The 57671-nt window shown below is 66.8% G+C and carries 51 protein-coding genes, 1 pseudogene and 1 riboswitch (2 of these 53 running past the window's edge); of the genes and pseudogenes, 37 read left to right on the forward strand and 15 right to left on the reverse strand.

The features are described 5' to 3' along the window. From hisC to cysM, 12 genes and pseudogenes are all read left to right on the forward strand, one after another. Positions 1-234: the end of a histidinol-phosphate transaminase gene (gene hisC / locus ACEN9Q_RS04250; RefSeq protein WP_495627476.1), read on the forward strand. 870 nt of this gene lie to the left of the window's left edge; 234 of the gene's 1104 nt are visible here — the last part of the coding sequence; the start codon falls outside the window, past its left edge; it ends in the stop codon at positions 232-234. Then, the gene (locus ACEN9Q_RS04255) at positions 234-1142 is read left to right on the forward strand and encodes a prephenate dehydrogenase (protein WP_495627477.1); all 909 of its coding nucleotides are present in this window, start codon (positions 234-236) and stop codon (positions 1140-1142) included. The genes hisC and ACEN9Q_RS04255 overlap by 1 nt, the downstream gene beginning before the upstream one ends. After that, positions 1139-2470, forward strand: a complete 1332-nt coding sequence (gene aroA, locus ACEN9Q_RS04260; RefSeq protein WP_495627478.1) for a 3-phosphoshikimate 1-carboxyvinyltransferase — start codon at positions 1139-1141, stop codon at positions 2468-2470. The genes ACEN9Q_RS04255 and aroA overlap by 4 nt, the downstream gene beginning before the upstream one ends. A 31-nt stretch (positions 2471-2501) precedes the next feature. After that, positions 2502-3164, forward strand: coding sequence for a (d)CMP kinase (gene cmk, locus ACEN9Q_RS04265; RefSeq protein WP_056450587.1), 663 nt, complete (start codon positions 2502-2504; stop codon positions 3162-3164). A 134-nt stretch (positions 3165-3298) separates the two neighbouring features. Further along, entirely contained in the window at positions 3299-5005 is a 1707-nt protein-coding gene (gene rpsA, locus ACEN9Q_RS04270; RefSeq protein ID WP_082548402.1) for a 30S ribosomal protein S1, read from the forward strand. 32 nt (positions 5006-5037) lie between these two features. After that, positions 5038-5343, forward strand: coding sequence for an integration host factor subunit beta (locus ACEN9Q_RS04275; protein ID WP_056450593.1), 306 nt, complete (start codon positions 5038-5040; stop codon positions 5341-5343). A 210-nt stretch (positions 5344-5553) separates the two neighbouring features. After that, positions 5554-5844 (forward strand): annotated as a pseudogene (locus ACEN9Q_RS04280) (LapA family protein); the annotation flags it as partial. Positions 5845-5917: 73 nt separating this feature from the next. Then, positions 5918-7093 (forward strand): lipopolysaccharide assembly protein LapB, encoded by a 1176-nt coding sequence (gene lapB / locus ACEN9Q_RS04285; protein ID WP_495627479.1) that lies wholly within the window; start codon positions 5918-5920, stop codon positions 7091-7093. 13 nt (positions 7094-7106) lie between these two features. After that, on the forward strand, positions 7107-8477 hold the full coding sequence (locus tag ACEN9Q_RS04290) for a UDP-glucose dehydrogenase family protein (protein ID WP_495627480.1): 1371 nt from the start codon (positions 7107-7109) through the stop codon (positions 8475-8477). A gap of 7 nt (positions 8478-8484) precedes the next feature. Beyond that, entirely contained in the window at positions 8485-9486 is a 1002-nt protein-coding gene (gene rfaE1, locus ACEN9Q_RS04295; RefSeq protein ID WP_495627481.1) for a D-glycero-beta-D-manno-heptose-7-phosphate kinase, read from the forward strand. A gap of 103 nt (positions 9487-9589) precedes the next feature. Continuing rightward, positions 9590-9979 carry a ComEA family DNA-binding protein gene (locus ACEN9Q_RS04300; RefSeq protein ID WP_495627482.1) on the forward strand — a complete coding sequence of 130 codons (390 nt, stop codon included), beginning with the start codon at positions 9590-9592 and terminating at the stop codon, positions 9977-9979. A gap of 145 nt (positions 9980-10124) precedes the next feature. Next, a complete protein-coding gene (gene cysM / locus ACEN9Q_RS04305; protein ID WP_495627483.1) occupies positions 10125-11027 on the forward strand; it encodes a cysteine synthase CysM in 903 nt (300 codons plus the stop codon). A 122-nt stretch (positions 11028-11149) separates the two neighbouring features. Here the strand turns inward: cysM and ACEN9Q_RS04310 are convergent, their stop codons facing one another. From ACEN9Q_RS04310 to ACEN9Q_RS04330, 5 genes are all read right to left on the reverse strand, one after another. Continuing rightward, positions 11150-11494, reverse strand: coding sequence for a hypothetical protein (locus ACEN9Q_RS04310; protein ID WP_082548403.1), 345 nt, complete (start codon positions 11492-11494; stop codon positions 11150-11152). A 448-nt stretch (positions 11495-11942) separates the two neighbouring features. Next, a complete protein-coding gene (gene mltB / locus ACEN9Q_RS04315) occupies positions 11943-13094 on the reverse strand; it encodes a lytic murein transglycosylase B (protein ID WP_495627484.1) in 1152 nt (383 codons plus the stop codon). After that, complete coding sequence (locus ACEN9Q_RS04320; protein WP_495627485.1) at positions 13091-15070, reverse strand: transglutaminase TgpA family protein; 1980 nt, start codon at positions 15068-15070, stop codon at positions 13091-13093. The genes mltB and ACEN9Q_RS04320 overlap by 4 nt, the downstream gene beginning before the upstream one ends. Beyond that, positions 15067-16077, reverse strand: a complete 1011-nt coding sequence (locus ACEN9Q_RS04325; protein ID WP_495627486.1) for a DUF58 domain-containing protein — start codon at positions 16075-16077, stop codon at positions 15067-15069. Before ACEN9Q_RS04325 ends, ACEN9Q_RS04320 begins: the two co-directional genes overlap by 4 nt. Before the next feature lie 23 nt (positions 16078-16100). Further along, positions 16101-17021: an AAA family ATPase gene (locus ACEN9Q_RS04330; RefSeq protein WP_056450618.1), complete on the reverse strand. Its 921-nt coding sequence runs from the start codon at positions 17019-17021 to the stop codon at positions 16101-16103. Positions 17022-17183: 162 nt separating this feature from the next. On the opposite strand from ACEN9Q_RS04330, the gene ACEN9Q_RS04335 reads away from it, so the two are divergent. The 5 genes from ACEN9Q_RS04335 (at position 17184) to ylqF (ending at position 22393) form a co-directional block, all read left to right on the forward strand. After that, the gene (locus ACEN9Q_RS04335; RefSeq protein WP_056450621.1) at positions 17184-18116 is read left to right on the forward strand and encodes a histone deacetylase family protein; all 933 of its coding nucleotides are present in this window, start codon (positions 17184-17186) and stop codon (positions 18114-18116) included. A gap of 45 nt (positions 18117-18161) precedes the next feature. Then, positions 18162-19037: a hypothetical protein gene (locus ACEN9Q_RS04340; RefSeq protein ID WP_495627487.1), complete on the forward strand. Its 876-nt coding sequence runs from the start codon at positions 18162-18164 to the stop codon at positions 19035-19037. Positions 19038-19215: 178 nt separating this feature from the next. Further along, positions 19216-20091, forward strand: coding sequence for a hypothetical protein (locus ACEN9Q_RS04345; RefSeq protein ID WP_200958421.1), 876 nt, complete (start codon positions 19216-19218; stop codon positions 20089-20091). Continuing rightward, complete coding sequence (locus tag ACEN9Q_RS04350) at positions 20081-21364, forward strand: choice-of-anchor X domain-containing protein (protein WP_495627488.1); 1284 nt, start codon at positions 20081-20083, stop codon at positions 21362-21364. The genes ACEN9Q_RS04345 and ACEN9Q_RS04350 overlap by 11 nt, the downstream gene beginning before the upstream one ends. Positions 21365-21445: 81 nt before the next feature. Next, positions 21446-22393 (forward strand): ribosome biogenesis GTPase YlqF, encoded by a 948-nt coding sequence (gene ylqF, locus ACEN9Q_RS04355; protein ID WP_495627489.1) that lies wholly within the window; start codon positions 21446-21448, stop codon positions 22391-22393. A gap of 185 nt (positions 22394-22578) precedes the next feature. Here ylqF and ACEN9Q_RS04360 read toward each other — a convergent pair whose 3' ends face one another. From ACEN9Q_RS04360 to ACEN9Q_RS04375, 4 genes are all read right to left on the reverse strand, one after another. After that, entirely contained in the window at positions 22579-23175 is a 597-nt protein-coding gene (locus ACEN9Q_RS04360) for a hypothetical protein (RefSeq protein WP_495627490.1), read from the reverse strand. A gap of 152 nt (positions 23176-23327) precedes the next feature. Continuing rightward, a complete protein-coding gene (locus tag ACEN9Q_RS04365) occupies positions 23328-24140 on the reverse strand; it encodes a dioxygenase family protein (protein ID WP_495627491.1) in 813 nt (270 codons plus the stop codon). Positions 24141-24206: 66 nt separating this feature from the next. Further along, the gene (locus ACEN9Q_RS04370) at positions 24207-25118 is read right to left on the reverse strand and encodes a hypothetical protein (RefSeq protein ID WP_495627492.1); all 912 of its coding nucleotides are present in this window, start codon (positions 25116-25118) and stop codon (positions 24207-24209) included. Beyond that, positions 25115-27322, reverse strand: coding sequence for a M1 family metallopeptidase (locus ACEN9Q_RS04375; protein ID WP_495627493.1), 2208 nt, complete (start codon positions 27320-27322; stop codon positions 25115-25117). Before ACEN9Q_RS04375 ends, ACEN9Q_RS04370 begins: the two co-directional genes overlap by 4 nt. A gap of 93 nt (positions 27323-27415) precedes the next feature. After that, positions 27416-27641: riboswitch (cobalamin riboswitch) on the forward strand. Between the two features lie 72 nt (positions 27642-27713). Here ACEN9Q_RS04375 and ACEN9Q_RS04380 point away from each other — a divergent pair. The 3 genes from ACEN9Q_RS04380 (at position 27714) to ACEN9Q_RS04390 (ending at position 30916) form a co-directional block, all read left to right on the forward strand. Continuing rightward, positions 27714-29702, forward strand: a complete 1989-nt coding sequence (locus tag ACEN9Q_RS04380) for a TonB-dependent receptor (RefSeq protein WP_495627494.1) — start codon at positions 27714-27716, stop codon at positions 29700-29702. A gap of 166 nt (positions 29703-29868) precedes the next feature. After that, positions 29869-30531 (forward strand): thiol:disulfide interchange protein DsbA/DsbL, encoded by a 663-nt coding sequence (locus tag ACEN9Q_RS04385; RefSeq protein WP_056450645.1) that lies wholly within the window; start codon positions 29869-29871, stop codon positions 30529-30531. A gap of 49 nt (positions 30532-30580) precedes the next feature. Continuing rightward, positions 30581-30916, forward strand: a complete 336-nt coding sequence (locus ACEN9Q_RS04390; RefSeq protein WP_495627495.1) for a hypothetical protein — start codon at positions 30581-30583, stop codon at positions 30914-30916. A 22-nt stretch (positions 30917-30938) separates the two neighbouring features. Here ACEN9Q_RS04390 and ACEN9Q_RS04395 read toward each other — a convergent pair whose 3' ends face one another. Then, positions 30939-32255, reverse strand: a complete 1317-nt coding sequence (locus ACEN9Q_RS04395) for an ATP-binding protein (protein ID WP_056450651.1) — start codon at positions 32253-32255, stop codon at positions 30939-30941. Between the two features lie 345 nt (positions 32256-32600). Here ACEN9Q_RS04395 and ACEN9Q_RS04400 point away from each other — a divergent pair, with 345 nt between their 5' ends. From ACEN9Q_RS04400 to ACEN9Q_RS04415, 4 genes are all read left to right on the forward strand, one after another. Then, on the forward strand, positions 32601-33821 hold the full coding sequence (locus tag ACEN9Q_RS04400; protein WP_495627496.1) for a hypothetical protein: 1221 nt from the start codon (positions 32601-32603) through the stop codon (positions 33819-33821). Between the two features lie 68 nt (positions 33822-33889). Then, positions 33890-34750: a MipA/OmpV family protein gene (locus ACEN9Q_RS04405; protein ID WP_495627497.1), complete on the forward strand. Its 861-nt coding sequence runs from the start codon at positions 33890-33892 to the stop codon at positions 34748-34750. Beyond that, positions 34750-35457: a hypothetical protein gene (locus ACEN9Q_RS04410; protein WP_056450667.1), complete on the forward strand. Its 708-nt coding sequence runs from the start codon at positions 34750-34752 to the stop codon at positions 35455-35457. The genes ACEN9Q_RS04405 and ACEN9Q_RS04410 overlap by 1 nt, the downstream gene beginning before the upstream one ends. Before the next feature lie 17 nt (positions 35458-35474). Then, the gene (locus ACEN9Q_RS04415) at positions 35475-36221 is read left to right on the forward strand and encodes an SDR family oxidoreductase (RefSeq protein WP_495627498.1); all 747 of its coding nucleotides are present in this window, start codon (positions 35475-35477) and stop codon (positions 36219-36221) included. 113 nt (positions 36222-36334) lie between these two features. Here ACEN9Q_RS04415 and ACEN9Q_RS04420 read toward each other — a convergent pair whose 3' ends face one another. Then, entirely contained in the window at positions 36335-37021 is a 687-nt protein-coding gene (locus ACEN9Q_RS04420; RefSeq protein ID WP_056450406.1) for a response regulator, read from the reverse strand. Positions 37022-37276: 255 nt separating this feature from the next. Here ACEN9Q_RS04420 and ACEN9Q_RS04425 point away from each other — a divergent pair, with 255 nt between their 5' ends. Further along, positions 37277-40468 (forward strand): S8 family serine peptidase, encoded by a 3192-nt coding sequence (locus ACEN9Q_RS04425; protein WP_495627499.1) that lies wholly within the window; start codon positions 37277-37279, stop codon positions 40466-40468. Between the two features lie 54 nt (positions 40469-40522). On the opposite strand, the gene ACEN9Q_RS04430 is transcribed toward ACEN9Q_RS04425, so the two are convergent. After that, a complete protein-coding gene (locus tag ACEN9Q_RS04430; RefSeq protein WP_322401548.1) occupies positions 40523-41101 on the reverse strand; it encodes a superoxide dismutase in 579 nt (192 codons plus the stop codon). A gap of 197 nt (positions 41102-41298) precedes the next feature. Then, positions 41299-42660: an exodeoxyribonuclease VII large subunit gene (gene xseA / locus ACEN9Q_RS04435; RefSeq protein WP_495627500.1), complete on the reverse strand. Its 1362-nt coding sequence runs from the start codon at positions 42658-42660 to the stop codon at positions 41299-41301. A gap of 1231 nt (positions 42661-43891) precedes the next feature. Here xseA and ACEN9Q_RS04440 point away from each other — a divergent pair. From ACEN9Q_RS04440 to ACEN9Q_RS04470, 7 genes are all read left to right on the forward strand, one after another. Next, positions 43892-44497, forward strand: coding sequence for a MotA/TolQ/ExbB proton channel family protein (locus tag ACEN9Q_RS04440; protein ID WP_495627501.1), 606 nt, complete (start codon positions 43892-43894; stop codon positions 44495-44497). Next, positions 44497-44949 (forward strand): ExbD/TolR family protein, encoded by a 453-nt coding sequence (locus ACEN9Q_RS04445; RefSeq protein ID WP_495628914.1) that lies wholly within the window; start codon positions 44497-44499, stop codon positions 44947-44949. The genes ACEN9Q_RS04440 and ACEN9Q_RS04445 overlap by 1 nt, the downstream gene beginning before the upstream one ends. A gap of 420 nt (positions 44950-45369) precedes the next feature. Continuing rightward, positions 45370-46398: a tetraacyldisaccharide 4'-kinase gene (lpxK, locus tag ACEN9Q_RS04450; RefSeq protein WP_495627502.1), complete on the forward strand. Its 1029-nt coding sequence runs from the start codon at positions 45370-45372 to the stop codon at positions 46396-46398. Further along, the gene (locus tag ACEN9Q_RS04455) at positions 46379-46552 is read left to right on the forward strand and encodes a Trm112 family protein (protein ID WP_082548234.1); all 174 of its coding nucleotides are present in this window, start codon (positions 46379-46381) and stop codon (positions 46550-46552) included. Before lpxK ends, ACEN9Q_RS04455 begins: the two co-directional genes overlap by 20 nt. Positions 46553-46556: 4 nt before the next feature. Next, positions 46557-47309: a 3-deoxy-manno-octulosonate cytidylyltransferase gene (gene kdsB / locus ACEN9Q_RS04460; protein ID WP_056447251.1), complete on the forward strand. Its 753-nt coding sequence runs from the start codon at positions 46557-46559 to the stop codon at positions 47307-47309. A 202-nt stretch (positions 47310-47511) separates the two neighbouring features. Then, complete coding sequence (gene adk, locus ACEN9Q_RS04465) at positions 47512-48168, forward strand: adenylate kinase (protein WP_056447254.1); 657 nt, start codon at positions 47512-47514, stop codon at positions 48166-48168. A gap of 184 nt (positions 48169-48352) precedes the next feature. Beyond that, positions 48353-50533 (forward strand): sodium-translocating pyrophosphatase, encoded by a 2181-nt coding sequence (locus ACEN9Q_RS04470; RefSeq protein ID WP_495627503.1) that lies wholly within the window; start codon positions 48353-48355, stop codon positions 50531-50533. Here ACEN9Q_RS04470 and ACEN9Q_RS04475 read toward each other — a convergent pair. Continuing rightward, a complete protein-coding gene (locus tag ACEN9Q_RS04475) occupies positions 50511-51035 on the reverse strand; it encodes a DsbA family protein (protein ID WP_495627504.1) in 525 nt (174 codons plus the stop codon). The two genes, ACEN9Q_RS04470 and ACEN9Q_RS04475, sit on opposite strands and share 23 nt — an antisense overlap. Before the next feature lie 234 nt (positions 51036-51269). Here ACEN9Q_RS04475 and ACEN9Q_RS04480 point away from each other — a divergent pair, with 234 nt between their 5' ends. Further along, on the forward strand, positions 51270-51467 hold the full coding sequence (locus ACEN9Q_RS04480) for a hypothetical protein (protein WP_162251942.1): 198 nt from the start codon (positions 51270-51272) through the stop codon (positions 51465-51467). A gap of 52 nt (positions 51468-51519) precedes the next feature. Here ACEN9Q_RS04480 and ACEN9Q_RS04485 read toward each other — a convergent pair whose 3' ends face one another. Then, the gene (locus tag ACEN9Q_RS04485) at positions 51520-52818 is read right to left on the reverse strand and encodes an acetyl-CoA hydrolase/transferase family protein (protein ID WP_495627505.1); all 1299 of its coding nucleotides are present in this window, start codon (positions 52816-52818) and stop codon (positions 51520-51522) included. A 203-nt stretch (positions 52819-53021) separates the two neighbouring features. Here ACEN9Q_RS04485 and ACEN9Q_RS04490 point away from each other — a divergent pair, with 203 nt between their 5' ends. From ACEN9Q_RS04490 to ACEN9Q_RS04505, 4 genes are all read left to right on the forward strand, one after another. Beyond that, on the forward strand, positions 53022-53768 hold the full coding sequence (locus ACEN9Q_RS04490) for a hypothetical protein (RefSeq protein WP_495627506.1): 747 nt from the start codon (positions 53022-53024) through the stop codon (positions 53766-53768). A gap of 100 nt (positions 53769-53868) precedes the next feature. Further along, complete coding sequence (locus ACEN9Q_RS04495) at positions 53869-54633, forward strand: 3-hydroxyacyl-CoA dehydrogenase (protein WP_056447267.1); 765 nt, start codon at positions 53869-53871, stop codon at positions 54631-54633. Between the two features lie 85 nt (positions 54634-54718). Further along, entirely contained in the window at positions 54719-56512 is a 1794-nt protein-coding gene (gene ggt, locus ACEN9Q_RS04500) for a gamma-glutamyltransferase (protein WP_495627507.1), read from the forward strand. Positions 56513-56633: 121 nt separating this feature from the next. After that, a protein-coding gene (locus tag ACEN9Q_RS04505; RefSeq protein WP_495627508.1) for a patatin-like phospholipase family protein crosses the window boundary here: on the forward strand, positions 56634-57671 show its 5' portion. It continues 132 nt past the right edge of the window; the window shows 1038 of its 1170 coding nt (coding positions 1-1038); the start codon lies at positions 56634-56636; its stop codon lies beyond the right edge, outside the window.

Consider the following 57671-nt stretch of genomic DNA (forward strand, 5'->3'; position numbering starts at 1 on the left):
ACGGCGTTCGAGGAGCTGGGCCTGGAATACGTGCCGTCGCACGGCAATTTCGTGCTCGTGAAAGTGGGCGACGACGATGGCGCCGGCGCGCGCGTGAACGTGGCGTTGCTGAAGCAGGGCGTGATCGTGCGTCCGGTCGGCGCCTACGGCCTGCCGCAGTGGCTGCGCATCTCGATCGGCCTGCCGGAAGAAAACGCGCGCTTCATCGAGGCGCTGAAGAAGGCCCTCGGTTGATGTTCACGAAAGTCGTCATCGTTGGCGTCGGCCTGATCGGCGGCTCGTTCGCGCTGGGCCTCAAGGCGGCCGGCGCGGCGGGCCACGTGGTCGGTCTCGGGCGCTCCGCGCAGGCGCTCGCACGTGCGCGCGAACTCGGTATCATCGACGAAGCGGCGGCGTCGCCGCAAGACGCGCTGCGCGGCGCCGACCTCGTGCTCATCGCGGCGCCCGTCGCGCAGACGGGGCCGATCCTGGCCTCGTTGCTGCCGTACCTGGAGTCGCAGACGATCGTCACGGACGCGGGCAGCACCAAGTCCGACGTCGTGGCGGCCGCGCGCGCCGCGCTGGGTGACCGGCTCAGGCAGTTCGTGCCGGGCCACCCGATCGCGGGGCGCGAGTCGAACGGGCCGGACGCCGCGATCCCCGACCTGTACCGCGGCAAGAAGACGGTGCTGGCGCCGCTGCCGGAGAACGCGCCGGAAGCGGTGGAACGCGTGGCCGCCGCATGGCGCACGTGCGGCGCCGTCATCCACATGCTCTCGCCGCAGGAACACGACAAGGTGTTCGCCGCCGTCAGCCATCTGCCGCACCTGCTGGCGTATGCGCTCGTCGACGACATCGCGGGCAAGCCGCACGCCGACCTGCTGTTCCAGTACGCGGCCAGCGGCTTCCGCGACTTCACCCGCATTGCCGGCAGCTCGCCGGAAATGTGGCGCGACATCAGCCTCGCGAACCGTGACGCGCTGCTCGGCGAGCTGGATGCCTATCTCGTTCAATTGACACACCTCCGCGCGCGGCTCGCCGCCAATGACGGTGCCGCGCTGGAGGCGACCTACGCCAACGCCCAGCGCGCCCGCCGTGCGTGGATCGAAGCGATCGAAGCCGCGGAACAACCGCCGGCGCCCGATCAGGAATCAGGAAAATGACACAGTCTAAAATCTATCCCCAGCACATCGACCTCGAACCCGTGATGCGCGTGCAGGGCACCGTACGCCTGCCGGGATCGAAGAGCATCTCCAACCGCACGTTGCTGCTGGCCGCGCTGTCCGAAGGGACGACGACCATCCACGACCTGCTCGCGTCGGACGACACGTCCGTCATGCTGGACGCGCTCGCCAGGCTCGGCATCCGGTGGGAGCGGATCGACGACCGCACGCACGTCGTGCACGGCGCCGCGGGCCGCCTGCCCGTGGGCCAGGCCGACCTGTACATGGGGAATGCCGGCACCGCGATCCGTCCGCTGACGGCGGCGCTGGCCGTGATCGGCGGCGACTACACCCTGCACGGCGTCGAGCGCATGCACGAACGCCCGATCGGCGACCTGGTCGACGCGCTGAACGCCGTCGGCGCCAGCATCGAGTACACCGGCAATCCGGGCTATCCGCCGCTGCACATCCGCGCGGGCCGCGTCCAGCCGGACCGCATCGCCGTGCGCGGCAATGTGTCGAGCCAGTTCCTGACGGCCCTCCTGATGGCCGCGCCGCTGATGGCCACCGCGCACCCGGTCACGATCGAGGTCGTGGGCGAGCTGATTTCCAAGCCGTACATCGAGATCACCCTGAACCTGATGCGCCGTTTCGGCGTGACGGTCGGCCAGGACGGCTGGGCGTCGTTCACCGTGCAGCCGGGCCAGAAGTACCAGAGCCCGGGCAGCATCCACGTCGAGGGCGATGCGTCGTCGGCGTCGTACTTCCTGGCCGCGGGCGCCATCGCCGGCGGGCCGGTGCGCGTGGAGGGCGTGGGCCGCGATTCGATCCAGGGCGACGTGCGCTTCGCCGACGCGTTGGCGGCGATGGGCGCGACGATCACGAAGGGCGACAACTGGATCGAGGCGAAGTCGAACGGCGTGCTCAAGGCCATCGACGCGGACTTCAACCACATCCCGGACGCCGCGATGACGATCGCCGTCGCCGCCCTGTACGCGGACGGCACGAGCACGCTGCGCAACATCGCCAGCTGGCGCGTGAAGGAGACGGACCGCCTGGCCGCGATGGCGACGGAACTGCGCAAGGTCGGCGCGACGGTGGAAGAGGGCGAGGACTACCTGCGCGTGACGCCGCCCGAGACGCTGTCGCCGGCGTCGATCGACACCTACGACGATCACCGGATGGCGATGTGCTTCTCGCTGGCGTCGCTCGATGGCGCGGCGCGGCGCGGCAACGCGATGCGCATCAACGATCCGAAGTGCGTGGCGAAGACGTTCCCGGATTACTTCGAAACGTTTTCCGGAATCGCGCAAGACACCTTATCCTGATGGGATAAATCTGGTAACCACACACACGTACATGTCGAACACGAATATTCCCGTCATTACGATTGACGGCCCGACCGCCTCGGGCAAGGGCACGGTGGCCCACAAGGTTGCCGACCGCCTGGGCTTCCACCTGCTGGATTCCGGCGCGCTGTACCGCCTCACCGCGCTGTCCGCGCTGCGCCGCGACACCGACATGCGCGACGAGCACGCGCTCGCCAAGGTGGCCGAGCACCTGAACGTCCGCTTCAACGGCGGCCATATCTATCTGGGCACGGAAGAGGTGAGCAACGCCATCCGGGCCGAGGACGTGGGCAATACCGCGTCGAAGATTGCCGCCCTGCCAGGCGTGCGCCAGGCATTGTACGGTTTGCAACTGAGCTTCCGCGAAACGCCCGGCCTCGTGGCGGACGGGCGCGATATGGGCACCGTGATCTTTCCCGGCGCAAAGCTGAAAGTGTTCTTGACTGCAAGTGTTGAGGCACGTGCGCAACGCCGGTATAAGCAATTGATTGACAAAGGGTTTTCTGCTAATATGGACGATCTGCTGGCGGATTTGCAGGCCCGCGACGCGCGCGACACCCAGCGCGCCGTGGCCCCGCTGGTGCCGGCGGAGGGGGCGCACATCCTCGATACCTCGCAAATGACGGCTGATCAAGCCGTCGAACAGGTACTCGCCTGGTATGCGCATCCCTGAATCAGCAGCAACCAAGCAGCAAGCGCCGCGCGAGCGGCGTGTCGGGTGCCCGGGGCCGGTCGCCTCGGGTGTGGTTCAACTTGACCCAGTTCAGATCGCATATGGCCGATCTGCTGGCTAACATCTCAAAACTTATGGCTACTGCAGCAAATCAAGATACCGGTATGGAAAGCTTCGCAGCACTCTTCGAAGAGTCGCTGGCCCGTCAAGACATGCGTTCGGGCGAAGTCATCTCCGCCGAAGTCGTGCGTCTGGATCACAACTTCGTGATCGTCAACGCCGGCCTGAAGTCGGAAGCTTTCATCCCCATCGAAGAATTCAAGAATGACCAGGGCGAACTGGAAGTCAACGTGGGTGACTTCGTTTCCGTGGCCATCGAATCGCTGGAAAATGGTTTCGGCGATACCATCCTGTCGCGCGACAAGGCCAAGCGCCTGGCATCGTGGCTGGCTCTGGAAAAAGCAATGGAATCGGGCGAGATCGTCACCGGTACCGTGAACGGCAAAGTCAAGGGCGGCCTGACCGTCCTGACCAACGGCATCCGCGCATTCCTGCCGGGTTCGCTGGTCGACACCCGTCCGGTCAAGGACACGACTCCGTTCGAAGGCAAGACCCTGGAATTCAAGGTCATCAAGCTGGACCGCAAGCGTAACAACGTCGTGCTGTCGCGTCGCGCCGTCATCGAAGCATCGATGGGCGAAGAGCGTGCGAAGCTGATGGAAACGCTGAAGGAAGGCACCGTCGTCACCGGCGTCGTCAAGAACATCACCGACTACGGTGCGTTCGTCGACCTGGGCGGCATCGACGGCCTGCTGCACATCACCGACCTGGCATGGCGTCGCGTGCGTCACCCGTCGGAAGTCCTGTCGGTTGGCCAAGAGATCACCGCCAAGGTCCTCAAGTACGATCAGGAAAAGAACCGCGTCTCGCTGGGCGTCAAGCAACTGGGCGACGATCCGTGGACCGGCCTGTCGCGTCGCTACCCGCAAGGCACCCGCCTGTTCGGCAAGGTCACGAACCTGACCGACTACGGTGCGTTCGTGGAAGTCGAGCAGGGCATCGAAGGCCTGGTGCACGTCTCGGAAATGGACTGGACCAACAAGAACGTGGCTCCGAACAAGGTTGTCCAGCTGGGCGACGAAGTCGAAGTCATGGTCCTGGAAATCGACGAAGAGCGCCGCCGTATCTCGCTGGGCATGAAGCAGTGCAAGGCGAATCCGTGGGACGACTTCGGCATGACCCACAAGAAGGGCGACAAGGTCAAGGGTCTGATCAAGTCGATCACCGACTTCGGCGTGTTCATCGGCCTGCCGGGCAACATCGACGGCCTGGTGCACCTGTCCGACCTGTCGTGGACCGAAGCCGGCGAAGAAGCCGTCCGCCGCTTCAAGAAGGGCGACGAGCTGGAAGCCGTCGTTCTGGCGATCGACGTCGAGCGCGAGCGTGTCTCGCTGGGCGTCAAGCAGCTGGAAGGCGACCCGTTCAACAACTTCGCTTCGCTGAACGACAAGGGCACCCTGGTCACCGGCACCGTGAAGTCGGTTGAGCCGAAAGGCGCCGTGATCGCGCTGAACGACGAAGTCGAAGGCTACCTGCGTGCTTCGGAAATCGCCCGCGACCGCGTGGAAGATGCCGGCACCCACCTGAAAGTGGGCGACAAGGTCGAAGCCCTGGTCATCAACATCGACCGCAAGGCACGCAGCATCCAGCTGTCGATCAAGGCCAAGGACAACGCCGAGACCCAGGAAGCCATGCAGAAACTGGCTTCGGACAACAGCGCAGCAACCGGCACCACGTCGCTGGGCGCTCTGCTGAAGGCCAAGTTCGACAACAAAAACTGATCAAAGGTTAATTCCTTTCGGAAGCCAAGCAGATGACCAAGTCCGAGCTGATCAACCGCCTTGCTGAACGCTATTCCCAGCTGGTGGCAAAAGACGCCGAGTTTGCCGTCAAGACCATCCTCGATGCGATGACGGGCGCTCTCGCGAGCGGCCAGCGCATCGAGATCCGCGGTTTCGGCAGCTTTGCACTGAACAGCCGGCCGCCCCGCATCGGCCGCAACCCGAAGTCCGGCGACAAGGTGATGGTGCCCGAAAAACGGGTGCCCCACTTCAAGCCGGGCAAGCAGTTGCGCGAGCGGGTCGACGCGATGGTCGGGCAGCCGATCATCGAAGACTGATTCGTCTGCGTCGAGCCGACAAGACGGCGTCCCACCCGGGGCGCCGTTTTTTTTTGAAAAATGTAACCGCGCATTGCATCGCCGATGCCCGTCGTGCAACCCACGTATAATCACGCCGCGCACACACAACGGCCGGGCTGGCCGTCCTATGAATATCGTTTCAAATATGCGACACTGCGCCTTTGCCGTCTTTCCACTCGGGACCTGCTGATGAAACTCGTCTCCACCATCGTCGGTTGCCTGTTGTTCGTCCTGTTTTTCAGCTTCGCCCTGAAGAACACGCACCAGGTCGACCTGCACTTCTTCCTGAACTACGAGGTGAGGGGGCCGCTGGTGCTGATGCTGCTGGCGTTTTTCATCGCCGGGGCGTTCCTCGGCATCCTGGCCGTGACGCCGACCGTGTTCCGCCACCGCCGCGAAAGCTCGCAGCACAAGCACACGATCCAGGCCCTGCAAAGCGCGGCCGGCACGGCCGCCGGCGCACCGCAGCCGGACAGCGTCGCGCCGCGCGGGGGACAAGGCGCGGCCGACGCGGCCCGACTGAACGTAACAGGACAATCAATAAGAACAACATATGGAATTTGAAATCTGGTGGCTGCTCGGCATCCCCGTCTTTTTTGCCCTCGGCTGGATCGCCGCCCGCGTCGACATCAAGCAGCTCGTCTCCGAATCGCGCAGTCTCCCGCGCGGCTACTTCAAGGGCCTGAATTTCCTTCTCAACGAACAGCCGGACAAGGCGATCGACGCCTTCATCGAGATCGTCAAGCTGGACCCGGAGACGGCCGACATGCACTTCGCGCTCGGTAACCTGTTCCGCCGCCGCGGCGAGACCGAACGCGCGATCCGCGTCCACCAGAACCTGTTGTCGCGTCCCGACCTGCCGCTCGAGCAGCAGGTGCATGCGCAGTACGAACTCGGGATGGACTACCTGAAGGCGGGCCTGCTGGACCGCGCCGAGGAAACGTTCAACCTGCTCGTCGACACGCAGTACGGCGTGCAGGCCCGGCGCGCGCTGCTGGAAATCTTCCAGCGCGAGAAGGAATGGCGGCGCGCGATCGCCGCCGCCGAGGGCCTGATGGAATCGGGCGCCGGCGCCCACCACAAGGAAATCGCGCAGTTCTATTGCGAGCTGGCGCAGGACGCCCTCGTGCACATGCAGTCCGACGAAGCGAAGGCGCTGCTGGACAAGGCCCTGCAGGCCGACCGCAAGAGCGTGCGCGCGACGATGCTGTGCGGCGATGCGCTCAAGGCCGAAGGCGACATCGAGGGCGCGTTGAAGACGTGGCGCCGCGTGGAGCAGCAAAGCGTGCCGCACGCGGCCCTCGTCGCCACGCGCCTGATGGATGGTTACCGCGCCGTCGGCCGCCCGCAGGAGGGCGTCAACCTGCTGCGCTCCTATCTCGAAGAAGCGTCGTCGATTGATCTGATCGAGGTGGTCTTCAAGGCCGTCATTGAACTCAACGGCGTGGACGCTGCCAAACAACTGGTGGTGGAAGAGCTGCGCCGCAATCCGACCCTGCTCGGTCTCGACAAGCTGCTGGAAGCGCGCCTGATGGATGCGCCGGCGAACGTCTGGGAAGAGCTGTCGATGGTGAAGAACCTGGTGCACGGGTACACGCAGAAGCTGGCGCGCTACCAGTGCAGCCACTGTGGTTTCAAGGCGCGCCAGTACTACTGGCAATGCCCGGGGTGCAGCAAGTGGGGAACCTATCCGCCGCGCCGCACCGAAGAACTGAATGTGATGAACTAAGCTAAAGCAAACCATGAAGATTACGATTATCGGCACCGGCTACGTCGGCCTCGTCACCGGCGCCTGCCTGGCGGAACTCGGCAACGACGTCTTTTGCCTCGACGTCGACCAACGCAAGATCGACCTGCTGAACAACGGCGGCATTCCCATCCACGAACCGGGCCTGGAGGAAGTCGTCGCGCGCAACCGCGCCAGCGGCCGCCTGCAGTTCTCGACGGACGTCGCGGCCAGCGTCGCGCACGGCCAGCTGCAGTTCATCGCCGTCGGCACGCCGCCGGACGAAGACGGCTCCGCCGACCTGCAGTACGTGCTGGCGGCCGCCCGCAACATCGGCCGCCACATGGACGGCTACAAGGTCATCGTCGACAAGTCCACGGTGCCCGTCGGCACTGCCGACCGCGTCGCCGCCGCGCTGCGCGAAGAGCTGCGCACGCGCGGCCAGGAGAACATGGAATTCGCCGTCGTCTCGAACCCGGAATTCCTCAAAGAGGGCGCCGCCGTCGAAGACTTCATGCGTCCGGACCGCATCGTCATCGGCCACGACGACAGCCCCGCGGGCCACCGCGCGCGCGACCTCATGAAGCTCCTGTACGCGCCGTTCAACCGCAACCACGAGCGCGTCTACTGGATGGACGTGCGCTCGGCCGAGTTCACGAAATACGCCGCCAACGCGATGCTCGCCACCCGTATCTCGTTCATGAACGAACTGGCGAACCTGGCCGACCAGGTGGGCGCCGACATCGAGGCGGTCCGCCACGGCATCGGTTCCGACCCGCGCATCGGCCACAGCTTCCTGTACGCCGGCGCCGGCTACGGCGGCTCGTGCTTCCCGAAAGACGTGCAGGCGCTGGAGCGCACGGCGCGCCAGTACGACCAGGAACTGCTGATCCTGCGTGCCGTCGAAGCCGTCAACGACCGCCAGAAGCAGGTGCTGGGCCGCAAGGTCGTGCAGCGCTTCGGCGCGGACCTGACGGGCATGCGCTTCGCCGTGTGGGGCCTCGCATTCAAGCCGAACACGGACGACATGCGCGAGGCGCCGTCGCGCGTGCTGCTGCAGGAGCTGATCGAGCGCGGCGCCACCGTCGCCGTGTACGACCCGGTCGCGATGGACGAAGCGCGCCGCGTGCTGGCCATGGATCTCGGCGAGGAGAAACTCGCCCGCATCGACTTCACCCAGGCCCCGATGGACGCGCTGACCGGGGCCGAGGCGCTGGTCATCGTCACCGAGTGGAAGGCGTTCCGCAGCCCGGACTTCGAGCAGATCAAGGCGCGCCTGAAGCACCCCGTGATCATCGACGGCCGCAACCTGTTCGAGCCGCCGCTGATGACGGGCCTCGGCATCGAATACCACGGCATCGGCCGCTCGGTCCTGACGGGCAAGTGAGGCGCGCATGACCAGCACCATCGCCAGCCGCCTGCTGCCCACGGACAGCTACCGCCAGGCCGAAGCGCCGCAGCTGGAGCGCGTGCGCCTGCTCGTCGTGGGCGACGTCATGCTCGACCGCTACTGGTTCGGCGACGTCTCGCGCATCTCGCCGGAAGCGCCGGTGCCGGTCGTGCGCATCGAGCGTCGCGAGGAGCGCCTGGGCGGCGCCGCCAACGTGGCGCGCAACGCGGCGGCCCTCGGCACGCATTGCGGGCTGCTGGGCGTCGTCGGCGCCGACGAGGCGGGCGACCACGTCGAACGCATCCTGCGCGAATCGAGCATCCACAGCTACCTGAAGCGCGACGAGGCGATTTCCACCATCATCAAGCTGCGCGTCATCGGGCGCCAGCAGCAGATGGTCCGCATCGACTTCGAGGACGCGCCCACGGAAACCACGCTGCGCGACAAGCTCACGCAGTTCAAGGCGCTGCTGCCGGACTACGACGTGATCGTCCTGTCCGACTACAACAAGGGGAGCCTCGTCAACGTGGCCGAGATGATCCGCGCCGCGCGCGCGGCCGGCAAGACCGTCATGGTCGATCCCAAGGGCGACGATTTCACGCCCTACGCGGGCGCCACGATGCTCACGCCGAACAAGTCGGAACTCAAGCGCATCGTCGGCACCTGGAAGACGGAAGAGCAGCTGACGGAAAAGGCGCAGATGCTGCGCACGGACCTCGGCCTGGAAGCGCTGCTGCTGACCCGGTCGGAAGAGGGCATGAGCCTGTACACGGCCGGCGAGGTCCTGCACGTGCACGCGGACGCGCGCGAAGTGTTCGACGTCTCCGGCGCCGGCGACACCGTCATCGCGACGATGGCCGCCATGCTGGGCGCGGGCGTGCCGCTGCCGGAAGCGCTGGCGACGGCGAACCGGGCGGGCGGCATCGTGGTCGGCAAGCTGGGTACGGCGACCGTCACCCGCGACGAGTTGTTCGCGCAGCGCCGCAAGGACGACGGGCACGTCTGATTGTGCGCCCGCAAGCCGCGCCGTCAACCCATCGTCCTGTCCATCCGTTATGGCAACAGGCGGCCATTCCCGGCAGCCATCCGACGATAATGGAGAAAACGAGATGATCAAGAAGCTGATGCTTGCAGTCGCCACGCTGGTGGCGTCGATGGGCTTTGCGTTCGCCCAGGTGGACGTCAACAAGGCCGATGCCGCCGCGCTGGATTCGGTCAAGGGCGTCGGTCCGGCCATGTCGAAGGCAATCATCGACGCACGCACCAAGGGCGGCGACTTCAAGGACTGGAGCGATTTCCAGAAGCGCGTGAAGGGCGTCGCCGACAAGCGCGCGGCCCAGCTGTCGAAGGCCGGCCTGCAAGTCAACGGCCAGTCGAAGGAAGGCGCACCGATGGCGGCCGCGTCCGCCGAGAAGGCCGCGCCGGCCGAGAAGGCCGCCAAACCGGCCAAGAGCAGCGCCAAGCCGGCCGACATGAAGGCCGGCAAATCGGCCACCTGACGGTCCGCACCCCGCATGAGAACCCCGCCGCGCGCGGGGTTTTTGTTTTGTACAAAAGTATTTTGCGGCCGGACCCGGCCCCGGCCCGTACGCGCCACTCGAACTCGGATTAGAATGACGCTTTCGCGTTCGCAAAGAGTAGGCAATGGCATACAAGACCATCGAAGACACGATCGGCAATACCCCGCTGGTGCAGCTGGTGCGCATCCCCGGGCCGGAAGCGGCGGCCCGCAACAACGTTATCCTCGGCAAGCTCGAAGGCAACAACCCGGCCGGTTCCGTCAAGGACCGCGCCGCGATGTCGATGCTGCGCGGGGCCGAGGCGCGCGGCCAGATCAAGCCCGGCGACACCTTGATCGAAGCGACGAGCGGCAACACGGGCATCGCGCTGTCGATGGCGGCGGCGATCCGCGGCTACAAGATGGTGCTGGTCATGCCGGACAACCTGTCGGTGGAGCGCCGCCAGAGCATGGCCGCGTATGGCGCCCGGATCATCCTGACGCCCAGGACGGGCGGCATGGAATACGCGCGCGACCTGGCCGAGCAGATGCAGAAGGACGGGCAGGGCATCATCCTCGACCAGTTCGGCAACCAGGACAATCCGCGCGCCCACTACGAGACGACGGGGCCGGAAATCTGGCGCGATACGGACGGCCGCATCACCCACTTCGTCAGTGCGATGGGCACCACCGGCACGATCATGGGCGTGTCGCGCTACCTGAAGGAACAGAACGAGGCGGTCCGCATCGTCGGCGCCCAGCCGGAAGAAGGATCGTCGATCCCGGGCATCCGCAAATGGCCGGAAGCGTACATGCCGAAGATCTTCGACAAGTCGCGCATCGACCAGGTCGAGAGCGTGACGCAGGCCGCGGCGGAACAGATGGCGCGCCGGCTGGCGGCCGAAGAGGGTATTTTCTGCGGTATTTCCGCGGCCGGCGCCTGCGAAATCGCCTTGCGGATCGCGCAGACGGTCGAGAATGCGACGATCGTATTCATCGTCTGCGACCGCGGTGATCGTTATTTGTCGACGGGTGTGTTTCCCGCCTGATCGTCATTGTGCCCGGCGCGGGTTCTCGGCGCTGGGTCTCCCCATCCCACTACGATGTGGGGCAGTCATTCCTGCTCCGGTGCGGCGGCATCAAGGGCCGCCGTCCGGTCTGGCGTCCTTCATTATTGATCGAGGCCGCTGCCGCTGGCGTCCTTGTCTTTCGGCTTGAACTGCTTGTCGCTGATGCGGAACTTGGCGCGGCGGTCGCCCATCAGGTAACGCAGGTCGCGGATCGACAGGTCGGAAACTTCGTGCATGCGGATCAGCAGCGAAGCGCCGACCGGCAGGCGGTGGTGGCGGATCTTCGAGATCACCGGCGGCGCGACTTCCAGCGCGCGCGACAGGGCGGCGTCGTTCTTCAGGCGCAGGTTCTCGATCAGGGTGTCGAGCAGGCGATTCGGGTTGTATTGCAGCAGTTCGTCGTTTTCCGAATCGCTGTTCATATCGATACCGACTTGGTTCGTCATGATGTCACTATTCCTATGAGGGGTTTGTCAGAGCTCACGGCAAACTTCCAGGTCCTTGAGGATGTGAAAGTTTCTACTAAATTATACAACTAATTTCAAATTTAGTACTCAAGAGCAATAAAAATCAGTGGCTTTTGTTGAGTTCGTTGTCACATCGCAACAATAGCCGCAATGCAATTCTCTCACAAACTCACCATGGGAGATAATTGTTTTTTATTTAAAATTAAGTGTAAAGCAATTATCGATGCGCCGCCGCACGTTTCGGAATTGAATGGTGGAATGACAACTTGAGAGGGGGTATCGGGAAAGACCCACAGTTTCCTAGGAGAACTGTCTAGCGGAAATGTGGGTACTCCCCGGGGGTATAACGTTGTCACGACTGCATTAACTCAGCAGTATTTATGACAAGTCTGTTACAAATTGATACAAAGTTGTTGGTTCGGAGCAGCTAAATGCCGCGTGCGAGCCGCACCGCACGGCCCAACTCCACCACCGACATGGCATAAAAATAACTACGGTTATATTTCGTAATAGCAAAAAAATTAGCGTTTGCGACCCAATACTCCGTCGGGTCCGCGCCGTTCTGCAGGTCGACGAGGCCATACAACCGGCCGCCCGGCAGGGCCGTGTGGGTCGCGACGCCGGCGCCGTCGAGCTCCGCCGGCTGGTAGCGGGCGTCCAGGCCGCCCAGCAGCGGCTGCCAGGCGAGGCTGGGCGCCACGTCGGCAGGGAAGACGGCCGGCCCCGTGTTGTCGCGATCCCAGCCGTGCTGGACGAGGAAGTTGGCCACGCTGCCGATCGCATCCGCCGCGGAGCCGCGCAGATCGACGATGCCGTCGCCGTCAAAGTCCACGCCATACTTGAGGATATTGCCCGGCATGAATTGCGGCATGCCGACGGCGCCCGCAAACGAGCCCAGCAGCGAGAACGGGTCAATGTTTTCCTTGCGCGCCAGCAGCAGCGTCTTCTCCAGCTCGCTGCGGAAGAACGCCATGCGGTCGAGCCGGTTCGGCGCTTCGGGATAGGCGAAGGCGAGGGTGGTCAGCACGTCCACGACGCGGAACCGCCCGGTGTCGCGGCCATAAATCGTTTCCACGCCGAGGATGCCGACGAGGATCTCGGCCGGCACGCCGTACGTCGCCGCCGCGCGCGCGAGGGTGTCTTCGTTCTCGGCCCAGAAGCGCACGCCGGCATTGATGCGGATCGGCTCGATGAAGCGGTCGCTGTACGCGCGCCAGTTCTTGGGCTTGCCCGGCGGCGCCGGTTTCACGAGCTGGACGGCGGAATCGATGAAGCGCGCCTGCTTGACCACGTCGTCGATCTGGGCGCGCTCGAAGCCGTTGCGGGCCACCATATCGTCCTCGAAGTCCTGCACGGCCTGCCATTCGCCGAAGTTGACGGGTTCGCCGTCGTAGTCGATGGCGGGGCGGGCGGGCGCGGCGGCTTTCGCCGTCTTCGCATGCTTGCCGGACTTTTTCGCGGCCTTGGCGGACTTGGCCTTGGCGGCATGGGAATGATGGAGCGAGGATGCGGCGACCGCATCCGCCGTCGCACCGGCGCCGACGGCCAGGGCAAGCAGCAGTGGAACGAAGGATTTCATCGAACTCGGGACAGCAAATCTCTCAGGATGGGGACGAGGCCGGTGCCGGTGGCCTGCGATCCGTAGCGGTAAGCGCTGTAGCGGCGCAGGAATTCCGTCGCCGCCGCGCCGGGCTCAGGGGGCAAACCGGCATCGGCAACACGCCGGGCGTATGCGGTCGGCCCTTCGTCCGGCGCACGCGGCAGGCCGAGCTGGCCGAGGCGCTGGCACAGGACCGAGTATAGCGCATCGACGGGGTCGGCTTTCCGTCGCTGCGAGAATTTTCTTACCAGGAACAACATGGCGCAGAGCATGCCGATCAGCGCCAGGCTTTGCCAATGGGACAATCCTTCTTGCAAGCGTTGCACGACGTGCTGCTGGCGCTGCGGCGTATAGTTCAGCACCCACTGGTTCCAGCCGTTGTTGACGGCGCCGATCGCGTAGCGCAGGCGCCCGAGCAGCGAATCCGGATCGGGCTGCAGCAGCCGGCCCAGGCCTTCGAGGCCGAACGGCGCCGGGGCCGGCAGCGCGCTTGCCAGGCTGTGCTGCACGCGCTCGGGCGCCACGGCGGCCGTCGGGTCGACGCGCACCCAGCCCCGCCGCGGCAGCCAGACCTCGGCCCAGGCATGCGCGTCGGACTGGCGTACGGTGAGGTAGCCGTCGATGGGATTCATCTCGCCGCCCTGGTAGCCCGTGACGACGCGCGCCGGCACGCCGGCCGCCCGCATCAGGAACACGAAGGCGCCCGCGTAATGCTCGCAAAAGCCGGCGCGCGTGCCGTACAGGAAGTCGTCGACGGCGTCCCGTCCGGGCAGCAGCGGCGGCTGCAAGGTGTAGACGAAGCCGCCTTGCGCGAATTCGCGCAGCACGGCCGCCACGCGCCGCGCCGGATCGGGCTCGCTTGCGAGCGCCTGCCCCTCGGCGCGCGCCCGCGGATTGGTCCCGTAAGGCAGCGTCAGCCATTGCCCGTCGAGGGGCGACGCCTCCGGCTGCAGCCGGTATTGCACGAACGAGACGAGGTCGTAGCGCACGCGTTCGGCGATCGGGTCGAGCGACTGGAATTCCAGTGCGCCGGACAGCGCCACGCCGTGGCCCGGCACGTCGGGCAGCGCACGCGGCATCTCGAGCGCGAACAGCCAGCGCGTGTTCGACGGTTCCAGCGTGACCTCGTAACCCACCGGCTTGCCGCCGACGGACAGCGACAGCGGCTGCGGACGCACGAACCGCGACGGCCGCACGCGGGTCCACGTGCGGCCGTCGTAGTTGCCCAGCACGGGACCGCGCCAGTACAGCTGCGGTTGCGGCGGCACGGGGCCGTCGAACTTCACGCGGAACGCGACGTCCTCCGACTGGGCCAGGTTCGACATCTGGCCCGGCGCCATCGTGTCCGACAGGCCGGTGCGGGCCGCGTGCGAGTCGTCCGGCATGCCCCACAGCGGGCCTTCGATGCGCGGAAACAGGAAGAACGCGGCGCCTGCCAGCGGCAGCGCCAGGCCGAGTACTTTCGCGCCCATCCACAGGCGCGTGCGCAGCGGCGGGACGGCGCCCGTCAGCTGGAACGACAGCTGGGTCGCGAGCAGCGCGACGATCGACGCCAGCATCAGCAGCGCCGTCGGGATCGTCTGCGAATAAAAGAAATTGGTGAGGACGAGGAAGTAGCACAGGAACACGACGACGAACAGGTCGCGCCGCGCATGCATCTCGAGCATCTTGAAGGCGACGAGGAGCACCAGCATGGCGACCCCGGCATCGCGCCCCAGCAAGGTGTGATAACTGTGCAGCACGCCGAACATCGCGGCCGCCGCGATCGGCACGAGGACGACGTTCGACGGCATGCGCCGGCCCAGCAGCGTGACGCCGGCGCGCCAGGCCAGGGTGGCGCCGCACAGCAGGCTCACCCAGAGCGGCAGGTGGGCCGCGTGCGGCATCAGCACGAGCAGGCTGCTGGCGATCAGCAGCAGGGTGTCTTGCTTGTCGCGCGACAGGGGCACCCTCACGCCGGCTCTCCCGGCAAGCCGTACAGCGCCAGCGCGCGCAGGCAGGCCGCCTGGTGCGCCGTGCCGAGGGCCGCGTCGTAGCGGATGCGGCCGAGGTGGAAGGCGTAGGGCAGGGCGCGCTGCTCCGCTTCCAGCACCCAGCGGGCCATGCGCGCGAGGCGCAGTTCCTCGTCGAGCCGGGCCGGCAGCGCGTCGAAGTCGAGCACGAGCTCGTCGACCGTGCCGCCCTCGAAGTGCTTGGTGACGAGCTGGCCGCCCAGTTCCGGGTCGAGCCGGGCGATCTGGCGCCAGGCGAGATGGCGCAGCGGATCGCCCGGCTGGTAGCTGCGCACGCCGCCGAAATCGTCGTTGCCCGCGCTGCCGATGCCGTCCGGACTGGGACGGCCCTGCATCGGCAGCGGCGGCGCGTCCTGCTCGGGGAAGGGATAGACGAGCGCGCGGCTGTCCGGCTGCCACCAGCTCCAGGCGCGGAACAGGCCGAGCGGGAAGCGCGTGGACAGGCGCACGCGCGGCGGGCGCATCCACCCGCGGGCGCGCGTCGGCGTGCGCAGCACCAGCGTGGCGCTGCCGCCGGCCGTGCCGTCTCCCGTTCCCACGTCGACGGCCTGGCGCGGTTCGGGCACGTCCTCGAAATCGATCCAGACGGCGTAGCGGGCCAGCCGCGTGGGATTTTCGACGCGCAGTTCGAACGGCGCATCCTCGCCGGCGAACACGTCGGGCGCGCGGCCGGGGCTGAGCACGAGGCCGGCCAGGTTGCGCGTCGTCTGCACCATGTCGACGAGGGCGCAGGCGGCGGCGACGAACGTCAGGCCGAAGCCGAGGCCGAGGTTGTAGTTGATGGAGCCGATCAGCAGCACGAGCAGCAGCGCGCAGAAGCCGAGGCCGGCGCGCGTGGGCAGGATGTAGACGCGCCGCTGGCTCAGCAGCACGCTGCCCGCATCGCGCGCCGTCGCCCGCGAACGCCACAGGGCGCGCTTGCGCTCGAGCCATCCGCCGGGTCGCGCCATCGCAGGATCGGCAATCCCGGCCATCAGACCGGGACCGACTTCTGCAGCTGCAGCACGAGGTCGCGGCTGGCCATCGCGACGCCCTGCGCCGAACGCAACGGCCGCAGGCGGTGCGCGCAGACGGGCACGAGCAGGGCCTGCACGTCTTCCGGAATCACGTGGTCGCGGCCTTCCAGCGCGGCCCACGCGCGCGCCGCCTGCAGCAGGGCCAGCGTGGCGCGCGGGGACAGGCCCTCCGCGAACAGCTTGCCCGAGCGCGATGCCTGCGCGAGGGCCTGCAGGTAGTCGATGAGGGCGCCCGACGCGTGGATCGCGCGCAGCGAGCGCTGGGCATCCATCAGTTCCTCCGGCCGCATCACGGGTTCGATCGTCTTGAGCATCGCGCGCCGGTCTTCGCCCATCAGCAGGGCGCGCTCGGCGGCGGCGTCCGGATAACCGAGCGACAGGCACATCAAAAAGCGGTCGAGCTGGGATTCCGGCAGGGGGAAGGTGCCGACCTGGTGCGCCGGGTTCTGCGTCGCGATGACGAAGAACGGTTCCGGCAGTGCGCGGGTGACGCCGTCGGCCGTGACCTGCCGCTCTTCCATCGCTTCCAGCAGGCCCGATTGGGTCTTCGGCGTGGCGCGGTTGATCTCGTCCGCGAGCAGCACCTGGGTGAAGATCGGGCCCGGGTGGAACACGAAGCCGTTCTTTTCGCGCTCGTAGACGGAGATGCCCGCCACGTCGGCCGGCAGCAGGTCGCTCGTGAACTGGACCCGGTTGAACCTGAGGCCCAGCGACAGCGCGAGCGCGTGGGCGAGGGTGGTCTTGCCGACGCCGGGCACGTCGTCGATGAGCAGGTGGCCGCCGGCCAGCAGGCAGGTCAGCGCGAGGCGGACTTGCTGGTCCTTGCCGACCACGATCTGGCTGACCTGGCGCGCGCTCGCGTGCAATTTGTTGAACATGGATGGTTTCCGGTCGTCGTTCAGGGGCGGCGGTGCGCGCGGGCGTGGTAGATTAGCGTTGTTAGCAACAAGATATGCCTGCGTCATTTGCCTGTCCCGTCGATTCTATGCGAGAACGGGAGGGCTTGCGGTACGGATGAGCAGCACGCGCACACACGAACCATGAGTACAGCCATCTACAGCCACCCGGACTGTTCCCTGCACGAGATGGGCAGCTGGCATCCCGAAACGCCCGAGCGCCTGCGCGCCATCGAGGACCAGCTGATCCTCGCGCGCCTGGACGGCCTCGTCGAGCACGTGAGCGCGCCGCTGGCCGACGAGGCCGACATCCTGCGCAACCACACGCAGGGCGCCCTCGACCTCGTGCGCGGCAACCTTCCCGCGGTGCCCGGCGAGCACTATCCGCTCGACGGCGACACCCTGTTGTGCAAGGACAGTTACCGCGCCGCCCTGCGCGCCGCCGGGGCCGCGGTGGCCGCCACGGATGCCGTCATCGCCGGCACCGTCGACAACGCCTTCTGCGCCATCCGCCCGCCCGGCCACCATGCGCGCCCGGGCGAGCCGATGGGCTTCTGCCTGTTCAACAACGTCGCCATCGCCGTGCGCCGCGCGCTCGACGTGCACGGCCTGGAGCGCGTCGCCATCATCGATTTCGACGTCCACCACGGCAACGGCACGGCGGAATCGTTCCGCGCCGACCCGCGGGTGCTGATGGCCAGCTTCTTCCAGCATCCGTTCTATCCGTACACCGACCCCGAACCTATCACCGCTACGAGTATCAATGTGCCGGTCGCGGCGTACACTGGTGGCGACGCCGTGCGCAAGCTCGTCGCCGAACAGTGGCTGCCCGCGCTGCACGCGTTCCGCCCGCAGATGCTCTTCATCTCGGCCGGCTTCGACGCCCACAAGGAAGACGATATGGGCGGCATGGCGCTGGTCGAGGCGGACTACGCGTGGATCACGCACCAGGTCGCCGACATCGCGCGCCGGTACGCGGGCGGGCGCATCGTCAGCTGCCTCGAAGGCGGCTATGCATTGTCGGCGCTGGGACGCAGTGTCGTGGCCCACATCAAGGCCCTCGCGGAACTCGACTGATTCCGCGAACTCTAACCCTCACAAATATGGATGAGTGGAGGGATGATGAGAACGCTCCGTTGTTTGATGGCACTGTGCCTGCTGGCATTCGCCGGCCTCGCGTCGGCAACCAACTACACCTTGTGGATCAACGGCCGCACGGGCGGCGGCGCGATCGGCAACTACACCGACTTTGCCTACTGGGGCCCGGCCAGCATGGACGCCGGCGTCAACAAGAAAGCCGTCAACTGGGACGGCCGCAGCAGCATCGCATCCCAGAGCGGCCGCATCCGCGACGCGCTCGACTGCTTCTGCACGGGCACCAACTGGTGCTACATCGCCACGCACAGCGCCGGCGACCTGCTCATCGGCTACACGCTCGCGAACTACGGCGGCTCCGCGCGCGTGAAGAAGGACGCCCGGCCGAACGCATCGGGCGTGTGCGGCAATGCGGGCGGTTCGTCGCAGACCGGCTGGAACATCAAGTGGATCGCGTCCGCGGCAGGGTCGGGCGGCGGTTCGGAACTGGCGGACATCGGTGCGTGGGTCATGTCGGAACCCCTCGTGCAGGATCTGCGGGTCCGTACGGCGCGCGCCATGTACAACCACAACGCCACCCGCGGCATCTGGTTCTGGATGTATGCGGGCGCCGACGGCGGCGTGACGTCGGTCTTCCTGCCGGGCCAGGACGACGGCGTGCAGGCCTATCACAGCGCGGGCGCCGTCTCGGGCGCGTCGGGCGGCGCGTATTGCAACCCGCACGACTGGTTCTGCCACGAGCTGACCCTGGGATCGGGACCGAACGGGGACGGCCGCGCCAAGTGGGCCAACCACTGGGTCGCCTTCCGCGACGACGGCGAGAACTACAACCACTACACGGCCGGGCACTGGGGCGGCATCGTCGCCGTCATGCGCGCCGCCGTGGCGGCCAACGCCAGGTAGCCGCGCTGCCGGCCCTATGTGGAATCACAGGCCACCAATCTGGCTCGCACGGCAATTGACACACCCATGAACCCTCTCTACAGTCGACTCGGCCGTAAGCCACGGCGACCTCATCAGTTCGGCACCGAACCGGCGTACGGCGACACCATCCAACGACGACGAGAATGGAGGAGAGGAGATGACACTGATGCGCTGGCTGACGGCGCTGTGCCTGCTCGGAATCACGAGTCTGGCATCGGCGACGAACTACACGCTGTGGATCAATGGCCGCACGGGCGGCGGCACGATCGGCGACTACAACAGCTTCACGTACTGGGGCCCGTCTTCCACGGCGGCGGGCGTCAACAAGAAGGCCGTCAACTGGGACGGTTACAACAGCATCGCATCGCAGGGCTACCACATCCGCGATGCCCTCGACTGCTTCTGCACCGGCAGCAACTGGTGCTATATCGCGACCCACAGCGCGGGCGACCTCATGATGGGCTACACGCTCGCGAACTACGGCGGCTCGGCACGCATGAAGAAGAACGCTGCGCCGAACTCGTCGGGCGTGTGCGGCAACAGCGACGGCACGTCGCAGACCGGCTGGAACATCAAGTGGGTCCGCGCCGCGTCCGGCGCGGGCGGCGGCTCCGAATTGGCCGACTACGGATCGTGGGCCGTGTCCGACCCGCTGACGCAAGACCTCAAGACGACGACGGCGCGCGCCATGTACAACCATAACGACACCCGCGGCATCTGGTTCTACATGTACGCCGGCGCCAAGGGCACGGCCTACTCCGGCATCCTGCCCGGCCAGGACGACGAGGCCGTCGCGTACCACAGCTCGGGCGGCGTGTCCGGCAGTTCCGGCGGATCGTACTGCAATCCCAGCGACTGGTTCTGCAACGACCTGACGCTCGGAACAAGCGCGAACGAGGGGGGCAGCGCGAAGTGGAGTTACCACTCCGTGTCGTTCCGCGACGACAGCGAGGCCTATAACCATTACACGAACGGTAATTGGCAAGGCATCGTGTCCGTCGTGCGCAGTGCAATGGTGAACAGTGCCCTCTAGCCGTCACCGTAACGACAAGCCGCCGCGCCGCCCGTCCGCTCCGCCGCGGCCGGGCCTGCGGCGGCTGGCGCTGGGGGCGGCGGCCGTCGCCGTCGTGGCCGTCCTCGTGTGGAGCGCGATGGACCACGACGGCGCCGCGCCCGTGGCCGCGGCCAGCCAGCCCCCCGCGCCGCATGGGCCGCAATTCTTCGGCCGGGTCCAGGCCGAGGGGCTGCCGCTGCCGGACGACCGCGCGAGCCGGCGCCGCCAACTGGTCGACAACGTCCAGCTGGCCGATCACACGTATTGCAGCTATCGCACCTCCACCCAGTATCCGGTCGGCTCGCGTCCGATGAAGGACAATCCCGACCAGAATCGCCCCAACGACCTCGTGGCCTCGATGAACCCGATGCGCCTGGACGGCGGCGGAAGCGAAGGCCGCGTGCAGTTGCAGACCTCGCAGTCGCGGGTCTATATGGCATCCGGCGAATCGGTGGCGTTTTCGCTGCGCGCGGTCGACGCCGACGGCAAGACGCTGCCGCTCGTGATCACGCGCGCCCTCGCGCAGGGCATCACGTATGCGGGCACGCGCCAGACGCCGCAGGTGAGCATTCCCTTCGTCGACGACGGCACGGGCGCCGACCCGGTGCCGAACGACGGCGCCTTCGCCGGCGTGCTGGCGCCCGCGCAGACGGGGCTCGCGTCGTTCAACGGCACCATCCGCACCGAAGTGCGCTACAACGTGGGCGGCAAGAGCGGCGTCGTGCAATTCGACGTCATCTACACGCCCGAACTGCCGGCCGTGTGGGCTGGAGCGCCGCGCGAAGCCGTCGAGGAGGGCTCGCTCGTGTTCCACCTGCCCCTCGAGGTGCGCATGCCGGGCCGCTACATCATCAACGGCCGCGTCGACGACGCCCGCGGCCAGCCCGTCGCGCTCTTGACCTTCAACGACGTGCTCGGCCCCGGTCCGAACGACGTCAGGCTGACGATGTTCGGCAAGCTGCTGCGCGACCAGTCGCCGCCGCTGCCCCTCACGCTGCGCGACGTCGACGGCTACCTGCTCAAGGAAAATACCGACCCCGACCGCGCGCTGGTGCCTCGCCTGCAAGGCAAGGTCTTGACGGGTACGTCGCACTCGCCGAAAAGCTTTTCGGATGCCGAATGGCAGAGCGAGGAACGGTCGCGCTACCTGACCGAATTCGGCAAGGATCTCAAGGAAGCGCGCGCCCGCCTGGCCACGTTCGACCCGACCGTGCCGTTGCCGCCGAGCGAGTGCATACCGGCAACACGATAGCGGGCCTGCGTGCGCCGCACCCGTCAGTACGCGTGGACTAGCGTAAAATAGAGGGTTGCACGCAGATATTGAGAGTTCTACATGTCGATTCAATGGTTCCCGGGCCACATGGCCGCCGCCCGCAAGCAGGCCGCGGAACAGATGGAAAACACCGATGTGGTCATCGAGGTCCTGGACGCCCGCCTGCCGGAGGCGAGCAGCAACCCGATGGTCGAGGAGTTGCGCAAGTTCCGCCAGCGCCCCTGCCTCAAGGTACTGAACAAGACCGACCTGGCGGACCCGGCCGCCACGGCCGCCTGGGCCGCCTGGTACGACGCCCAGGACGGCGTCACCGCTTACCCGATGACGACCAAGAAGCCGTCCGACGTGGCGCGCATTCCGGACCTGTGCAAGATGCTGGCGCCGCATCGGGGCGTGCCGACGAAGCCGCTGCGTATCATGATCATGGGCATCCCGAACGTGGGCAAGTCCACGCTGATGAATGCGCTGCTCAAGAAGCGCGTCGCCAAGGTCGGCGACGAGCCGGCCGTCACGAAGTCCCAGCAAAAGCTTTACCTGGACAAGTTCACGGTGCTCGTCGATACCCCTGGCATGCTGTGGCCCAAGATCGAGATGGAGAGCGACGGCCTGATGCTGGCGGCCAGTCACGCGATCGGCACCAATGCCGTCATCGAGGAAGAGGTCGCGGAATTCCTGGGCAGCCTGCTGCTGCAGCGCTACCCGCAGCTCTTGAGCGCGCGCTACGGCGTCAAGACGGAGGGCATGGACGGCTTCGGCGTCATCGAAGGCGTCGCCCAGCGCCGCGCGTTCCGCGTGCGCGGCGGCGACTACGACTACGAGAAGGCGGCCCACGTGCTGCTGCAGGATTACCGCCAGGGCGCGCTGGGCCGCATCAGCCTGGAAACCCCGCAAACGCGGGCCGAGGCGCTCGAACGCCACCGCGTCGAGATGGAAGAAAAGGCGCGCATCGCGGCCGAGAAGGCGGCGCGCAAGGCGGAAGAGGCGGCGCGGGGGAAGCGCGGTACGTGAAATCCCGTGCCGGTTCGATGCCGGCTCCGCGCGCCGTTCCCTTGTGCGGTTCAGCTTTACATCTGATGCTTACGATTCTTTCCACGCCCGACGCGTGATACACGGCGTTCCGGAAAAAGGCGGCAACGGTCGTCGTTCAGGTGCATCACGGGGCAGCTTGCCGGCCGCCCCGTGCGCGATGCTGTCTACTTTGACGGTCCGAAGTACGGCTTGAACGCCTCCTGCAGTTCCGGCGGGAGCCGGTTGAAGTCGATACGCTGATTCTTGATTTCAGCGCGCAGCCGATCGGGCCCGCCGAATGCCTTTACCGTCCTGGCTGCGAAATCGACCGCCAGCGCTTTAAGCATGGGAATCGGCACGTTGCCGTCGTTGTTGGCATCCGGGTCGTGTACATCGAAGGTCTCGCCCGCATCGTCGCCACCGCACGTGGTGCCCGTCACGGTATATACCGCTCCGTTATCCCAGTATTCATACAGTTTTTGGTCAGGATCCCTGTTCAGCCGTTTGGAATAACCTGTCAGCAGGTAATACGTACTCGCGGCGTCCCTTGCATGCCCAATTATCCACACGCGGCTTGTGGCAAACGCATCTTCGAGCTGGCCGCACGTTACGCGCAGGTCCTCGGGGAAAGGTTCCAGGTTGGTCCGCTCGAGCGGCAAGCGCAGACCCAGTACGGGAACAGTCAGAAAGCGCGGCGGCTTGTCGCTGACCGCTGCGGCGGCCGTCGTGTTGATTGCGCACAACGCGGCCGCGACGATTCTGCTAATAGCGGTAGACGGCATAGGATGGCCTCGGTTTTTGATCCGAGCTGGATGCTGAATTCAAGAGAGCATTGTTATGTCGAGCTGATCTGCAGAGTTTAGCCATGGTCAAACTGCGGCGACTCGAGCGGCAAGCGATGCGCAAGCGTGGATGGTTCGATGTGTTGGGTTCTTCACGAGGCCGCGTCACCAAACCTGAAACTCGACACCGTCAACGCCCCGAAAAAACTCTCCTCGTGATACACGCACGCGGCCGCTTCATTCTCGGCCGCGCCGAGCGCCACCCACAGCGGCACGAGGTGATCCTCGCGCGGATGCGCCATGCGCGCGTAGGGCGCCTCGCTCCAGTGCAGCAGCGCCTGCTCGCGCTCGGCCGGCGCCAGCTCCAGCAGCACGTGCTGCAGCCACATATCGAAGGCATTCGACGCCAGCGCGCCGCTCGCGCCGAACTGGCGCAGGTTGTGGAACGACAGTCCGCTGCCCAGGATCAGCACGCCCTCGTCGCGCAGCGGCGCCAGCGCCCGGCCGGCGGCCAGGTGGACGGCCGGGTCGTAATCGTGGCGAATCGACAGCTGCACGACCGGCACGTCGGCGTCGGGATAGATCGGCGCCAGCATCGAGAACGTGCCGTGGTCGAAGCCGCGCTCCGCGTCCAGGCGGGCGGGCTGGCCGGCGTCGTTCAGCAGTTGCGCGACGCGTTGCGCCAGCTGCGGCGCGCCGGGTGCCGGATAACGGATCTGGTACGTGTGCGGCGGGAAGCCGCCGTAATCGTAGATCATGCCCGGCGCGGTGCCGGACGACACGGTGAAGTCGTCCGTCTCCCAGTGGCTCGTCACGACCAGCACGGCGGTCGGACGCACGCCGATCTGGCGCCTGATGTCGACCAGCGACGCTTCCAGCTCGGCGTAGGCAGTGCCGTACTGGTCCTTCATCCACGGCCACGGGCCGCCTCCGTGCGAGACGAAATAGGTGGGCAGGCGGGTCATGGGGGCTCCTTCACGCGGCGTGTCAAACGGTCATGGTAGCCGATTCGCGCCGGGCGCGTGGGCGGGTCAGCGCACCAGGGCGAGCAACGCGCACAAGCGCGCACTGCGCATCCACCCGAGCACGACGACCGCCAGCTGGGCCAGCACGACGGCGCCGATCGTTCCGGCCGTCCCCAGCGCGGGCACGCGCGTGCGTGCGAGCGCGAGCAGCGCGGCGACCGCGACGCCGATGGCCGTGACGGCGAGATACGTTCCGAATAGCGCCAGCGGCCGTTGCAGCAGCAGGGCGCAGCCGCGCCACCAGGCCGCGACGGCGGACGTGCGGCGGCGGTCGGCGGCCAGCACGGCACGGCCGATGTCGACCGTCGCATGGGCCAGCAGGAGCAGCACGGTCGTCGCCAGCAAGGCCAGGTGCGCGGCACGCTCGGCGTCGGCCTCCAGCAGGGCCGTCCCGGCCGCCTGGCCGGCGAGCCGCCAGGCGCCGGCGCCCAGCAAGCCGGCGACGCCGAGCGGCACGACCGACCACGCGAGCATGCGCGCCAACCGCGGATACTCCTGCGCGCCGGCGGCCAGCAGGGCGCCCGACCCGAGGCGTTGCGGCGCGCGGCAGGCCGCGATCGCCATGCCGGCCAGCAGCGGCGACAGCAGCAACGTCAGCGCCAGCGCGACGAGGCCGCCCAGGCCCAGCGCCGGCGTATGGCGTTCGCGCGCGGCGCCCACGATGTCGGCGAACGCGATCATGTCGAGGCGCTCGGCCAGGCGCGCCGCGTACACCGAGTGATCGAGGCTGGCGGACAGCATCTGCCAGACCGGCAGCGTGGCGACGACGGTCGGCAGCAGCAGGAGGACGGCCCACCACAGCAGCAACCGCCATTGCAGCGTATCGCGCGTCGCGCGCAGTACCGTGCCGGCGCCGGCCGGGCGGGACGCGCCGGCGTGCGTGGACCGGGGCCGGGCGAGGGTCGATTCGGTCGTCATAGCGTCGCGATCAGGGACAGGAGATATTCGGCGACGGCCGCGAAGTCGAGACCCCAGCGGCGCGACGCGCGCGCATCCGGTTCGAGGGTGCGGCTGTCATCGAGCTTGCTCACGTCGAGGTAGTGCAGGCGCTGCGGATCGAGTTCGGCCGAGACGGCCCGCGCGGTCTTCGTCCACACGAATTTGTGCCAGCGTTCGTCGGCGTCCCACTGCGCGGTTTCGCTGCTGCCGTCGGCGAATTTCACGACGAGCGTCTGCGGGACCGGCGCGCCGAGGCGGCGGACCGTCACCTCCGTGCGATACGGATACGGTCCGGTGCCGTCCGGCGCGTGCGGATGGAGCTTGTGCCAGCGCGTGCGCGTCTCCTCGTTCCAGCGGTCGACCTTGTCCTGCTTGTCCTCGATCCACGCACCGCCCCGCTGGCGCATGCCGGCAAGGGGCGGCAACTCCGTGCTCGTGAAGTCGCCGATGCGGTCGTCGACGCGGGTGGCGGCGTAGACCTGGCGCGCGAATGCGTCCTCGACGTCGGCGCGCCGGCCCGTCACCTCGGCCAGCGTCTCGCGCAGGTCGGCGATGCTCGGGTGGCGGAACTTCCAGCGCCGGTAGTATTCCTTGAAGGCGCGCTCCATCGGGGCGCGGCCGATGCGCGCTTCGAGGTCGCGCATCAGGGTCGCCGTGCGCGTGTAGACGGGGCCGATGTCCTGCAGTCGGTGCCACGCGTTGTCGCCGGGCGGATCGGCCGGATCGTTGCGCGGCGTGGCCGCGCGCTCGGCGTCGAAGGTCGGGTAGCCGGGCGCGAAGTCGAGCCGGCGCAGCAGCGGCGTCGCGATGTACGCCAGCTGGCCCTGGTCGCGCATCATGCGGTTGTCCCAGTATTCGTTCAGGCCCTCGTCCAGCATCGGCTCCTCGAATTCGTTCGAGGCGAGCAGGCCGTAGAAATAGCCGTGGCCGAATTCGTGGATCGTGACGAAGGCGAGGGCGAACTGGTTCGCCGTGCGCGGCTCGACGGTCCGATAGGCCTCGGCCGTGAAGAAGGTCGGGTATTCCATGCCGCCCGCTTCTTCCGCGTTGTACGGCGGGATCACGATGGTCAGGGTCTTGTACGGGTACGGCCCCAGCGTGTTCGAGAAATACGTCAGCGCTTGCTTGGCCGCCTTCAGCGCGGGTGCCGCGCTGGCGGCGAATTCGGGCGGGTACAGCACGGTCACCGTCACTGGCGGGCTGCCCGGGCCGGACCACGTTTCGACGAGCGGCTTTGCCGTCTGCCGGTCGGCGGTCCAGGCGAAATCGTGGACGTCGCCCTGGGCGAAGCGCCAGGTGCGCATGCCGCCCTTGTCGACGGGCGCGCCTTGCGGCTCGCCGGTCGCGCCCACGGTGTAGCCGCGCGGGACGGTCAAGCTGACGTCATAGCTGCCGAAGTCGGCGTAGAACTCCGAATTCATGTGGAACTCGTGCACGTTCCAGCGCGGCGCGCGCGCCCCGCGCTCGCCCGGCAGTTCCAGCACGCCGATCTTCGGGAACCATTGGGCGACGAGGTGGAAGGTGCCGAAGTAGCCGGTGCGCGCGACGACGCGCGGCAGCTGCGTGAAGAAGTCGATGGCGAACGTGGCCGATGCGCCCGGCGCCACGGCCTGCGGCAGGTCGAAACGCACCACCGTGTGGTCGGAGGGCGGTCCGTTGTCGGGATGGACGAAGGTCCACGGCACGCTCGCGCCGCCTTGCGCGACGCGGCGCAGTTCGATTTGGCCCCATGCGTCCCTGATGTCGGTGGCGGCGCGGTACGAGCCGTCGCGTTCGCGCCGCTCCGTGAAGAACGTGCTGCCGGCGCCGTCGAACGCGTTCATGTACAGGTGCAGGTAGACGCTTGTCACGGCAACCCGGCTGCGGTTGCGCCACGTGAGCCGTTCGTGCCCGGTCACCGTATGCTTGTCCGGATCGAGCGTGGCCGCGATGTCGTAGTGGACGACGCGGTCGGACAACGTCGGCTCCAGGCCCGTGCGCGGGCCGCCCCAGGCGTCCGGGCTGCTGGGGACGCGCACGGCGGCGGCATCGGGCGCGGCGAGGGCGATACCGTCGGACGCGGGCGCGGGCTGCGGCACCGGCGCGATCGAGGGCGCGGCTGCCGGCGCGGCGAGCACCGCCCCCGCCAGCAGCAGGGCGGCGGCCAGTGCGGCGCCGGGCATCGGGGTGAAACGCGGATTCATGCGGGACTCCAGGCGTGGCTCGTCGGGTGCGCTCACTATATGCGAGTTCCCGGCGGGTCTGCGCGGGTTTCGTGCGGTGCGGCGTTGGCAGGGTTATAATCCCGGGGTTCTGGTGCCCGCATGCGCGTCTGCGCGTGCAGTTAAACGGGAAACACGAAGCGGCGCCGCCTCCGGCGGCACGCCAGCGTGTGCTGCCCCCGCAACGGTAAACAAGCGTCGCCGCACGGCGACAGGCCGCCCCGATGACCACTGTGCTTGCATAGGAAGGTGGGACGGTCCGTCTTGGAGCCCGGAGACCGGCCAGACAGGTGAAGCCGGCTCGCGCCGCGCTTTTTGTGTACGCCGGCGTGCGGGGACGCTTGCCGGTGCCAACCCGAAAATTGAACATCCAATGCATTTTGCCGCCTCCACCCGCGGCGCGCCGGCTTTGACGCCGATCGCGCTGGCCTGCGCCGTATCCCTGTCCCTGTTTGCCGGCGCCGCGTGCGCCCAGGACGACATCCCATCGACCGTCGTCGTCACCGGTTCCCGCTTCCCCAGCGTGGCAAGCCTGCGCCCGATCGGCGCCACCGTCATCACGCAGGACGACATCCGCCGCGCCGGCGTCAACGACGTGAACAGCGCGATCCGCAAGGTCGGCGGCGTGTTCGGCCGCCAGAGCCTCGATTCGTCGCCCGACTTCGCGCTCGACCTGCGCGGATTCGGGACCAACAGCGCGCAGAACATGGTGATCATGGTCGACGGCGTGCGCCTGAACGAGAACGAGCTGACGAATACCGTGCTGTCGACGATCCCGATCGACACGGTCGAACGCATCGAGATCACGCGCGGCGGCGCCAGCGTGCTGTATGGCGAAGGCGCGACCGGCGGCGTGATCCAGATCACCACGCGCCGCGCGGTCGCCGCCGGCATGCACGGTTCCGTGTTCGCGGAAGCGGGCCGGTTCCACGAGCACGACGTGCGCGCATCGCTGTCGCAGACGGCCGGCGACGTCAGCGCCGACATCGCCGTGGCGCGCCAGGGCAGCGACAACTATCGCAAGAACAGCGACTTCGACCAGACGACGGCATCGCTCAACGTTCAGACGCGCTTTACCGGCGGCCGCGCCGGCATCCACGTGGAGAGCGCGCGCCAGGAATCGCGCTTCCCCGGTTCGCTGACCCTGGCCCAGTTCGACGCCGACCCGACGCTGGCCTCGACGCCGAAGGACTTCGGTTCGCTCGACACCGACCGCGCGAACGTCTTCGCCGAGTATCGCGTGGGCGCCGTCGACCTGGCGCTGGACCTGTCGCACCGCGAGCGCAACGTGCGCTCGAACTATCTGTCCACGAGCTTCACGTCGGTCAACGCGTACGACGGCCGCCAGGACCAGTTCTCGCCGCGCGCGCGCTGGCTCGCCGATGTGGGCGGCATGCTCAACGAACTGGTGGGCGGCCTGGACTTCACGCGCTGGAAGCGCAAGACGGCGTCGTCGTTCTCGACCGCCGACGCGAGCCAGGGCGCGAAGGCCGTGTACGTGCGCGACGAGCTGCGCTTCGATCCGGCCCACGACGGCCGCATCGCCCTCGGCGCGCGCCACGAGACCTTCGACAAGGACTACGTGGACGCACTCGCCGGCGCCGCCGCGGAAGACCGCTCGCAGGCGCAGAACGCGTGGGAAGCGCAGGCCAGCTACCGCGTCCATCCGCTGGTCGAGGTGTATGCGAAGGCGGGGCAGAGCTACCGCGTGGCGAACGTCGACGAGAACAGCTACCGCTCCAGCACCGACATCCTGAAGGCGCAGACGTCGCACGACCTGGAATTCGGCACGACGCTGCGCCACGCGCCGGGCGACGACAGCCGCACGCTGACGGCGCGCGTGTTCCGTCATCGCCTGCACGACGAGATCTTCTACGATCCGACCGCGAACGGCGGCTGGGGCGTCAACACGAACCTCGATCCGACGGAGCGCAAGGGCTTCGAGATCGATGCCGAGGCGCAGCTGGCCGCCGGCTGGCGCGCGAGCGCGCACGTGCAGCACGTCATCGCGCGCTTCACGGCAGGCCCGAACGCCGGCCGCGAACTGGTGCTCGTGCCGAAGAACGTGCTGACCGCGCGCCTGGCCTGGGCGCCGGGCAACGGCCAGTCGGCGGACGTGGGCGCGCAGTGGGTGGACAGCCAGCGCTACGGCAGCGACTTCACGAACGGCTGCGCGGCGCGCATCCCGTCGTACGCCACGTTCGACGGACGCTACGCCATCAAGCTGGGCGCGTGGGAAATCGCCGCGGCGGGGCTGAACCTGGCGGACCGCCATTACTTCAGCAATGCGTTCGGGTGCAAGTCCGGCATCTACCCGAGCGATGGACGCCAGCTGAAACTGTCGGCGCGCTACGACTTCTGAGAACCGGGGTCAGAGCCCGATTTTAGGAAATTGCCAAAAATCGGGCTCTGACCCCGGTGTTGGTTACGACGGTAACGAAATGCAATAAATAAGCCGGGGCTAAGGTTGGCGGGCGAAAAAGTGGTAATCTCGCGATCGTTCGCTCAACCAACTTAGAAGGAAAATTATGCGTTCCCTGCGTTTTGCCCTGCTCGCTACCGTGCTTGCCGCCAGCACCGCTTTCGCTTCGCCGACCGACCCCAAGAACGGTGTCGAGTACGTGACGCTCGCTCAGCCGCAGCCGGTGCAGCCTGTGGGCAAGAAGGTCGAGGTGATCGAGTTCTTCATGTACCACTGCCCGCACTGCAACGCGCTGGAACCGCAGCTCGAGCAGTGGGTCAAAAAGCAGGGCGACAACATCCACTTCAAGCGCGTGCATCTGCCGTTCTCCGGCGCCAAGGATCCGGAAGCGCACCTGTACCTGACGCTGGAAGCGATGGGCAAGGCCGAGGAATTCCAGCCCAAGGTGTTCAAGGCCTGGCACGTGGATCACCTGCGCCTGAACACGGACGCCGCGATCATCGACTGGGTGGCGAAGAACGGCATCGACCGCGCCAAATTCATGGACGTGTGGAATTCGTTCGGCGTGACGACCAGGCTGCGCCAGTTGCCGCAGATCACGAGCGACTACAAGGTCGACGGCGTGCCGACCATCATCATCGACGGCAAGTACCAGACCTCGCCCGCGATCGTCTACAATTCGGTCAAGAGCAGCAGCGAACCCGTGCTGTTCCAGGCCACCCTGCAGGTGATGGACGCCCTGGTGGCGAAAGCGGCGAAGTCGAAATAAGCGAAACAAGCGAAACAAGCGAAACAACGCAAGGTAGAGAAACAGCGCAATGAGTGACGTCGAAGGCAAGATCCTGAAGATTTACGACAAGTCCAAGCCGGACGGGGAGCACCTGTTCGACTCGAGCAACTGGAACCACCTCGCCTGGTGCATCGTGGTCCTGCTCGCGGGCCTGGCCTTCTGGCTCGCCATTGCGCTGGTCAATGCCGAAAACCAGCGCAACGCGTTGATGACGAAACAGTGCGCCGATCCCATCTTCAAAGGGGAGATCGACCAGCAATGCCTGCTGACCGTGCATTCGCGCGAGCACTGGTGGCAGCACCTGTGGTACGGGATGCGCCACGTGCGGCCGGAAGCCCCAGCACCGGTGGCGCGCCGCCGCTGAGGCGTCGTCCCGATAAGCGCGCTCAGGCGGCCAGCACGCCGTCCGGCAGGCTGATCACGAAGCGCGCGCCGCCCAGCGGCGACTGCTCGACCTTCAAGTGGCCGCCGTGCAGCGCGATCGCCTTGCGCGCGATCGACAGGCCGAGGCCGAACCCGCCCGTGGCGCGGTCGCGGCTGCGGTCGAGCCGGTAGAACGGTTCGAACACGCGTTCCCGCTCCTCTTCGGGAATGCCGGGACCGTCGTCCTCGATGGCGATCTCGATCCGGCAATCGTCGCGCCGCACCCGCAGCGCCACCTCGTGCGCCGCGTATTTCTGCGCATTCCTCAGCAGGTTGCCGATGGCACGGGCGAGCAGGCGGCGGTCGGCGTCCATGCTGCCCAGGCGCTCGCCCAGGTCCACGTGCAGGCGCTGCGGACGCGGATGCAGGCCGTCTGCGCATTCGCGCAGCAGCGGCTCCAGTTCGAACAGCGCGCGCTGCGGGCCTTGTGCGTTGTCGAGCTTGCTCATCGACAGCAGTTCGTTGACGAGGTCGTTCAACTCCGCCAGGTCGCCCTCCATCGCCGCGATGCGCTTCGCTAACGCGGGATCGGCCGCTCGCTCGTTCAACAATTCCAGCGCGAACTCCAGCCGCGCGATCGGCGTGCGCAACTCGTGCGAGACGGAATGCAGCAGGTTCTTCTGCGCTTCGAGCAGGCCCTGGATGCGCTCGGCCATCGCATTGATGCGCTCGGCCAGCGGATAGACGGCGTCCGCCGGCTTCAGGTCGGCCCGCGCCGATAACTGCCCGGCGCCGAACTCGTCCGCCACGCGCGACAGCGTCTGCAACGCCTGCCAGTGCGCGCGCGACCACAGCGCGATGGGCACCAGCAGCGCGAGCGCAACGACGACGTAGCGCACGACTTCCATCGCGAGGGCCTGGCCGAGGTCGATCGGCAGGTTGTACGCGCGGATCGCTTCCTCGTTGCTGCCGATGTAGCGCTCGCCGTGCAGGTCGACGCGCCGGAAGAATGCCTTGTGCTGCGGGTCCAGCACGACTTCGCCCCGCTCCAGCGCCGCGTACTGGCGGGCGGGCAGGGCGGCGCGCGCCTGGTCCAGCGGAATCAGGTCGAAATGGGCTTCGGACACTTCGCGCACCTTGTTCAGGCGGCCCAGCCACTCGTCGGCCGGGGCGCGGTCGACATATTGTTCGAGCAGGAAGATCTGGGCCGACGCCTGGCGCCGCGCGATGTCGTCGAGCGGGTCGCCGAACAGGCGGGCGAAGACGAAATAGATCACGAATGTCGCGCCCGTGATCGACAGCATCACGAGCACGAAGAAACGGAAGAACAGGCGATTCACGCCATCATCCTCCGCACGCGGCAAAGGCTGGGTCGGGTTTTGTCTTGCACATATCGAAATTGTATAGGAGCAATGGACTAAAAAACCATCATTTACAAATTGTGGACAAATGCCCGACAGTCGGCGGATGAAGTTCTTGCCGCACCTGCGTACGATCCTCATCGTCAGGGCACCTCGAACACCGTGCGGGCAACGCAGGGCGGCCCTGCAGCGCGCGGCAGGCGGTTGGGCGTGTCCTTATCGGGTTTTCCGTTTGGCCCACCTGATGCGCGAGAGACGGTGGGCCTTTTTTTATTCGGATGCGTGCCGGGCACACGGCGCCATCGTATTCCTGGAGAGGGGAGAATGAGCATTCCTGGACGCATGATATGGCCGCTGGGCGCCGTCGTGGCCGGTGCGGTGTTGTCCGCATGCGGTGGCGGAACGACGACGCACGACCGGCAAGCCACCCCGGGCATCGCCGTGGGCGAGCCGAACCCGGCCGCCCTCGCCAAGGCGCCGTTCATCGAGATGGCGCGCACATCCGGCTGTAACGAGACCCGCAACCGCCTGTTCGTCATCGACGGCAAGCAAGTGTTTTGGGACCATGCCGGCCAGTGCGCCGATGCGTCATATGGGCAGGTCCTGTTCGGCAGCAAGCCGGAGACCCGCCTGTGCTCGTCCGGCGACACGATCGCCGGCCCCAGGATGGTGTGCGAGGACGAGAGTGCCCGTGCGCTGTTCGAGACGCTCGTCAAGAACGCCGACCGGCCCGACCTGGGCCTGGGCAGCGGCCACACGGTCGAGCAGCTGAGCTTCATGCCGCCGGCCGGCACGGCCATCGCCTATGAAACGGTGGCGCGCGACGACCTGTCGGGCGTGACGGCGCGCCAGACCCTCGTCATCAGGGACCAGGCCGCCTGGGACACGCTGTGGCGCCAGCATGCCGCCGGCCGCACTCCGGCGCCCGCCGTGCCGAAGGTCGATTTCACGCGCAGGATGCTCGTGGCCGTGTTCGGCGGCGAGTACGCCGACAGTTGCCACGGCATCGCGATCGCCCGCGTGGCGGCCGGCGCCAGCACGCTCGACGTGGAGGTGGCCGAGCGCGACGTCCCGGCACAGGCGGTCTGCCTGCCGGTCGTGCGCCACCCGATGCAGGTGGCGGCCGTGGAACGCACGGATGCGGACGTCGACTTCATCAAGGCGGCCGCCACGGACGTGCCGTTCCGGACGGCGGATGCGACGAGCCTGTCGAACGTCCGCGCGGCGCGCACCGTCGTCGTCAAGGATGCGGCCGCCTGGACCCGCCTGTGGAACGAACACGCGCCCGGCCGCGCGCAGCCCGCCGTCGACTTCGCGGCCGACATGGTCGTCGGCGTGTTCATGGGAACCGGCGCCAGCGGCTGCTACACGACGGCCATCGACGGCGTCGTGCGCACGGCCGACAAGATCCTCGTGCACGAGCTCAGGTCCGTGCCGGGGCCGGACATCGCCTGCGCCATGTATGTGACGACGCCCGCGCACCTCGTCGTCGTCCCGCGCAGCGACCTGCCGGTGGAATTTGCGCTGGAAATGGCAACGAGGTAGGAAAGGATATGGGAGGACGGGAGACAAAGCCGTAGAATATTGTCTTCCCGAATCTTTCACCCGTGAACATGAACAAGCTTCTCTTCCTCGCGCTGGGCGCGGCCTGCGGCACGACGTGGGCCCAGACGCCGGCGACCAACCCCATGCCCGACGGCAGCCGCGACATGTACGCGGGCCTGGGCGTGCAGTCGGCGCCGCGCTGGGACGGGACGGGAAGCCGCAAGGTATCGGCGTTGCCGGTGCTCCAGGTCCAATGGAGCAACGGCCTTTTTATTTCCGGCATGAGCGCCGGGATGCACCTGTCGGACGATCCGACGTTCGAGTACGGCCCGCTGCTGGCCGTGCAGCCGGGGCGCGACCGGACGGGAACCGGCCAGGCGCTCGACGGCGTCGGCAGCGTGGGCACGACCTTGATCGGCCCCGTGCCGGACCCGATCGAGAAGCACGCCCTGCGCGGCACGGACCTGGACGGCATGGACAAGATCGGCGCCCGCCTGCAGGGCGGGGTCTTCGCGAACTATTACGTGACGCCGCAATGGCGCCTGACGAGCAGCCTGCTGTACGGCGCCGGCAACGACCACGACGGCGCGCGCCTCGACCTGGGCGTGCAGCGCCTGGCCGTCGAACTCGGCGCGCGGCACCACGTGTCGCTGTCGGCCGGCGCCACGGTCGTCAACCGCAACTACAACCAGACGTATTTCGGCGTCACGCTGGCGGAAGTGTCGCGCAGCCGTTTTTCGTACTACGAGGCGGGCGGCGGCCTGCAGGATGCGCACGTGGGCGTGCGCTGGAACTGGGCCTGGTCGCCCTCGTGGATGCTGACCACCAACCTGCAGGCCCGGCGCCTGCTGGGCAGCGCCGCACGCAGCCCGCTCGTCGAGCGGTCCACCAACCTGACGGTTTCGACCGCCATCGCCTACCGGTTCTGATGATGCGCGCATCCCGCCAACTCGTCGCTGCCTTCGCCTGGCTTGCCGCGGTCATCCCGACCGCCGCGCACGCACAGGCGCAGGCGGGCGAATGGGTGAGCTACCGGGATGCGTACCGGGCCATGGTCCAGTTCGAGAAATACGGCGGACCGAAGAATCTGCTGCAAAGCCAGCTGCAAGTGCAGTCCAGGGACCATGCGGGCCTGGGCGATGGCGCCCAGCTGACGTTGACGGGCAGGGTCACGCAACTGAACCTGCCGCTGGACGCCCTCGGCCGCACCGTATTCCCCCTCCAGAAGGCGGCCTACGACGAAAACGCGGCGCTCGTGCTGAACCGCAAAGGCATGCCGTTCGTGCTGCGCCCCCAGGTGACGATCGCGCCGCGCGCCGACGGCGAGTACGACGCCGCGATCCTGCGCACGGCCTGCGCCCAGGCGCTCGGCTTCGTGCGCTATGTCGACGCCTCGCAGCGTGCGCGCCAGTGCACCGGCGTGCGCTTCGTGTTCCCGAAAAAGGAGTCGGCCGGCGCGCGCCTGCGCCATGCGGACGGCGCCGAACAGGCGCTGCCGGTGACGGCCGGCGCGGCCTTCACGGGCGATCCCGACGAAGGATTTCCCATCGTGACCTGGCGCTTCGGCGCGGGCGCGGAACGGGCCCAGCTCATCACCTACAACGCGCCGCTGGCGATCGTGCCCATCTTCGAATAAGCCCTGCAAGGACAACCATGAACAAGACGATACTCGTCACGGGCGCCAGCCGCGGCATCGGCGCCGCCTGCGCGCTGCTGGCGGCACGACGCGGCTACACGGTGTGCGTGAATTACCGCGACAACGCCGGCGCGGCGGACGGCGTCGTGCGCGCCATCGAGGCGGCCGGCGGACAGGCCTTCGCCGTGGCGGCCGACGTGGCGGACGAGGGCGCCGTCGAGCGCCTGTTCGCGGCCGTCGATGCGCGCTGCGGCCGGCTCGACGCCCTCGTCAACAACGCCGGCATCCTCGCCCGCCAGAGCCGCGTCGAGCACATGGATGCCGCGCGCATCGGCCGCATCCTCGCGACCAACGTCACGGGCAGCTTCCTGTGCGCGCGCGAAGCGGTGCGGCGCATGTCGACCCGGCATGGCGGCAATGGCGGCGCGATCGTGAACGTGTCGTCGCGCGCGGCCGTGCTCGGGTCGGCCAACGAATACGTGGACTATGCGGCGTCGAAGGCCGCGGTGGACGCGCTGACGATCGGCCTGGCGAAGGAAGTGGCGCAGGAAGGCATCCGCGTGAACGGCGTGCGGCCGGGCCTGATCGACACGGACATGCACGCGAGCGGCGGGGAACCGGCCCGCATCCAGCGCCTGCAATCGTCCGTGCCGATGGCGCGCGGCGGGACGGCGGACGAAGTGGCGGCGGCCATCATGTGGCTGCTGTCGGACGAGGCGTCGTATGCGACGGGCACGTTCATCGACGTGTCGGGCGGACGCTGAAAAAACCGTCGTTCCCGCGCAGGCGGGAACTCAAGTAAAAACCGTCGTTCCCGCGCAGGCGGGAACTCAAGTAAAAACCGTCGTTCCCGCGCAGGCGGGAACCCAAGTTCGGCTCAGTTCCACGCCGACGGCGAGAACAGATAACCCTCGCCCCACACGGTCTTGATCTTTTCCGACAGGTTGTCGTCGAACTTGCGGCGCAGCTTGGAGATGCAGTTGTCGATGCTGCGGTCGAGGCCGTCGAACTCGATGCCGCGCATCTTCTTGAGCAGCTCGTCGCGCGACAGCACGCGCCCGGCCGCTTCGGCCAGCACGAGCAGCAGCTTGTATTCCGTATTGCTGAGCACGCACGGCTGGCCGCGCCACGTGACGCTGCGGTCGCTCGTCATGATGCGCAGCGCGCCGAACTCGAGCATGCGGGCGTCGGTGGTCGTCTTCGTCTGGGTGCGGCGCAGCAGGGCGCGCAGGCGCGCCAGCAGCACGCGCGGCTGCACGGGCTTGTTGACGAAGTCGTCGGCGCCTTGCTCCAGGCCGGACACCTCGTCGTACGTGTCCTCGCGCGCAGTGAGGATCAGGATCGGCACGTCGGACACGTCGCGGATCTGGCGGCACACGACCATCCCGTCCATACCGGGCAGCATGAGGTCGAGCACGACGATGTCCGGCGCGGCCGTCTTGAAGTGATCGAGCGCGGCGTCGCCCCGCGTGACGAGGTCGACCGAGAATTCATAGCCGGACAGGTACTCCGTCACCAGTTCCGCGAGGCGCGGATCGTCTTCCACCAACAGTACGCGATACATGAGGTTCTCCTTCGACCCCGCATTGTATAAGAGCGGGCAACAACGGAGGATGTTTGGCGGGTAGGGGTGACAAATTCGTACAGTTTCGCGACAAACAGGCCGGGAAAGCCGTGGTGCCGGCCGTTCCGCCGCCCAGGTGTGCCATCGAAAATATTGGAATTTGGCAACAATCTTCTGATATGCTTGCTAACCTTTAATGACATTTAGCTACCGTTGATGTCCTTCGGGAAGGACTGGCCGGCGGCACGGGCAGGCATGAGCGCACATATCGGCATCTTCGGCAAATACGGCTACCGGATCAACACGGCGCCGGACGGCACCATCAGCGGCGTCACCCTGACCGCCGATGCCGTCGATAACGCCGGCGCGTCGACGTCCGGCACGGTACAACTGGAACTCTGGCTGACCAGCACGCCGTGGAATCCGACCGGCCCGAATACCGGTTATGAAATCGCGGTCGACCGGTTCGCCGGCGCCGCCAGCGGCAAGCTCGACAGCGGCCAGTATTTCAGGAACGTTGCCGCGACGGTCCCACTGGACAACCTGCCGCCGCCCGGCACCTATTTCGTGACCCTCGCCGCGGCCGAATACACGGGAGCGGCCCCGGCAACGGACGGCGGCTACGTCGTCGACAGTTCGTACGCCTTCACGGATCTCGTGACCGTGGGCAGCGACGGCAGCATCGTCGCGAGCGGGATCACGGCGCCGGCGCTGAGCGTTGCTTCCCGCGCCATCGTCGAAGGCAATGACGGCACGCGCAATATCGTGTTCACGGTCGAGATGTCGCATGCCGTGTCGTATGGCGTATCGGTGCAGGTCGACACGCGCGACGAGACGGCCGCGGCCGGCGTCGACTACCAGGCGCAACACCGGACGCTGACGTTCGCGCCGGGCGCGACGACGGCGACGTTCAGCGTCCCCGTGAACGGCAACACCCGCTTCGAACCACACCGGTCGTTCGGCGTCGAGCTGTCCAACGCGATGGGCGCCACGATCGCGTCGTCGGGTGTCGCCACGACCGGAACCTCCGGCGCGGCCGGCCAGACCAACGCCTGGGGCACGATCTTCGACGACGACACGGCCGCGGGCGCGGTGATCCCGACGGACGAATTCTTCCGGGAGCAATGGTATCTGTTCACGACGAACGTGGAGTACGCGTGGGCACACGCGACCGGAAGAGGCATCAAGGTCGCGGTGCTCGACCAGGGCATCGACGCCACCAATCCGGACCTGGTACCGAACGTCGACCTCGACCTGGGCCGCGTCGCCTTGTCGCTGCTGCCCGGCGGGGCGCCGGTGAACCCGACGGACAACCACGGCACCGAGGTCGCCGGCGTGATCGCCGCCGCCCGCAACAACGACGGCATCGTCGGCGTCGCCTACAATGCGCAGCTCGTGTCGCTGTACACGCCTTTTTCGTCCGAATGGCCGACGGAGTTCGCCAACGCCTTCCATTACGCGGCCGGCGTGGATGTGCTGAACGATTCCTGGGGCTTCACCAGCCGGATGAGGACCGATACGGACTGGGCCTTTTACGACAATGCGAACGACCCTTTGTTCGCGCCGCTGTTCGCCGCGCTGCGCGACCTTGCCGCCACCGGACGCAACGGCCTCGGCACGGTCGTCGTGCAGTCGGCGGGCAATGGCTACGACTACGGCGACGACACCAACCTGCACAATTTTCAGAACAGCAGGTATATCATCACGGTCGGCGCCGTCAAGTACGCCGGTACGTTGTCCTACTTCAGCACGATGGGCGCGTCGATCCTCGTCGCGGCGCCCGGCGGGGCCGGCTACGGCGACTACGCCAGCATCCTGACCACCGACCGCAGCGGCGCGGCCGGCACCACCGGCACGGATCTCGCATTCGCCGACGGCACGTCGTTCTCGGCGCCGATCGTCAGCGGCATCGTGGCGCTCATGCTCCAGGTGAATCCGCACCTGGGCTACCGCGACGTCCAGCAGATCCTCGCCTACACGGCGCAGCAGGTCGGCACGCCCGACAAATGGGCAGCGAACGGCGCCCATGACTGGAATGGCGGCGGCCTGCAATATGGCGACGACGTGCAGGCGACCGGTTTCGGCGTCGTCGACGCCCTCGCGGCCGTGCGCCTCGCCGCGACCTGGGAAGGCGCGCCGCGCACGTCCGCCAATGTCGTGGACGTGGTCGCATCGAAGACCGTCAACGAGGCCATTCCCGACAATACCGGCAAGTTCGAGTACAGTGCCATCGACATCGACAGCAGCGCCGTCGTCGAACGCGTCGACGTCGCGGTCAACATCACGCATCCGTTTATCGGCGACCTGGAAATCGCCTTGATGTCGCCAAGCGGCACGACCAGCTACCTGATGTACCGGCCGGCGCAAGGCGCGCTCAGCGCAGTCGGATCGAACCAGCACGACATCCATTTCACGTTCGACACCGTGCTCGACTGGGGCGAGAGCGCGCAGGGCCGCTGGACGCTCGCCGTCATCGACCTCGCCACCGGCAACGCCGGCACGCTGGACGACTGGAGCATCGACATCATCGGCCACCAGCCGACGCAGGACCACACGTTCATCTACACGGCGCAGTACGCGCAGATGGCCGCGGCCGACCCATCGCGCGCCGTTCTGAGCGACCCGGGCGGCGGCACCGACACCATCAACGCCAGCGCGCTCGGCAGCAACGACCGCATCGACCTCTCCGGCACCGCGCCATCCACGATCGGCGGCGCCTATCTGGTGATCGCGCAAGGGACGACGATACGAAACGCGTACGGCGGCGACGGCAACAATGCCATGATCGCGAACGCGAAGGGCAGCGTCCTGCACGGCATGGCCGGCAACGACACGCTGACCGGCGGCGCCGGCAGCGACACGCTCGACGGCGGCGCCGGCAGCGATACGATCACCGGCGGCGGGGGCATCGATACGGCGGTCTACCACGGCGCCGAGGCGAACTACACGATCACGAAGACCGCCGCCGGCTTCACGATCGCGGACAAGACCGGCGCCGACGGCACCGACCAGGTGGCGGGCGTGCAGCGCCTGCAGTTTGCCGACAGCACGCTCGCATTTGACATCGCCGGCGACGGCGGCCAGGCGCTCCGCATGTACCGGGCGGCGTTCGACCGCACGCCCGACAAGGTGGAACTGGGCTACTGGATCGGAGCGCTGGACCACGGCGTGGCGCTGCTCGACGTGGCGAACGGCTTCGCCCAGTCCGCGGAATTCAAGAAGTTATACGGCGACGACCCGACCAATGCCGACATCGTGGACAGGTTCTACGCCAACGTCCTGCATCGCGCACCGGACGCGGCAGGCGCGGATTACTGGACCAGGCTGCTCGACCAGCACGTGCTGACCAAGGCCGACGTCCTCATGAGTTTCAGCGAGAGTCCGGAGAACCAGACGGCGCTGATCGGGGTGGTGCAGAACGGCATCGAGTTCACGCCGTACGGCTGACCCAACGACAAGGCCCGCGCGAGGCGGGCCTTGTCGGATTGGATCAGGAACCGCTTACGCGAAGTTCTTGTTCACGAAGTCCCAGTTGACGGTGTTCCACCATGCCTCGACGAACTTCGGACGGGCATTGCGGTAGTCGATGTAGTAGGCGTGTTCCCACACGTCGCAGGTCAGCAGGGCCTTGTTGTCGGTCGTCAGCGGGGTGCCGGCGTTCGAGGTGTTGGCGATGTCGACGGTGCCGTCCGGCTTCTTCACCAGCCAGGTCCAGCCCGAACCGAAGTTGCCGACGGCCGATTTCTGGAACTCTTCCTTGAACTTGTCGAACGAACCCCACTTGGCGTTGATCGCATCGGCGACCGGGCCGGTCGGCGCGCCGCCGCCGTTCGGGCTCATGCAGTTCCAGAAGAAGGTGTGGTTCCACACCTGGGCCGAGTTATTGAAAACGCCACCCTGCGACTTCTTGATGATCTCTTCCAGCGACAGGTTTTCGAACTCGGTGCCCTTGATCAGGTTGTTCAGGTTCGTGACGTAGGCCTGATGGTGCTTGCCGTAGTGGTATTCCAGCGTCTCGGCCGAGATGTGCGGCTGCAGGGCATCCTTGGCGTACGGCAGTGGGGGCAGGGTATGTTCCATGTCTTGTTCCTTGGTGAGTTGACGGGAGACTTTCTCGAAGTCTCTGCGGTACAGCAATTCGGGCGCTTATTCTAAACCGGATGCGTGATCGTTGCAGATATGGCTTTGCGAAACCGCTATATTGTCGGAAACGTCGAAAAACCTGCTGCGCGTTGCACTGGCGCTTTGCGATGCTCGCGACGGTTTTTCGAGTTCCCTTACTCCAGTAAGTCCTGGACACCGGCCACGCTGACCTCGGCGCTGCCTTCGGCCAGGCGGATGTGCAGCACGTCGCGCGGCTTGATCTGCCCCGGCGCATGCAATACCTTGCCTTTCGCGTTGCTGACGATCGCATAGCCGCGTTCCAGCGTGCGCTGCGGGTTCAGCAGTTCGAGCTGCGCAGCGAGCCCGTTGAGCGCCTCGCGCCGTGCGCGCAACTGGTTGCCGACGCTCGCCGTCAGGTGGCGCCGGTCGGATTCCAGCCGCGTGCGCAGGCCGCTCCAGTCCGGACGATGGCGGGCCCAGCGCTGCTGCATCTGCGCCAGCAGCACGCCGTGACGGTTCACGGGCGCGCGCACGGCATGCGTCAGACTGCTGGCCATGGCAAGAAGTTTCAGGCGCTGATGGGCGATCTGGCTCGACGGGCTCAGCAGGCGGCGCGACAGGTTGTCGAGGCCCTGGCCGGCGTCGGACAGGACGCGCTCCATCGCGCGGCGCAGGTCGCCGGCGTCCGCCTGCAGCGACGCGAGCCAGTCGGCGCGCGCCGTCGCGGCCAGCTCGGCGGCGGCCGTCGGCGTGGCGGCGCGCAGGTCGGCGGCGAAGTCGGCGATGGTGAAGTCGGTCTCGTGGCCCACGCCCGAGATCACGGGCATGCTGCACGCCGCGATCGCGCGCGCGACGGCTTCCTCGTTGAAGCTCCACAAGTCTTCGATCGAGCCGCCGCCGCGGCACACGATCAGGATGTCCACGTCGCGCCGGTGCGACGCGGTCGCAATGGCTTCCGCGATCTTTTGCGCGGCCAATTGACCTTGCACGGGCGCCGGATACAGCACGATGCGCACGTGCGGCACGCGCCGCCTGAGCGCCGTCAGCACGTCGCGCAGGGCCGCCGCTTGCGGGCTGGTGACGATGCCCACCGTGCGCGCGAACAGCGGCAGCGGCCGCTTGCGGGCCTCGTCGAACAGGCCTTCCGCGCCCAGTTTTTCCTTCAGGCGCATGAACGCTTCGTACAGCGCGCCCACGCCGGCCCGGCGGATCGCTTCCACATTGATCTGGTAATCGCCGCGCGCGCCGTACAGCGTGACGAGGGCGCGGACCTCGACCTTGTCGCCTTCGCGCGGCGTGAAGCCGGCGTACTGGGCGCGGCCGCGGAACATCACGGCCCGCACCTGGGCCGCATCGTCCTTGAGCGTGAAATACCAGTGGCCGCTCGCGGCGCGCGTGAAATTCGAGATCTCGCCACCGATCCAGACGAGGGGAAAGGTGCGTTCCAGCAGGCGCGCGACCTGCTGGTTGAGGGCCGTGACGGTGAGTACGGGCGGGGCGGCATAGGCCGGATCGGCGTCTTCGCTGGGGAACATAGGATGAACTGGGTTGAACTGTCCACAAAAACAAGTTGCGCGCAGTGTAGGGCACATCTGCGGTGAAACGACAGATAGTTTTTGTAAACGCCTGATTTTTATAGTAAAAGCTTGGTGCTTGATTTCGATGCAGCAATCAAATTGCCTTATGGATCAATGGCTTGAGTGCATCCTCAAGTAGTTGGCCACAATCTTATCCACAGAATGTGTGTGAAAGTGGACGAGCTGGGTGTGCCTCCAAATTCAGCGTGCATATGTTTTCCTAAAGCAATCAAACACTTAGGCCACTGTCCGGGCCGTTGCTCACATTGTTTTCCACAGTTTATGTGAACAGATGGGCATACGGTTCGTGTACGTGCGCCATACCGCTTGCCCGGGTCAGCCAAAACGTCCTGCCCAAAAATTCCGCACGACAAAAAAACCGTTTAAATTCAAGTGCTTTGTGCCCGATCAAGACGCTTGCTCACAATCTTTTCCACAAAATTTGTGAAGAATGAGGACGCCGCTCAAGGCACGGCCTGGTTTCCGAGGACGCGACTATAACCCAGGATGCCGCGCGGTCGGAATACGCACCCGTTCCGGGCGTGCGCCTGTGTACAAGTAGCGTTTGCCTAAAAATTGGGCTTGAAGATGAATCGTGATTAGAATCAAAGGCTTGAGAAGCAATCGATAGGTTTGCGCACATCGTTTTCCACAGTTTGTGTGAAAAATTCAGGGCCCCGGCCGCGGCGCCGTCGACAAGTCGATTGCTCAAAAAACAGGCGAGCATCGCTTTCCCTTGCAAATCAATCGCTTAGGGTCCGGTTTGTGCGCTTGCGCACAATTTTGTCCACAAAAAATGTGCAGAAGGGTAGGGCCGCGGCGACGCCGTAGTCGTACTCAACCGTGCCTATTTTTTGGACTCGGAAATTTCTATGATTAAAATCAACGACTTATGCTCGAGAAGGCTGATTCCTCACAAATTTATCCACAGAAATTGTGGGCAACTACATGAGCCAACCCATCCGATCGAAACGGAGAAATTTCCTTAGAGGAACTCATCCTGGCCGTGCCGCGTTTTTGCGCACGGAAAAATATCCTTTAAGAATCAAGGCACTTGGCAGAACAAGCGTGCCTTGCGCACACTTTTATCCACAGAAAGTGTGCAGAACTCTACTTGCCGCAAACCGGGCAACACGTTACATTGCGCAACTACCTTGTCTATTGATTTTTACTCATCCAGGAGTCCCATTTGCTCGCCATTCTCCAAGCTGCCGGCTGGCCCATCTGGCTGTTGCTGATCGCCTCGATCATTGCCCTGGCCCTGATCATCGAGCGCCTGATCTACCTGCGCCGCGAAAAGATCCTGCCGCGCCAGCTGCTCGATGAAGTGATCCAGGTCTATCGCAACGGCAAGGTCACTCCAGACATCATCGACAAGCTGCAGACGAATTCCCCGCTCGGCGCCGTGCTGGCTGCCGCGCTGCGCAACGTCGACGCGCCGCGCGACGTGATGAAGGAATCGATCGAGGAAGCGGGCAGGGGCGTCGCCCACGTGCTCGAGCGTTTCCTGACGACGCTGGGTACGATCGCGTCGCTGGCGCCGCTGATGGGCCTGTTCGGCACGGTCGTCGGCATGATCGAGATCTTCGGCGTCCAGAACGCCAGCGGCACGAATCCCGCCCAGCTGGCGCACGGCATCTCCGTGGCGCTGTACAACACGGGCTTCGGCCTGGCGATCGCCATGCCGGCCCTCGTGTTCTACCGCCATTTCCGCGCGCTGGTCGACAGCTTCATCATCGACATGGAGCTGCAGGCCGTGAAATTCGTCGACGTCGTGCACGGTGCCCGCAAATGATCGACTTCCGCCGCGGCCGCAAACGCGAGGATCCGGAAATCAACCTGATCCCGTTCATCGACGTGCTGCTGGTCGTGCTGATCTTCCTCATGGTCACGACGACCTACAGCAAGTTCACGGAACTGCAGATCACGCTGCCCACGGCCGATGCCGAGAAGGCCGCCGAGAAGCCGTTCGAAATCAACGTGACGGTCGATGCCAAGGGTAATTACACGGTGAATAACGTGCCGGTCGCGTTCCACGGCGTCGCCAGCCTGGCGGACGACCTCAGGCGCGCGGCCGGCATCGGTCCGGACGGCCAGCCGCTGGCGACGCCCGTGAAGGACCCCGTGATCATCGTCAACGCCGACCAGTTCGCGATGCACCAGATGGTGATCAACGTGCTGGAAGCGGCGCGCATGGCCGGTTACGACAAGCTGACGTTCGCGGCGCAGACGGGCGGGCAGAAGTAGGACTATTCGTCGTTCCCGGCACTGCCGGAAACGACTTCCCGCGCAGGCGGGACCCTAAGTTCTGCGAGCGCTGACGATGCGCATGCAAATTGGGTCCCCGCCTTCGCGGGGACGACGGTTTTGAGCTAACGCGTCTTTTTTGTTTCGCCAGCAGTAAGACCGTCGCCCCTGCGAAGGCAGGGGCCCAAGCCGGTTTTGAGCTGACGCGTCTTTTTTGTTTTGCCAGCAGTAAGACCGTCGCCCCTGCGAAGGCAGGGGCCCAAGCTCGTCGCGTCTCGTAGTGTGCAAATTTGGCGGGATAGCACCAGCGGCGCTAGCCCGCCTTCGCCGGAACGACCTTCGGCGGGCGCTAAGTACATTCGTTCCGTACCGGCAGACGGTCAGACACAGCCTAAGGCGTTTTCCGAACTAAAGCTTTACATGGCATCCTCCCTCGAATCCACCTTGACCCGCGCCTGGCTCCGCCGCGGGCCGCTGGCCATCGCCCTGTTGCCGCTTGCGCTGCTGCTGCGCGTGCTGGTCGCGCTGCGCGTCGCGCTGTACCGCGCGGGCATCCTGAAATCGGAACGGTTGCCTGTGCCCGTGGTGGTGGTCGGCAATATCTTCATCGGCGGCACCGGCAAGACCCCGCTGACGATCTGGCTGGCGCAGCAGTTGCGCGCGGCCGGGATGCGTCCGGGCGTGATCTCGCGCGGCCATGGCGGCGCGGAAGAGGCCCCGCGCGAAGTGCTGCCGACGTCGCGCGCGCAGGATGTCGGTGACGAACCGCTGCTGATCGCGGGCCGGGCGGGTTGCCCCGTCGTCGTCGGCCGCAAGCGCGTCGAGGCCGGGCGCCACCTGCTGGCGCTGCATCCCGACGTGGACGTTCTGATCACCGACGACGGCCTGCAGCACTATGCCCTCGCGCGCGACGTGGAGATCGTCCTGTTCGACGGCCGCGGCACCGGCAACGGCTGGACCCTGCCGGCCGGCCCGCTGCGCGAGGCGCCATCGCGGCGGCGCGATTTTACCGTCGTCAACGCGCCGGACATCACGCCGGCGCTGGCCGCGGCGCTGCACGGGCCGCCGTGGCAGATGCGCCTGGCGGGCGACCACGCCGAGCGCCTGATGGACGCGAACGAGCGCGTGCCGCTGGCTCACCTGCGCGGCAAGCGCGTGCTGGCGGCGGCCGGGATCGGCAATCCGGGGCGCTTCTTCGCGATGCTGCGCGCCGCCGGGCTGGAGGTCGCCGAGCTGCCGCTGCCCGACCACCACGACTTCCTCGACGACCCGTTCCGCGCCGTCGAGGCCGACGTCATCCTGGTGACGGAGAAGGATGCAGTAAAATGTCGGCAACTTGAAACAATCAACAACGACCCGCGCCTGTGGGTCGTGCCGGTCGGCGCGCAGATCGATGCCGCGCTGGCTGCCCAAATCGTGGAGAAATGTCGTGGACGCCCGACTGCTTGATATCCTGGTCTGCCCGCTGTGCAAGGGACCGCTCGAATATGACAAGAAAGCGCAGGAACTGATCTGTCGCCCGGACCGCCTCGCGTATCCGATCCGCGACGGCATCCCGATCATGTGGGCCGAAGAGGCGCGCAAGGTCGAGCCGACCCTGTGATCCGATGAGTTTCGTCGTCATCATCCCGGCACGCCTGGCCTCGACCCGGCTGCCGAACAAGCCGCTCGCGGACCTGGGCGGCAAGCCGATGGTCGTGCGCGTGGCCGAACGGGCGCAGCAATCGGGCGCGTCCCGCATCATCGTCGCCACCGACCATCCCGACATCGCGGCCGCCTGCGCCGCGCACGGCATCGAGGCCTGCATGACGCGCGCCGATCACCCGTCCGGCACGGACCGCATCGCCGAAGTGGCGCGCACGCTGGGCCTGGCGCCGGATGCCGTCGTCGTCAACCTGCAGGGCGACGAGCCCCTGATCGACCCCGCGCTGCTGGCCGCCTGCGCCGCGCGTATTTCTGCGGACGTGCCGATGGCCACCTGCGCCCATCCGCTGTCGGACGCGCCCGATGCCTTCAATCCGAACGTCGTGAAGGTCGTGCTGGACAAGGCCGGGCGTGCGCTGTACTTCTCGCGCGCGACGATCCCGTGGCACCGCGACGGCTTCGCCGCCACCCGCGAGGAGCTGCCGGCCGGTTACGTCCCGCTGCGCCACATCGGCCTGTACGCCTACAGCAATGCATTCCTGCAGCGCTATCCGCAACTGGAGGCGTCGCCGCTGGAATCGATCGAGGCGCTGGAACAGCTGCGCGTGCTGTGGCATGGCGTGCCCATCGCCGTCCACGTGACGGACGACGCGCCGCACGCCGGCGTCGACACGCCCGCCGACCTGGAACGGGTGCGGCTTTTCTATACATCTTGATCCTGTTGGAAACTACTCTTCAGGCTGCTTGCGCCAGGTCAAACGGCTGAGAGATCGCCGGCCGTCAGTGGCGTCGAATGCTGCTTTTGTGGTAAGTTTCGTACCAGCTAGTCAGACATGCATCAATGCGGTTATCTGTGCGCAATCTGTGCGCAACGATAACTGCGCTAAAAAAATTATTAGATACCTTTAGGAATCCTTCATGCGTCTCATTCTGTTAGGAGCCCCCGGCGCCGGTAAAGGCACCCAGGCAAACTTCATCAAAGAAAAGTACAACATCCCCCAGATTTCCACCGGCGACATGCTGCGTGCGGCCATCAAGGCAGGCACCGAGCTGGGCCTGGCTGCGAAGAAGGTGATGGATGCGGGCCAGTTGGTGTCGGACGACATCATCATCGGCCTGGTGAAGGAGCGCCTGAAGGAATCGGATTGCGCCAACGGCTACCTGTTCGACGGCTTCCCGCGCACCATCGCGCAGGCCGACGCCATGAAGGACAGCGGTGTCAAGATCGACTACGTGCTGGAAATCGACGTGCCCGACGAGCTGATCGTCGAACGCATGAGCGGCCGCCGCAGCCACCCGGCCTCGGGCCGCGTGTACCACATCAAGTTCAACCCGCCGAAAGTCGACGGCCGCGACGACGTCACGGGCGAACCGCTGGTCCAGCGCGACGACGATACGGAAGAAACGGTCAAGAAACGCCTGGCCGTGTACCATAACCAGACCGAAGTTCTCCTCGGCTACTACAACAAGTGGGCGGAATCGGGCCTGCCGGGCGCGCCGAAATATCGCAAGATCTCGGGTGTCGGCCCGGTCGAACAGGTACGGGACGCCGCATTCGCGGCACTCGCAGGCTGAGCATTCCAGGGCGGCGCAAGCCGCTCTTTTTGGCTCCGGATGACTAGTGCCATCCGTCCAGGTTTTTAGATCAAAGTTTTGTCGCACGTTTCGGGCGGCAAATGCAGCAAGGCAGGCCGCTCCAGCGGACATCGCATGACGGCCTTCGACTGTGGTTGTTTGATCGAAGAACGAGGGGGACGACATGGCATCCGCGCAGCTCATCTTCGCCGTCGCGTGCGGCGTCATCGCGGTATTCTACGGCTTGTGGTCGCGCCGATGGGTCCTGCAGCAGGATCCCGGCAACGGCCGCATGCAGGAAATCTCGCTGGCCATCCAGCAGGGGGCCTCGGCCTACCTGGCGCGCCAGTACCGCACCATCGCCATCGTCGGCATCGTGCTGCTGGTCGCCATCTTCTTCCTGCTCGGTCCCGCCACCGCGGGCGGCTTCCTGGCCGGCGCGCTGCTGTCCGGGGCCTGCGGCTTCATCGGCATGAACGTCTCCGTACGCGCCAACGTGCGCACGGCGCAGGCGGCCGCGACGGGGCTCGACGCAGCCCTGAACGTCGCCTTCCGCGGCGGCGCCATCACGGGCATGCTGGTGGTCGGGCTCGGCCTCCTGGGCGTGGCGCTGTTCTACTGGATCCTCATCCTGCGCGCCGACGCCGCCTTGCCGCCCCATGACGTCATCCAGCCGCTCGTCGGGCTGGCGTTCGGCGCGTCGCTGATCTCGATCTTCGCGCGCCTGGGCGGCGGCATCTTCACCAAAGGCGCGGACGTCGGCGCCGACCTCGTCGGCAAGGTCGAGGCCGGCATTCCCGAGGACGATCCGCGCAATCCCGCCGTCATCGCCGACAACGTGGGCGACAACGTCGGCGATTGCGCCGGCATGGCGGCCGACCTGTTCGAGACCTATGTCGTCACGCTCGTCGCCACGATGCTGCTGGGGGCGCTGATGATCCCCGGCATGGGCGGCGCCGGCATGAGCTATCCGCTGCTGCTGGGCGGGGTGTCGATCATCGCCTCCATCATCGGCTGCTCGCTCGTGAAGAACCATCCGGGGCACAAGATCATGTACGCCCTGTACACGGGCCTGTGGTGGTCGGCGGCGCTGTCGCTGGTCGGGTTCGCCGTCGTCACGTGGCTCGTGTGGCCGGACGGGGCCATGCGCTGGCGCATGCTGGGCTGCGCCACGGTCGGCATCGCCCTCACCGGCCTGATGGTCTACATCACCGAGTACTACACGGGCACGGAGTTCGCGCCCGTGCGCCACATCGCCGAAGCGTCGACGACGGGCCACGGCACCAACATCATCGCGGGGCTGGGCGTGTCGATGAAGTCGACGACGTACCCGGTGCTGGTCGTGTGCGCGGCGATCCTCGTCGCCTACCAGCTGGGCGGCCTGTACGGCATCGCCATCGCGGCCACCGCGATGCTGTCGATGGCCGGCATCATCGTCGCGCTCGACGCCTACGGTCCGATCACGGACAACGCCGGCGGCATCGCCGAGATGAGCGGCATGCCAGAACAGGTGCGCGCCGTCACCGACCCGCTGGACGCCGTCGGCAACACGACGAAGGCCGTCACGAAGGGCTACGCCATCGGCTCGGCGGGGCTGGCCGCGCTCGTGCTGTTCGCCGACTACACGCATGCGCTGGAAGCGCAGGGCACGCACCTCGCGTTCGATCTGTCGAACCCGATGGTGATCGTGGGCCTGTTCATCGGCGGCCTCGTTCCCTATCTGTTCGGGGCGCTGGCGATGGAAGCGGTGGGGCGGGCGGCGGGCGCCGTCGTGATCGAGGTGCGGCGCCAGTTCCGCGACATCGTCGGCATCATGGCGGGCACCGGCAAGCCGGAATACGACAAGGCCGTCGACATGCTCACCGCGTCCGCCATCCGCGAGATGGTGCTGCCGTCGCTGCTGCCCGTGATCGTCCCGATCCTCGTCGGCATGCTGCTGGGACCGGCGGCGCTGGGCGGCATGCTGATGGGCACGATCGTGACCGGACTCTTCGTCGCGATCTCGATGACGACCGGCGGCGGCGCCTGGGACAACGCCAAGAAATATATCGAAGACAACCACTACGGCGGCAAGGGCTCCGATGCGCACAAGGCCGCCGTCACGGGCGACACGGTGGGCGATCCGTACAAGGACACGGCGGGGCCGGCCGTGAATCCGCTCATCAAGATCATCAACATCGTGGCGCTGCTGCTGGTGCCGCTGCTGCCGGCGGGCGGCTGGCTGGCCGTGTCGGCGCCGCAGTCGCTGTATCCGGCGCCGGCCGCGACGGCGCATGCGGCCACGGTGCCGGCTCGGCAGCAAGGCCTGCGCGTCGGACTGGCGGCTCCCGCGCGCGCGGCGGTCAGCGTCCCAGCGCCCCGTTGAGCGCGCGCTCCAGCGACGCGCGGTCCGAATCGCCGTGGTAGCGCACGCCGTTGATGTAGAGGGTCGGGGTGCCGGTGGCGCCGTCGTGGCGGGCGCGTTCGGCATCGGCCTGCACGCGGGCGCGATGGCGGCGTTCCAGGATCTCGGCGCGGAAGCGTTCGACGTCGAGGCCCAAGCTTTCCGCCAGCGCGGCGAGATCCTGCCCGTCGCGGATGTGGCGCTGTCGTTCGTACAGCAGGTCGTGCATGTCCCAGAACCGGCCCTGGCTGCCCGCGGCCTCGGCCGCTTCCGCCGCCAGTTCGGCCAGCGGGTGCAGGTGCGCCAGCGGCAGGTGCCGGTAGATCACGCGGATGCCGCCGAAGCGCCCGTCCAGGTCGCGCAGTGCGAGGTGGGCGCGTGCGCTGTACGGGCACTGGAAGTCGGCATACTCGATCACCGTCAGCGCGGCATCCGCCGGTCCGCGCACGTGCTCGGCGTTGCCGATCTCGTCAACTCGTTGCATCGCTGTCTCCTCGGTACGGCGGCGCGCCAACACGGCAGGCCGCATCATGGGCGCCATGATGGCATGACGCACGCGGTCGTGTAGTAAATTTTCACCCGGCAAGAAGATAGGTGTAAAAACAAAACAGATGGCGACGTGATCGCCTCCGTTGCGGTACAGTAGCGCCATCAGCGGTTTGTTTCAGAAATGATTAGAAACGGAACGCGCCAGCTTACTAACCAAATGGAGAAAACCATGACGAGCAATCTCGGAAGAAAGGGCGTAGCCGACGCCCCCGGCCTTGATCCCACCAACGCTCCGCGCCAGGACAGCATGCAGCAGACCGACGGCACGAGCCGTGCCGAGCTGCAGCGTGCGCTGCTGGTCTACGGCATGGCCGGCGCGCTCGGCGCCGATCACGTACGGGGCGCCATCGAGGACGTCCGCGCCTGACTGAAGCGCTGACGCCGGGCACGCCAACGGGACCTGCGGGTCCCGTTTTCTTTTAAAACACGCACATCCGGTCCGCCTCCTCGCGCAGCCAGGGCCGGAAGTCCGGATGCGCAATGCCAATCAGCGCCTGCGCGCGCTGCTTGGCCGACTTGCCGCGCAGCTGGGCCACGCCCCATTCCGTGACGACGTAGTTGACGTCGTTCTTGCTCGTGGTCGCGTGGGTGCCGGGCGCCAGGGTCGGCACGATGCGCGAGACGGTGCCGTCCTTCGCCGTCGACGGCAGCACGATGAACGATTTTCCGCCGCGCGAGCGGTTCGCGGCGCGCACGAAATCCACCTGGCCGCCCGTGCCGGAATAGGGCAGGTGCCCGATGCTTTCGCTGCCGCACTGGCCGAGCAGGTCCACCTGCAGGCTGGCGTTGATCGACACGAGCCTGTCGTTCTGCCCGGCGATGTACGGGTCGTTCGTGAAATTCGACGGATGCATCTCCAGCATCGGATTGTGGTGCATGAACTCGTACAGCCGGCGCGAGCCCAGCGCGAACGTCGCCACCATCTTGCCCGGCAACAGCGTTTTCCTGCGGTTGGTGACGGCGCCGGCCTCCACGAGCGTCAGGATGCCGTCGCCGATCATCTCAGTGTGGATGCCGAGGTCGCGCTTGTTCGTCAGCTGCATGACGACGGCGTCCGGAATGCCGCCGTAGCCGATCTGCAGCGTCGATCCGTCCTCGATGTGCTCGGCGACGAGGCGGCCGATCGCTTCCTGCACGGGGCCGATGCGCGGCAGGCCCACTTCCATGATCGGTTCCTCGCTCTCGACCAGCGCCGTGACCTGGGAAATGTGCACGTGGCACTGGCCGTGCGTGTAAGGGACATGCGGATTCACCTCCAGCACGACGGCGCGCGCCTTCGCCACGGCCGCCATCGTGTAGTCGGTGCCGAGGCTGAGAGCGAAGTGGCCGGAGGCGCTCATCGGCGAGGCCATCGCGAACACGACGTCGGCCGGCATCAGGCCCCGTTCGATCAGCATCGGAATCTCGGAAAAATAATTCGGGATGAAATCGCACCAGCCGCCCTGGCCACCGGCGCGCGACGCGCCGCCGAAGAACAGCGCGGCATGGCGCACGTGCGCCCGGTGCTCCTGGGCGAAATATCCGTACTTGCGCATGGCGAGGATCTGCGCCACCTGGACGTCGTTGAAGCCGCGGCATTCGTCCGACAGCGCGTGCAGCAAAGTGGGCGGTTCGCCGACACCCGTCGGCACGACGATCATGTCGCCGTTGCGCACGTGGTTGAGGGCATCGAAAGCACTGCCGCGCCGGGCGCGGTACATCTCCTGCATCGTCTGCATGGTCGTCTCCTGTCGGCGGCTTCGAACAACCATTGCGGCAGGTTGTTCGAGCCTTCCCGTCGTTATTGTTTGAAAAACATGCGTTGTGGCAGCTTAACAGCGTGGCCGAAGATACTGACGCGTACCTGACGCGTGTTCAATGCACAGTTGCGCGCCAGGCCGGGTCCGCGCGGCCGATAATGCAAGGACGAGGAGCGAACATCATGGCACAACGACGACAGTCAGCCGCGGCCGCGCTGGCCGCATGCGCCGCGCTGGCCTGGTCCGGCATGGCGCCGGCCGGGGTGGCCCAGGCGCCGCAGGCGCGCGCGCAGGACGCGGCCACGCAGCGCCAGTCGGAACGCACGGACCAGGCGAACCGCGAAGCCGCCGTGGCCGACGAAGCCAGCGCGGCGCAAGGACATCCGGCTGCCGGCAGGGCCGGCCCGGCGGTCAACGGCGGGACCGCGGGCGGACACACGCCGGCGGCCGGGCTGAGCTATGGCCCGGTGCTGGCGCCGCGCGGCCCACAGGATGCCGATCCGGTCCGCAAGGCGCCGGCCGAGGTGCGCGACGAAGCGGACACGCTGGCCCGCGATCCGGCGCCTCAGCAGGCCCGGCCGCAAGAAAAGCAACTAACCGACAAGCAGCGCACAGAGCAGCGCAAACAGCAACTGGAGGAACAGCGCCGCCGCGCTGCGCGCCGCCACCAGGCCTGGCAGAGCGAAGGCCCGATGGCGCCGCGCCCGCTGCGTTCCGGGGAGGCGCCTCCGGCGACGGCCGCCGTGCCGATCCCGCCGCCGCTGCCCGCGCCGCAGCCGACGGTGCCCAGTTCCAGCGTGATCCGGGCCTGCCAGGGCATCGCTTGCACGGATGCGGCCGGCAACACGTTCAACGGCAGCGGGAACGCGGGCGTCGGCAGCGGCGGCCGCATGTGCACCCGGACCGGCACGACCGTGCAGTGTTTTTGATGAACGCATGGTGTTTCCACCAAAACCCCGCTAAAATCCGCTGGTTGACGTTTACGTAAACGGCAAGACAATATCCAGCTGACCAGTGAAGGGGAGACAGATGCAAATCCAGAATAATGTGTTCATCGTGACGGGCGGCGCTTCGGGCCTGGGTGCGGCCACCGCGCGCACCATCGTGGAAGCGGGCGGCAAGGTCGTGCTGGCCGACGTGCAGCAGGAAGCGGGTGCGGCGCTGGCCGCCGAGCTGGGCGCCGCGGCACGTTTCGTGAAGTGCGACGTGACGTCGGAAGCGGACGGCCAGGCCGTCGTCGCGGCGGCGCTCGCGCTGGGCAGCCTGCGCGGCCTCGTCAACTGCGCCGGCGTCGCGCCGGCCATCAAGACGGTGGGCAAGGACGGCCCGCACCCGCTCGAGGCGTTCCAGCGCGCCGTCAACATCAACCTCGTCGGCACCTTCAACATGTGCCGCCTCGCCGCCGATGCGATGGGCAAGGAAGAGGGGCTGGAACACGGTGAGCGCGGCGTCATCATCAACACGGCGTCGGTCGCCGCGTTCGACGGCCAGATCGGCCAGGCCGCCTACGGCGCGTCGAAGGCGGGCGTGGCCGGCATGACCCTGCCGATGGCACGCGACCTGTCGCGCAGCGGCATCCGCGTGATGACGATCGCGCCGGGCATCTTCGAGACGCCGATGCTGATGGGCATGCCGCAGGAAGTGCGCGATTCGCTGGGCAAGATGGTGCCGTTTCCCCCGCGCCTCGGCATGCCGCGCGAGTACGCGCACCTGGCCATGACCATCATCGAAAACGTGATGCTGAACGGCGAGACGATCCGCCTGGACGGCGCGATCCGCATGCAGCCGAAGTAAGACGGCGTGAGCCGTCAGGCAATTTCGGGTACGATGCTCCACGGTATCGGCGCGCGACCGCGCGTTTGTCATTTGTGGAGATCGCATGAAATCGAAGTTGCTCGCCCTCGTCCTCGGCAGCGCGTTTGCCGCTGCCTGTCACCCGATCGTCGCGTTCGCGCAGGACGCGCCGGCCCTGCAGCAGGCCCCGGAAGCCGCCAGCGGCTACACGGAAAAGGCTGGCTGGACGGCCCGCAAATACATGGTGGCGGCCGCGAATCCGCTGGCCGTCGAGGCGGGCTACGAGATGCTGAAGCAGGGCGGCACGGCGATCGACGCGGGCATCGCGACGCAGCTGGTGCTCACGCTCGTCGAGCCGCAATCGTCCGGTATCGGCGGCGGCGCGTTCCTGATGTATTACGATGGCAAGAAGGTGCAGGCCTACGACGGCCGCGAGACCGCGCCGTCGAAGGCGGATGAGCACCTGTTCCAGCATCCGGACGGCACGCCGATGTCGCGCCGCGAAGGCATCGTGGGCGGCCGCTCGACGGGTGCGCCGGGCGTGCTGCGCATGCTCGCGCTGGCGCATCGCCAGCATGGCAAGCTGCCGTGGAAGACCTTGTTCCAGCCGGCGATCCGCCTGTCCGAGCAAGGATTCGCCGTCAGCCCGCGCCTGCACAGCCTGCTCGCCGAGGATGCGTACATCCGCAAGGACCCGACGGCGCGCGCCTATTTCTACGCGCCGGACGGCAATCCGTGGCCCGTCGGCCACGTGCTGAAGAACCCCGCGCTGGCGCGCACACTGCACGAACTCGCGGACGGCGGCGCCGAGGTGTTTTATACGGGCCGGATCGCGCGCGACATCGAAGCGAAGGTCAAGAGCCACCCGACCAATCCCGGCCTCCTGAGCGCCGCCGACATCGCCGCCTACCAGCCGAAATTGCGCGAACCCGTCTGCAACGACTACCGCGCCTACACCGTGTGCGGCATGCCGCCGCCGTCGTCGGGCGGCATTGCCGTGGCACAGATGCTCGGCATGCTCGAGACGCGCGACATGAAAGCGCTGGCCCCCAGCGACGGCATCCCGGGCACGGAGGCCGTGCACCTGTTTTCGGAAGTGGGCCGCCTCGCGTACGCGGACCGCGACCGCTACGCCGCCGACACCGACTTCGTCCCGCTGCCCGGCCGCGGCATCCCCGCGCTGCTGGACAAGGGCTATCTCGCCCAGCGCGCCAGCCTGATCGGCCAACGGTCGATGGGCAAGGCGCAAGCCGGCCATCCGCCCGGCGTCGAGTCGGCTTGGAACTGGGGCATGGACAATTCGATCGAGGCGCATTCGACGTCGCACATCGTCGCCGTCGATCCGTACGGCGCCGGCCTGTCGATGACGACGAGCGTCGAGGACGCGTTCGGGTCGCGCCAGATGGTCGACGGCTTCATCCTGAACAACCAGCTCACCGACTTCTCGTTCGATTCGCGCGACGCCAGCGGCCCCATCGCCAACCGCGTCGAGCCGGGCAAGCGCCCGCGCAGCGCGATGAGCCCGACGATCGTGTTCGACAAGAAGACGCGGCGGTTCGTGGAAGCCGTCGGCTCGCCGGGCGGTCCGCTGATCATCAACTACGTGGCGAAGGTCCTCGTCGGCACGCTCGACTGGGGCCTCGACATGCAGCAGGCCATCTCCCTGCCCAATTTCGGCAGCCGCAACGGACCGACCGAACTGGAGACCGGCCGCTTCCCGGCGGCCGAGATCGAGGCGCTCAAGGCGCGCGGCCACACGGTCCGCGTATTCGAGCAGACGTCCGGCCTGCAAGGGATCGCGCGGATGGACATCCACGGCGTGCCGCTGTGGTTCGGCGGCGCCGACCCGCGTCGCGAAGGTATCGCAAAAGGCGATTGACGGGTGGGGCTCGTTACGCCACCGACATTTTTACCGTTTGTCGAGGCCTCCATACAACGAAGTGTTTGTCGAGAAGCTATTTATTCAACGCAAGTTAAGCAGAGTTTGCTAATCTTGCCGTGTGGACATTGAACGTAAAACGGGGTTGATCCTCAGCGGAGGCGGCGCACGCGCGGCTTACCAGGCTGGGGTCATGCAGGCAATCTCCCGCATCCTGGGGGAGGCGGGCTGGCCCGCCGCGCGCAACCCGTTCGAGATCATCTGCGGCACGTCCGCCGGCGCCCTCAACGCCGCCGCGCTGGCCTGCCGCGCCGACGATTTCGGCGACGGCGTCGACCAGCTGGTGGACGTGTGGGAGAGCATCGACGTCACGCAGGTGTATCGCGCCGACTCGCTGGGCGTGCTGCGCTCCGGCGCGCGCTGGCTGTCGCTGTTGTCGTTCGGCTGGATGCTGCGCCAGTGGCATGCGGCGCCGCCGACCTCGCTGCTCGACAACACGCCGCTCGTCGGCCTGCTGCACCGCATGCTCGACCTGCCGCGCCTGGACGCGGCGCTGGCCAGCGGCTGCCTCGATGCGCTGGCCGTCACCGCGTCGTCGTACAGCGGCGGCCAGCACGTGACGTTTTACCAGAGCGAGCGCGAGATCGCGCCGTGGAAGCGCCACCAGCGCATCGCGCTCGCGGGGCAGATCGGCGTCGAACACCTGCTCGCGTCGAGCGCGCTGCCGTTCATCTTCCCGGCCGTGCCGCTGTACCTGGACGGCCGCCTGGAATTCTGCGGCGACGGCTCGATGCGCCAGCTGGCGCCGATCGCGCCCGCGATCCACCTGGGCGCGCACCGCGTGCTCGTCGTGGGCGCGGGGCGCATGAACGAAACCGTGAACCATTTGCCGGCGCGGGTGCGCTATCCGAGCCTGGCGCAGATCGCCGGTCACGCGCTGTCGTCGATCTTCCTCGACAGCCTCGCGATGGACATCGAGCGCCTGCAGCGCGTCAACGCCACCCTGGCCATGGTGCCGGACGAGCTGCTTGCGAAGACGCCGCTGCGCCGCATCGAACTGCTCGCGATCGTGCCGTCGGAGCGCCTGGACGACATCGCGGCGCGCCACGCGGGCAGCCTGCCGGGGCCCGTGCGGACGCTGCTCGGCGGGATCGGGGCC

The organism is Massilia sp. Masssp93 (genome assembly GCF_059491295.1).

Excerpts from the sequence above, each read along its gene's own strand:
- adk (WP_056447254.1), top strand. The coding sequence starts at position 47,512 with ATGCGTCTCATTCTGTTAGGAGCCCCCGGCGCCGGTAAAGGCACCCAG.
- lapB (WP_495627479.1), top strand. The coding sequence starts at position 5,918 with ATGGAATTTGAAATCTGGTGGCTGCTCGGCATCCCCGTCTTTTTTGCC.
- ylqF (WP_495627489.1), top strand. The coding sequence starts at position 21,446 with ATGTCGATTCAATGGTTCCCGGGCCACATGGCCGCCGCCCGCAAGCAG.
- xseA (WP_495627500.1), bottom strand. The coding sequence starts at position 42,660 with ATGTTCCCCAGCGAAGACGCCGATCCGGCCTATGCCGCCCCGCCCGTA.
- kdsB (WP_056447251.1), top strand. The coding sequence starts at position 46,557 with ATGAGTTTCGTCGTCATCATCCCGGCACGCCTGGCCTCGACCCGGCTG.
- ACEN9Q_RS04375 (WP_495627493.1), bottom strand. The coding sequence starts at position 27,322 with ATGAATCCGCGTTTCACCCCGATGCCCGGCGCCGCACTGGCCGCCGCC.
- ACEN9Q_RS04275 (WP_056450593.1), top strand. The coding sequence starts at position 5,038 with ATGACCAAGTCCGAGCTGATCAACCGCCTTGCTGAACGCTATTCCCAG.
- ACEN9Q_RS04385 (WP_056450645.1), top strand. The coding sequence starts at position 29,869 with ATGCGTTCCCTGCGTTTTGCCCTGCTCGCTACCGTGCTTGCCGCCAGC.
- ACEN9Q_RS04255 (WP_495627477.1), top strand. The coding sequence starts at position 234 with ATGTTCACGAAAGTCGTCATCGTTGGCGTCGGCCTGATCGGCGGCTCG.
- ACEN9Q_RS04405 (WP_495627497.1), top strand. The coding sequence starts at position 33,890 with ATGAACAAGCTTCTCTTCCTCGCGCTGGGCGCGGCCTGCGGCACGACG.
- ACEN9Q_RS04380 (WP_495627494.1), top strand. The coding sequence starts at position 27,714 with ATGCATTTTGCCGCCTCCACCCGCGGCGCGCCGGCTTTGACGCCGATC.
- ACEN9Q_RS04420 (WP_056450406.1), bottom strand. The coding sequence starts at position 37,021 with ATGTATCGCGTACTGTTGGTGGAAGACGATCCGCGCCTCGCGGAACTG.
- ACEN9Q_RS04485 (WP_495627505.1), bottom strand. The coding sequence starts at position 52,818 with ATGCAGACGATGCAGGAGATGTACCGCGCCCGGCGCGGCAGTGCTTTC.
- mltB (WP_495627484.1), bottom strand. The coding sequence starts at position 13,094 with ATGAAATCCTTCGTTCCACTGCTGCTTGCCCTGGCCGTCGGCGCCGGT.
- ACEN9Q_RS04390 (WP_495627495.1), top strand. The coding sequence starts at position 30,581 with ATGAGTGACGTCGAAGGCAAGATCCTGAAGATTTACGACAAGTCCAAG.
- lpxK (WP_495627502.1), top strand. The coding sequence starts at position 45,370 with ATGGCATCCTCCCTCGAATCCACCTTGACCCGCGCCTGGCTCCGCCGC.
- ACEN9Q_RS04300 (WP_495627482.1), top strand. The coding sequence starts at position 9,590 with ATGATCAAGAAGCTGATGCTTGCAGTCGCCACGCTGGTGGCGTCGATG.
- ACEN9Q_RS04495 (WP_056447267.1), top strand. The coding sequence starts at position 53,869 with ATGCAAATCCAGAATAATGTGTTCATCGTGACGGGCGGCGCTTCGGGC.
- ACEN9Q_RS04490 (WP_495627506.1), top strand. The coding sequence starts at position 53,022 with ATGGCACAACGACGACAGTCAGCCGCGGCCGCGCTGGCCGCATGCGCC.
- ACEN9Q_RS04480 (WP_162251942.1), top strand. The coding sequence starts at position 51,270 with ATGACGAGCAATCTCGGAAGAAAGGGCGTAGCCGACGCCCCCGGCCTT.
- cysM (WP_495627483.1), top strand. The coding sequence starts at position 10,125 with ATGGCATACAAGACCATCGAAGACACGATCGGCAATACCCCGCTGGTG.
- ACEN9Q_RS04325 (WP_495627486.1), bottom strand. The coding sequence starts at position 16,077 with ATGGCGCGACCCGGCGGATGGCTCGAGCGCAAGCGCGCCCTGTGGCGT.
- ACEN9Q_RS04430 (WP_322401548.1), bottom strand. The coding sequence starts at position 41,101 with ATGGAACATACCCTGCCCCCACTGCCGTACGCCAAGGATGCCCTGCAG.
- ACEN9Q_RS04370 (WP_495627492.1), bottom strand. The coding sequence starts at position 25,118 with ATGACGACCGAATCGACCCTCGCCCGGCCCCGGTCCACGCACGCCGGC.
- ACEN9Q_RS04330 (WP_056450618.1), bottom strand. The coding sequence starts at position 17,021 with ATGTTCAACAAATTGCACGCGAGCGCGCGCCAGGTCAGCCAGATCGTG.
- ACEN9Q_RS04345 (WP_200958421.1), top strand. The coding sequence starts at position 19,216 with ATGACACTGATGCGCTGGCTGACGGCGCTGTGCCTGCTCGGAATCACG.
- cmk (WP_056450587.1), top strand. The coding sequence starts at position 2,502 with ATGTCGAACACGAATATTCCCGTCATTACGATTGACGGCCCGACCGCC.
- ACEN9Q_RS04310 (WP_082548403.1), bottom strand. The coding sequence starts at position 11,494 with ATGACGAACCAAGTCGGTATCGATATGAACAGCGATTCGGAAAACGAC.
- ACEN9Q_RS04290 (WP_495627480.1), top strand. The coding sequence starts at position 7,107 with ATGAAGATTACGATTATCGGCACCGGCTACGTCGGCCTCGTCACCGGC.
- ACEN9Q_RS04475 (WP_495627504.1), bottom strand. The coding sequence starts at position 51,035 with ATGCAACGAGTTGACGAGATCGGCAACGCCGAGCACGTGCGCGGACCG.
- ggt (WP_495627507.1), top strand. The coding sequence starts at position 54,719 with ATGAAATCGAAGTTGCTCGCCCTCGTCCTCGGCAGCGCGTTTGCCGCT.
- aroA (WP_495627478.1), top strand. The coding sequence starts at position 1,139 with ATGACACAGTCTAAAATCTATCCCCAGCACATCGACCTCGAACCCGTG.
- ACEN9Q_RS04425 (WP_495627499.1), top strand. The coding sequence starts at position 37,277 with ATGAGCGCACATATCGGCATCTTCGGCAAATACGGCTACCGGATCAAC.
- ACEN9Q_RS04415 (WP_495627498.1), top strand. The coding sequence starts at position 35,475 with ATGAACAAGACGATACTCGTCACGGGCGCCAGCCGCGGCATCGGCGCC.
- ACEN9Q_RS04410 (WP_056450667.1), top strand. The coding sequence starts at position 34,750 with ATGATGCGCGCATCCCGCCAACTCGTCGCTGCCTTCGCCTGGCTTGCC.
- ACEN9Q_RS04360 (WP_495627490.1), bottom strand. The coding sequence starts at position 23,175 with ATGCCGTCTACCGCTATTAGCAGAATCGTCGCGGCCGCGTTGTGCGCA.
- rfaE1 (WP_495627481.1), top strand. The coding sequence starts at position 8,485 with ATGACCAGCACCATCGCCAGCCGCCTGCTGCCCACGGACAGCTACCGC.
- ACEN9Q_RS04470 (WP_495627503.1), top strand. The coding sequence starts at position 48,353 with ATGGCATCCGCGCAGCTCATCTTCGCCGTCGCGTGCGGCGTCATCGCG.
- ACEN9Q_RS04400 (WP_495627496.1), top strand. The coding sequence starts at position 32,601 with ATGAGCATTCCTGGACGCATGATATGGCCGCTGGGCGCCGTCGTGGCC.
- ACEN9Q_RS04340 (WP_495627487.1), top strand. The coding sequence starts at position 18,162 with ATGAGAACGCTCCGTTGTTTGATGGCACTGTGCCTGCTGGCATTCGCC.
- ACEN9Q_RS04335 (WP_056450621.1), top strand. The coding sequence starts at position 17,184 with ATGAGTACAGCCATCTACAGCCACCCGGACTGTTCCCTGCACGAGATG.
- ACEN9Q_RS04365 (WP_495627491.1), bottom strand. The coding sequence starts at position 24,140 with ATGACCCGCCTGCCCACCTATTTCGTCTCGCACGGAGGCGGCCCGTGG.
- rpsA (WP_082548402.1), top strand. The coding sequence starts at position 3,299 with ATGGCTACTGCAGCAAATCAAGATACCGGTATGGAAAGCTTCGCAGCA.